Source organism: Mycolicibacterium lacusdiani, assembly GCF_021916785.1.
Lineage (GTDB): Bacteria > Actinomycetota > Actinomycetes > Mycobacteriales > Mycobacteriaceae > Mycobacterium > Mycobacterium lacusdiani.
In genome coordinates this window covers 56,397-113,504 of record NZ_JAKCFC010000003.1, presented here as the reverse complement: position 1 = coordinate 113,504, position 57,108 = coordinate 56,397, and the positions used below count along the sequence as shown (strand labels likewise).

The following is a 57,108-nucleotide window of genomic DNA, read 5'->3' as shown; positions in this document are numbered from 1 at the left end:
GTCATCGACGCCACGGACGTCGTGCTCGGCCGGCTCGCCGTCGAAGCAGCCAAGCTGCTCCGCGGCAAGCACAAGCCGACGTTCGCGCCGAATGTCGATGGTGGCGACTTCGTCATCATCATCAACGCCGAGAAGGTCGCCATTGGTGGCGACAAGCTCACCAAGAAGTTCGCCTACCGCCACTCGGGTTACCCCGGTGGCCTGCGCAGGCGCACCATCGGCGAGCTGCTGATCAAGCACCCGACTCGCGTGGTCGAGAACGCGATCGTCGGCATGCTCCCGCACAACAAGCTGAGCCGCCAGGTGCAGAAGAAGCTCAAGGTGTACGCGGGTCCGACCCACCCGCACTCCGCCCAGCAGCCGATTACGTTCGAGATCAAGCAGGTGGCCCAGTGACCGAAACGACCGACGTGACCGAGGCTCCCGAGGCGACTGACGTCCCGGAGACCACCGAGGGAACGTACGTAACCGAGTCCGCCGACACCGGCGCCGCCGAAGAGGCCGCTCCTCGCGAGCCGATCTACATCGACCGCCCCATCCAGACCGTCGGCCGCCGCAAGGAGGCCGTGGTGCGCGTGCGCCTGTCGCCCGGCACCGGACAGTTCAACCTGGACGGCCGCAGCCTCGAGGCGTACTTCCCGAACAAGGTGCACCAGCAGCTCATCAAGGCGCCGCTGGTGCTCGTCGACCGTGTCGACTCGGTCGACATCTTCGCCCACCTCGATGGTGGCGGCCCGTCCGGCCAGGCAGGCGCGCTGCGCCTGGCGATCGCCAGGGCGCTGATCATCGTTCAGCCCGACGATCGACCGGCGCTGAAGAAGGCCGGCTTCCTCACGCGTGACCCGCGTGCCATCGAGCGCAAGAAGTACGGCCTCAAGAAGGCCCGTAAGGCACCTCAGTACAGCAAGCGCTGATCTTCGTTTCGCTGTGACCGCAAGCGTGCGCGTCGTGTTTCACTCGACGCGCACGCTTTCGGCATTTTGGGACGAGATCCCGCAGACGGTTTGCCTTCATGCGTACGCGAGGAGCGGATTGATCCATGGCTCGACTGTTCGGCACCGACGGCGTTCGTGGCGTCGCCAATCGCGACCTGACCGCAGAGCTGGCGCTGGCCCTGGGCTCTGCGGCCGCCCGGCAGCGAGCCTCCGGCCGGGCCCGCCGCCTCGCCGTGGTGGGGCGGGACCCCCGTGCCAGCGGTGAGATGCTCGAGGCCGCGGTCATCGCCGGCATCACCAGCGAGGGGGTCGACGCGCTGCGCGTCGGCGTGCTGCCCACACCGGCGATCGCCTTCCTGACCCACGCCTACGACGCGGAGTTCGGCGTGATGATCTCGGCGTCGCACAACCCGATGCCCGACAACGGCATCAAGATCTTCGGTCGCGGCGGGCACAAGCTCGACGACGCCACCGAGGACCGCATCGAGGACCTGGTGCGCAGCGGTCCGGGGACCCGTCCCGTCGGGGCAGGCATCGGCCGCGTACTCGACGCCCAGGACGCGCTGGACCGGTACCTGCGGCATGCCGCAGAGGCCGTCACCGTCCGCGCCGACGGTCTCACCGTCGTCGTCGACTGCGCGCACGGCGCCGCGTCCACGACCGCGCCGAGCGCGTACCGCGCCGCCGGTGCACACGTCATCGCGATCAACGCCGAACCCAACGGCCTCAACATCAACGACGGATGCGGCTCCACGCACATGGAAGTCCTGCAGGAGGCCGTCGTGACCCACGGTGCCGACCTCGGCCTCGCCCACGACGGCGATGCCGACCGATGTCTGGCGGTCGACGCCGCCGGGAACGTCGTCGATGGTGACGCCATCATGGTCATCCTCGCGTTGGCCATGCGCGACGCGGGCGAACTGACCGGCAACACCCTGGTCGCCACGGTGATGAGCAATCTCGGCCTGCACGTCGCGATGCGGGAGGCCGGCATCGACGTCCGCATCACCGGCGTCGGCGACCGCTACGTACTCGAGGAGCTTCGGGCAGGCGGTTACGCGCTCGGTGGCGAGCAGTCCGGCCACGTGGTGATCCCGGCGCACGGCACCACCGGCGACGGGATCGTCACCGGACTGCGGTTGATGTCGCGGATGGCGCAGACCGGCGCAACGCTGGCTGCCCTCGCGGAGCCGATGCACACCATGCCGCAGGTGCTGATCAACGTCGCGGTGAACGACAAGACCACCGTCGCCGACGCCCCGTCGGTGCGCACCGCGGTCTCCGAAGCGGAGGCCGAACTCGGTGACACGGGCCGAATCCTGCTGCGCCCGTCGGGAACCGAACAGGTGGTCCGCGTGATGGTCGAGGCCGCCGACGAGGACACCGCGCGCATCCTGGCGGCCCGGGTTGCCGAATCGGTCAGTTCACAAACCTGATCTCCGATGGAACCAGACGGCCCGCCGCGGCGTCGAACTCCTACATGGGACACCTCGATACCGCACGGGTCGACGTCGCGACGCTGCATGACGCTGCCCGCGGTTACGACGCCGTCGCCGACGCCGTCGCGCATGCCCGCACCCACCTGGCACGGCTGACGTTCGACGGTGCCGTCGCCGGTCGCTCGCATGCCGTGCGAGGTGACGCGCTGCGCGGCGCGGTCGACCGGATCGACGACGGGATGCGCCGATGGGCCGAGGCCACTGCCGCCGTCGCCGCCGCGCTGCGCAGTTCGGCCGACCGCTACGTCGCCGCGGACGCTGACGCCGCCCGGCGGTTGGGCTGACGATGGCCGACGTCACCGCACGCCTCGCCGAGGGGTTTCCTGCCGTTGCGAACGCAGGCGAATACGTGACGGCGTGCTGCCGTCTGGGCTTCTCGGGGCTGACCAGCGACACCATAGCCGACTGGTACGGCACCGAGGAGGGGCTCGAACTCGCTGCGTTGCAGGCTGATTCCAATGCGCTGAGTGCGGCGGCCACGGCGGCTGACGAGGCGGCCAGACAGCAGGCGGAGTTGACCTCCCGGCTGGCGGGCGCCTGGCAGGGCAGTGCGGGCGCCGCCGCCCACGGCTTCCTGCTGGGGCAGGCCGCGGCGGCCGATTCGGTTCGGGACGCACTGCGTACCGCTGCGATCGCGACGTCCACCCTGCACGACGATCTGGCGGGCGCCGTCGACGCCAAGGTCGACGCCGCGCTCGCCATCGACGACCGCGTGGCGGGACGGCGGGCCGAGTGGCTGGATGCGGCGGGCACCGTGCAGACCGGTGCGGGTGACGTGGTGTCGGCGAGCGAACTCGTCGACGCACAGGTGAAGCCGTTCGTGGCCGACGACATCGGTTCGGACCTGATGTCGCGGTTGCGTGCGTCGTTCGATCACGTGACCGCAGCGTTCGACGCCGCGATCGCCCGGCTCGAGGCCTGTCCCGCTCCGACCTTCGACGCACCCGCGGCCCCGGCCGGCGCAGCGACGCCTGCCGCCCCGGCGGCGGCGCCGCCCATGTCCGCTGCCTCCGTGCCCGCCGCACCTCTCGTCGAACCGACGGCACCCGCCGCTGCCGTGCCCGCCGCACCTGTCGAGCCGCCCGCCGGACTGCCCGCGGCGGGCGGTCTCGGTGGCGGGATGCCGTCGCTCGGGTCGGCGACGTCGGGTCTGGGTGGCCTGGGTCAGCAGTTGGCGGACATGATCGGCGGGCTGTTCGGCGGTGGTGCATCGGGTGCCGGGGTGCCGGACCTGGAACCGCCGGGTCTCGAGCCGCCGGATCTCGAACCCAAGGACGAGGACGACGAACGCCAAGATGAAGACGCCGACGACGAGCATCTCGAAGACGTTGACGAAGACGAGCCAGCTGACGACACATCGGTCACCGAACCGACGGCCGAGGGCGTAGCCGCCGCCCCGGCGGAGGGTCCCGCCGAAACCGTTGCGGCCGAGGGTAGTTCGCCCGACGTGGCACCCGTCGCACCGGACCGCGCAGCGGAGGTACTGCCGCCGCCGCCGCCGACGCCTCCGGTACCACCGCCGGCCCAACCGGAGGCGCTCGCCGCGGAGCAGACGCCGTGCGAGATCGCCGCCGAGGAATTGCCGAACGTCGGGGGATGAGTGCCGGTCCGAGAGACGAACGTGGGGCCTGCGCACTGATCTGCAAGAGATCTGCACGCAGACCCCACGGTCGACGTCGTTGCGGTGAGGCCTAGCGGCCGCTGGCCTGTCGGCCTGCGCTCTGGTGGCCACCGCCGTGACGGCTGCCGCCCTGGCGACCGCCGCCGCGCGAGGACCCGGCGGCCGGCGCCCGCCCGCGACCCGAGCCACCGCCGCCGCGCGGACCGCGCGACCGGCGGGGACGATCCGACGAAGGCTGCATGTTGCGCTGCTCGTCGGTCTCGGGTGCGGTGAGGGCGATGCCTCCGGTGAAGCTGCGCTCGCCGGGTGCGATCTCCTGCAGCACCGGGTGCGTGCCGCCGCGGAACTTGGTGACGGTCGCGTTGACGCCTGCCTTGCGGGTGAGGCTGCGGACGTCGGACACCTGATCGTCGAGCATCAGCGTCACGACGGTGCCGTCGGCACCGGCGCGGGCGGTACGGCCCGAGCGGTGCAGGTAGGCCTTGTGCTCGACCGGCGGGTCGGCGTGGACCACGAGGTTCACGTCGTCGACGTGAATGCCGCGGGCGGCGATGTCGGTGGCGACCATGACCGCGGCCGTGCCGTCGGAGAACGCCGCCAGGTTGCGCGTGCGGGCATTCTGAGACAGGTTGCCGTGCAGTTCGACTGCGGGCACGCCGGCCGAGTTCAACTTTCGCGCAAGGCCTTTGGCGCCGTACTTGGTGCGCGCGAACACGATGGTCCGGCCCGGCGACGCGGCGAGGTCGGTCAGGACGTCGAACCGCGATGCGTTGTCGACGTGCAGGACGTGGTGCACCATGGCGCTGACCGGCGACTGCTCGGAGTCGACGCTGTGCACGATGGGGTTGTGCAGGTAGCGCTTGACCAGCACGTCGACGCCGCCGTCGAGAGTGGCGGAGAACAGCATGCGCTGCCCGTTCTTGGGGGTGCGGTCCATCAGGCGCTTGACCGGGGGCAGGAAGCCGAGGTCGGCCATGTGGTCGGCCTCGTCGAGGATGGTGATCTCGATGGCCGACAGGTCGGCGTGGCGGGACTGGACGTGGTCCTCGAGACGGCCGGGGCAGGCGATGACGATGTCGACGCCCCTGCGCAGCTTGTCGATCTGCGGCTGCGCACCGACGCCACCGAACACGATGACCGAGTTGAGGCCGGTCGCGGCGGCCAGCGGGGCCAGCGACGCCTCGATCTGGGTGACGAGTTCGCGGGTGGGGGCAAGGATCAGCGCGCGGGGCTTGCCGGCCTTACGGGGCGCCGGGTTGGCGGCGAGGCGGGCGACGAGCGGCAGGAGGAAGGCGTAGGTCTTGCCCGAGCCGGTGCGGCCGCGGCCCAGGACGTCACGGCCTGCGAGGGAATCGGGGAGCGTCGCAGCCTGAATGGGGAACGCTTCCTCGATGCCTGCGGCGGTGAGGGTGTTGACGACGGCCGTGGGCAGGCCGAATTCACTGAAAAGGGGCATGGTGGTGTGAAAACTCCGAAAGTCGAATGGTCGTTCTGCCCGGCGCGGGTTTCCGCGGCGCCAAGATCTGGTCTCGGTGTGAACGAACGAGAAGCGGCAAAAGGCAGAACTGACGATGCCGCTGCGACCACTCTATCCGACGGACGGTGCGGCCCCCCAATTAGGAGACGCGCATCACCCCGGCGGCTACTTCGCGAGCGCGACCAATTCCTCGACGTAGCGCACCTGTTCCCGGGCTTCGGCGGCGAGTGGGTGCACCAGCAGCGTCGTGACGCCGGCCTCGGCGAATGCGGCGAGTCGCTCCTTCACGAATCCGCGGGGACCGATCAGGGAGACGTTGCGCACCAGGTCGTCCGGGACGGCGTTGATCGCCTCGGCCTTCTGCCCCGCGAGGTAGAGGTCCTGGATGCGGTCGGCCACGTCGCCGAAACCGTACCGGGTGGCCAGCGCGTGATAGAAGTTCTTGCCCCGCGCGCCCATGCCGCCGATGTACAGCGCCAGTTGGGGTTTCGCCCACGCCAACCGATCCTCGACGTCGTCGCCGATGGCCAGCGTCGCCGAGACCATGACGTCGAGCGGTCCGAGTTCCGGGTCGCGCTTGGCGAATCCGGCGCGCAGTGCGTGACCGAACGCCGCATCGGCCTTCTCCGGGTAGAAGAACACGGGCTGCCAACCCTCGGCGATCTCGGCGGTCAGTTCGACGTTCTTCGGCCCCAGCGAGGCGATGGCGATCGGAATGCGTTCGCGCACGGGATGATTGATCAGGTGCAGCGACTTGCCGAGGCCGGTGCCGCGGTCGCTCGGCAGCGGAACCTGGTAGTGCTTGCCGTCGAAGTTCACGTTCTCCCTGCGCCACACCTGCCTGCAGATCTCGACGACCTCCCTGGTGCGGCCCAGCGGCGCGTCGAACGGAACCCCGTGGAAGCCTTCGACGACCTGCGGGCCGGACGTGCCGATGCCCAGCCGGAAGCGGCCGTCGGACACGTAGTCAAGCCCGGCGGCGGTCATCGCCAGCAGCGACGGCGTGCGGCTGTAGATGGGGACGACGCCGGAGCCCAGCTCGATCCTCGAGGTCTTGGCCGCGAGGTAGCCCAGCTGGCTGATGGCGTCGTACGAGTAGGCCTCGGCGACGAGCGCGATGTCGACGCCCACCTTCTCCAGTTCGACGACTTGGTCGGCGGCCTCGCGGAAGCCGTCGGCGTAACTGAGGAAGATGCCTGTGCGCATGGAAGATGTATAGCACCAACCGGTTGGTTGGTCGATCCCCGTCAGGGCTTGAGAAGGGTGACGACCTTGTTCTCCAGCGCGACCGGGTCCTCCGAGAACGGATCGAGCACCTCGGTGTTCGGCAGTGCGACCTTCGGATCGCTGAACTCCAGGTAGGTCTTGTCGCCGTTCAGCTGGTTCAGCAGGTACCCGGTGAGCAGGGCCCGCACGATCTCGTGCGTCTCCTTGTCCGCACCCGGGAGGCCGACGACCCGAGCGATCCGCCGTCCCTCGATCAAGCCGCCGGCCTTGACGTTCTTGGCGGCGCGCAAGGTCGAGTCCGGCCACACCCTGGCCAGTTCGGTGGCGTTGGACCGAAGCGACATCGGGTCGCCGGGATCGGCCAGGATCAGGCCGGGCACGCGCAGGTTGCGTGCGGGCTCGATCGTCGGAGGGCTCGTCACCGACGGAAACAGTGCGACGACGGCGCGCATCCTGTCCGGCATCCCCGCCGCGGTGAACACCGCAGCCGAACCGCCGAAACCGTGTCCGACCACGCCGAGCTTGCGGGGGTGGACGCTGATCTTGCCGGTGCCCAGCCGCACCCCGGAGACGATGTCGAGCGTCGTCCCGAGGTCGAAGGCCAGGTTGAGCACCGACGGCGCGACGCTGCGCTCGGTGTTCGGGGCCGCTGCGACGATGCCCCAGGACGCCAGGTGCTCGAGCAGGCCGTGGTAGCGGTCCGCGGCGGCGAGCCAGTCGTGGCCGAACGCGATGGCCGGCAGGTTCAGCCCCTTCTCGGGGGTGAACACCGACCCGGACAGGCCGGCGAACGCCAGGTCACCGCGCAAGACGCGGTGTGGGCCCCGCCGGGTCAAGGAAGCGAACAGCTTCTTGGTCTTGGCCACGCGATGACGTTATCGCAACGGGTTCGACGCGGCCTGCACGCAGGTGCGGTCGGGTCGCGAATCGGGTCCGCAGCGGTTCCTGCACTACCCTTGACGCCGTGTGTGGAATCGTCGGCTACGTGGGGCAGCGGCCCGCCCGCGGCATCGTGGTGGACGCCCTGCGCCGCATGGAGTACCGCGGCTACGACTCGTCGGGCGTCGCGCTACTCGATGGTGACGGCGGGCTGACCGTCCGTCGACGGGCCGGCAGGCTGGCCAATCTCGAGGCCGCTCTCGACGAGACCGACGACGGCGTGCTCGCCGGCAGCACCGGCGTCGGCCACACCCGCTGGGCCACCCACGGCCGTCCCACCGACCGCAACGCCCACCCGCATTGCGACACCGCGGGCAAGATCGCCGTCGTCCACAACGGCATCATCGAGAACTTCGCCACGCTGCGCGCCGAACTCGAGGCCACTGGCGTCGAGTTCGCCAGTGACACCGACACCGAGGTCGCCGTGCACCTCGTCTCGTGGCAGTACCACCACGGCCCCACCGCCGGTGACTTCGTCGGGTCCGTGATGGCAGTTCTGCCACGGCTCGAGGGCCACTTCACGCTGGTCTTCGCCAACGCCGAGGACCCCGGCACCATCGTCGCCGCGCGGCGTTCCACTCCGCTCGTCGTCGGCGTCGGCGACGGTGAGATGTTCATCGGGTCCGACGTCGCGGCGTTCATCGAGCACACCCGCGACGCCGTCGAACTCGGCCAGGACCAGGCCGTGATCCTCACCGCCGACGGCTACCAGATCACCGACTTCCACGGTGTCGACGCCTCCGACCGCGCCCGCCCGTTCCACATCGACTGGGACCTCTCGGCCGCCGAGAAGGGCGGCTACGAGTACTTCATGCTCAAGGAGATCGCCGAGCAGCCGACCGCCGTCGCGGACACCCTGCTCGGCCACTTCGCGGACGGCCGCATCGTGCTCGACGAGCAGCGGCTCTCCGATCAGGAACTCCGCGAGATCGACAAGGTCTTCATCGTCGCCTGCGGCACGGCTTACCACTCCGGTCTGCTGGCCAAGTACGCCATCGAGCACTGGACGCGGCTGCCCGTCGAGGTGGAACTGGCCAGCGAGTTCCGTTACCGGGACCCCGTGCTCGACCGCAGCACGCTGGTGATCGCGATCTCGCAGTCCGGCGAGACCGCCGACACCCTGGAGGCCGTGCGGCACGCCAAGGAGCAGAAGGCCAAGGTGCTGGCCATCTGCAACACCAACGGGTCACAGATTCCGCGTGAGGCCGACGCCGTGCTCTACACGCGGGCCGGACCGGAGATCGGCGTCGCGTCGACCAAGACGTTCCTCGCCCAGATCGCCGCGAACTACCTCGTCGGTCTGGCTCTCGCTCAGGCCCGGGGCACCAAGTACCCCGACGAGGTCGCCAGGGAGTACCACGAACTGGAGGCGATGCCCGAGCGCGTCGAGCGCGTGCTCGCGTGCATGGAGCCGGTCGCCGAACTCGCCAAGCAGTACGCGATGTCCCCGACGGTGCTGTTCCTGGGCCGCCACGTCGGTTACCCGGTGGCACTCGAGGGCGCGTTGAAGCTCAAGGAGCTGGCGTACATGCACGCCGAGGGCTTCGCGGCCGGTGAGCTCAAGCACGGGCCCATCGCGCTGATCGAGGACGGCCTGCCCGTGATCGTCGTGATGCCGTCGCCGAAGAACGCGGCGATGCTGCACAGCAAGCTGCTGAGCAACATCCGCGAGATCCAGGCCCGCGGTGCCGTCACGATCGTGATCGCCGAGGAGGGGGACGACACCGTCCGCCCGTACGCCGACCACCTGATCGAGATGCCTGCCGTCTCCACGCTGTTCCAGCCGCTGCTGTCGACGATCCCGCTGCAGGTGTTCGCCGCCGAGGTGGCCCGCGCCCGCGGTTACGACGTGGACAAGCCGCGCAACCTCGCCAAGTCGGTCACCGTCGAGTAGAGGGACGGTGGGGCGCAGGGGCCGGGTCGGTTCGTTCCGCAACGACGCCGCCCGCGAACGCTTCCTCGAGGCCTACCGGCGTGCGATGGCATGCCTCCCAGTGCCCGACGCCACGTTCGACGTGCCGACGACCTTCGGCACCGTGCGCGCGTACCGATTCGACGGCCCCGCCGGTGCCTCTTCCCCCGTCGTCCTGCTGCCCGGCCGCACTGCGTCTACCCCGATGTGGGACGCCAACCTGGCCGGCCTGCTCGCACATCGGACGGTGTTCGGCGTGGACCTGATCGGCGAGCCGGGACTCTCGGTGCAACGGCGTCCGCTCACCGGGGGCGACGATCAGGCCCAGTGGCTCGACGAACTGCTCACCGGGCTGGGGCTCGAGTCGGTGCACCTGATGGGGGTGTCGTTCGGCGGGTGGTCGGCGGTGAACTACGCCGTGCGTAGGCCTGGGCGCGCTGCGTCGCTGACGGTGCTCGACCCGGTGATGACCTTCGCCCCCGTCCCGGTCCGCACGATGCTGGCCCTGATCCCCGTCAGCGTGCCCTTGACACCGGACGCCCTGCGGCGCAGAGTGCTTCGCTGGCTGGCCGGGGGCGCCGACGTCGACGACTCGGCACCCGTCGCCGCGATGATCGCCGCCGCCACCGCGGGTTTCGTGGTGCGGCAGCCGGCTCCGCGGAGGTTCACCGACGGCCAGCTACGGTCGATCCACGTCCCGGTCCTGGCGGTGGTCGCCGGTCGCAGCGTGATCCACGACGGGAGGCGGGCGGCTGCGCACGCGCGAATGACGTTGCGCCACCGTCGCGTAGAGCTGTGGCCGGCCGCGTCGCACGCGATCAACGGCGAGTATCCCGATGAGATCGCCACTGCGGCCGCCCGGCTGTGGGACGAGGTCGACCGTTAGCGCGACCTCACAGATGAGCTGCGAGGAACGGCCGCATCAACGCCACGACCGCATCGAGCTTGCTCTCGAGCAGGAAGTGGCCGCCGTCGAGCAGGTTGATCTCCGCGTGCGGTAGGTCGCGGCCGAACGCGAGAGCGCCGTCGGGCCCGAAGATCTCGTCGTTGCGCCCCCACACCGCCAGCAGCGGCACCTGAGAGTTCCGAAAGTACTCGTGCACCCGCGGATACAGCTCCACGTTGGCGATGTAGTCGGCGAACAGCGCCAGTTGCGCGTCGACGCGTGCGGGGGTGGCGGCGACCGCGGCGTGCGCGTTGACCCATGCGTCCGGATCGACGATCGACGGATCCGCGACGCCATGGGTGAACTGCCACACCAGACCGTCCGGGCTGATGAGTTCGCGTAGGGCAGCGGCGTTGGCCTCGGACCGGTCGCGACCGTAGGTGAACAGCGGCTCCATGGCGTCGCCGACGAAGCCCTCGACGTAGGCGTTGCCGTTCTGAGTTACGACCGCGGCAATCCGGTCGGGGTGCCGCAGCGCGAGCCGCCAGCCGACGGGTGCGCCGTAGTCCTGGACGTAGAGCGCGTAGCGGTCGACGCCGAGCTGCTCGAGCAGGGCGTCGACGTGGTCGGCCACGGTGTCGAAGGTGTAGTCGAACTCGTCGGTCGCCGGGACGTCGGAGTGGCCGAAGCCGGGATAGTCGGGCGCGATCACGCGGTAGCGGTCGGCCAGCGCCGGAATGAGGTTGCGGTACATGTGCGAACTGGCCGGAGTGCCGTGCAGCAGCACCACGACCGGTGCGCTCGCGGGCCCTGCCTCCCGGTAGAAGAGCCGGCGGCCGAGGACCTCTGCGTAGCGGTGATGTGTCGCCATGTCTAACCCCTTTGAAATGTTTTGCTGGTTAGCCCAGTCAAGCCGCCGTTGTCTAACCTGTCAAGAGGTCTATGCTGGTTAGCATGGGGAGCACCGAGGATCAGGCCGCGCTGGTCGACCTGCTGAACACGACGCCGGTGGTGGACGGCCACCGGACGGAGTCGCTCGACGGGGCATGGCTGCGTGACCACGGGGCGCCGGGGGAGCGCGTCGCCGGGGCGCGGGTGCTGCGCGACGCCCTGCAGGCCGTGGTGCGTGGCGAGACGTCGGCCGACGTCCTGTCCGGCTATCTGCGCGACGTCGTTCGGAGACCGTCGATCGCCGACGGCGCTGTCGTCTGGCGCCTCGACGCGGGGTGGGCGGCGCGCATGGTGCTGGCGTGGGGGGAGCTGCAGGCGTCGATGCCGGGCCGGTTGCGTCCGTGCGCCAACGACGAGTGCCTGCGGTTCCTCCTGGACCGCAGTCGCGCGGGAACCGGCCGCTGGTGCTCGATGAGTGGGTGCGGGAACCGGATGAAGGCGCGCCGCCACTATGACCGGTCGACACGAAATTCCTAGCGCGGCACTATATCTCGCGAATGCGCTGCTCGGTCACGTCTTCGGCCGCGCGGGCGAAGTCCGCCAGCTGACCCAAGGCCACCTCGTCGAAGTCCGTCAGCAGGCTTGCCAGATCGGCGTTCAATGGCTCGTAACATGCTGCGACGCGGGCGATCCCGTCACCGGCCGGTTCGATGATGACGCGCCGCCTGTCGCGCGGATCCGGTGTTCGCGTGACATAGCCCGCCGCGAGCAGGCGGTCGAGCATGCGGGTGGTCGCGCCGGTGGTGAGGTTGATCCGCCGGGCGAGTTCACCCGGCGTGGACGGGCCGAAGCGGCTCAGCACATACAGGCATTGCGTCTCGGTGGGCGTCACCCCGAGGCTGCGGGCCACCAGGTCGTTGTACTGCGCGACGAGCACCTGCCACCCGGCCAGTGCCTCGAGGGCACCGCGCACGGCCGCCGCCCGGTCCGGTACTCGCTCGGCCATTGCGTCTCCTGCTCGAAGCTGGTTCACTGGATTTAGTTGCACGACGCAGATAATGCGCGGTGCAGTAAACCCTACGCGGAAGGCGTCTCGTGCCCGACTATGCCGGATCGCTGATCGATCACCTGAACATCGCCGTGCCGGATCTGGCCCGCTCGCTGGCCTTCTACGAACCCGTGCTCGCAACGCTGGGCATCACCAAGCTGCTCCGCGTCCCAGCCGGTCCCGGACAACTCGAGATGCACGGCTTCGGTCGCCATCCCAAGCCGTTCTTCTGGCTCGTGGCCGACGGCAGGGTCGGAGACGACATGCATCTGGCCTTCACCGCGGCCGACCGCGACGCCGTCCACGCGTTCTACGACGCAGCGCTGGGCGCGGGCGCCACGTCGCTGCTCCCGCCCGGTCTGCGGCCGGAATACCAACCCGACTACTACGGCGCGTTCGTGCTCGATCCCGACGGCATCAACCTCGAGGCCGTCTGCCACCACGGTGGCGGAGCCGACGTTTCATCGGCACCTGATCGGGCAGACGACTGAGACGCCAATCGAGAGGAGCAGCATGGCCGCCACCACCGATCGCAGCCGCATCGAGAAGTACCTCAACGACGCCGACTTCCCAGCGGACAAGGACCAACTCGTCGCCGTAGCCGACCGAAACGGCGCCGATCAGGACACCCTCGGCGCGCTGCGCGGCATCCCGGCCGTGGATTACCGCAACGTCGACGAAGTCCTCGCCTCGGTCACCCACGACGGCGACATGACCCCCGCCGAGACCGCGCAGGCCAACACGTTGCCCGACAAGTCCGGCCTGGCCCAGAGCGCCAAGGACCTCCCACCGGTCAACCCGATCGTCGAGGAACTGGGCGAGAACCGGGGCAGCTGACGCAGCAGGCACGCGAGTTTCCGCGTCGGCCACCACCGGCGTACGTCGGCATGGAATCCTGACCATCGATGCGCCACTACTACTCGGCCGACGAGATCCGCGCCGCAGAAGCGCCACTGCTGGCCGAATTGCCAGACGGTGCGCTGATGCGCCGTGCCGCCTATGGGCTCGCGATGGCGATTGCCCGCGAGCTGGGCACCGTCGCAGGACGCGGCGTCTGTGCCGTCGTCGGCTCCGGCGACAACGGCGGTGACGCGCTGTGGGCAGCGACGTACCTGCGTCGTCGCGGCGCGGCAGCGACGGCCGTGCTGCTCGACCCCGAGCGGGCACACCGCGAGGCCCTGGCCGCTTTTCGGCGCGTAGGCGGCAGGGTCGTCGAATCAGTGCCTAGCGCAACGGATCTGGTGATCGACGGCGTCGTGGGCATCTCGGCTGCCGGCTCGCTGCGCCCTGGCGCGGCCGAACTGTTCGACGACGTCGCCGCGCGGGGGATACCCGTGGTGGCCGTCGACCTGCCCAGCGGCATCGACGTGCACACCGGAGCCGCCGACGGTCCACACGTCGACGCGGCGCTGACCGTCACGTTCGGCGGCTTCAAGCCGGTACACGCCCTCGGCGAGTGCGGCCGCGTCGAACTCGTCGACATCGGACTCGACCTCCCGGAGGCCGACGTGCGGTCCATGGAGGCCGCCGACGTCGCGGCCCGGTGGCCGGTCCCCGGCCCGCACGACGACAAGTACACCCAGGGCGTCACCGGCGTCCTGGCCGGCTCCGCCACCTATCCGGGCGCGGCGATCCTGTGCACCGGTGCAGCCGTCGCCGCGACCTCGGGGATGGTGCGCTACGCCGGAACCGCTGCAGCAGAGGTGGTCTCGCACTGGCCCGAGGTGATCGCGACGCCGTCGATGCAGGCCGCGGGCCGCGTGCAGGCCTGGGTGGTGGGCCCCGGCATCGGCACCGACGAGGCGGGGGCCGCTGCCCTGTGGTTCGCCCTCGACACCGACCTCCCGGTCATCGTCGACGCCGATGCGCTGACGATCCTGGCCGCCCATCCCGACGTCGTCGCACGGCGATCCGCACCGACCGTCCTGACCCCGCACGCGGGCGAGTTCGCCCGCCTCGCCGGACATCCCCCGGGCGACGACCGGGTAGGCGCGGCCCGCAGGCTCGCCGACGCCTTCGGTGCCACGGTGCTGTTGAAGGGCAACGTGACGGTCGTGGCCGACCCGGGTTCGGCGGGCGGGTCGGTGTTCCTGAACCGAGCCGGCCAGTCATGGGCGGCGACCGCGGGATCGGGTGATCTGCTGTCCGGCATGATCGGCAGCCTGCTGGCGGCGGGTCTGCCACCCGGTGAGGCCGCGGCGACGGCGGCGTTCGTGCACGCACGTGCCGCCGGGCTGGCCGCAGCCGACCCCGGCCCCGCAGCGGCACCGACCTCGGCATCGCGGATCCTGCACCACATCCGCTCGGCCGTCGCCCAGCTTCGCCAGCCCAACCCCTAGGAGATCCCATGCCGCACAGGCACCGCCGTTCGCCGTCGATTGCGCCCGCCTACACGGGACGGCTCTCCACCACGCCGGTGCCGTCGCTGCGGATGCCGGAGAAGTCCATGGAGCCGCAGGCCGCCTACCGGTTCATCCACGACGAACTGATGCTCGACGGCAGCTCGCGGCTCAACCTCGCGACCTTCGTGACGACGTGGATGGACCCCGAGGCCGAGAAGTTGATGGCCGAGACGTTCGACAAGAACATGATCGACAAGGACGAGTACCCCGCGACCGCAGCCATCGAACAGCGCTGCGTGTGCATGGTCGCCGACCTGTTCCACGCCGAGGATCTGCGCGACGACGACCCGTCGACGGCGATCGGCGTCTCGACGGTCGGGTCCAGCGAGGCCGTGATGCTGGCGGGCCTGGCGATGAGCTGGCGCTGGCGGGCGAAGGTCGGAGACGGGGAGAACGGCTGGCGCACCCGCCGTCCGAAGCTCGTCATGGGGTCCAACGTCCAGGTGGTCTGGGAGAAGTTCTGCCGCTACTTCGACGTCGAACCGGTGTACCTGCCGATGGCGGAGGGGCGCTACGTCATCACGGCTCAGCAGGTGCTCGACGCGGTCGACGAGGACACCATCGGCGTGGTGGCGATCCTCGGCACCACCTACACCGGTGAACTCGAGCCGATCGCCGAGATCTGCGCGGCCCTCGACGAGCTGGCTGGAGGAGGTGGGGTCGACGTCCCAGTGCACGTGGACGCCGCCAGCGGCGGGTTCGTGGTTCCGTTCCTGCACCCCGACGTGGTGTGGGACTTCCGGCTGCCGCGTGTGGTGTCGATCAACGTCAGCGGGCACAAGTACGGCCTGACCTACCCCGGCATCGGGTTCGTGGTCTGGCGCAGCGCCGAGCACCTGCCCGAGGACCTGGTGTTCCGGGTCAACTACCTCGGCGGCGACATGCCGACGTTCACCCTGAACTTCTCCAAGGGCGGCAACCAGGTGGTGGGCCAGTACTACAACTTCCTCCGGCTGGGCCGCGCCGGCTACGCGAAGGTCATGCACTGCCTGTCGGACACCGCCCGCTGGCTCGGCGATCAGCTGCGCGAGAGCGAGCACTTCGAGTTGATCTCCGACGGCTCCGCGATACCGGTGGTCAGCTTCCGGCTGGCGGGCAAGCGCGGATACACCGAGTTCGACGTGTCGCACGCGCTGCGCGCCTACGGCTGGCAGGTGCCCGCCTACACCATGCCGGACGACGCCACCGACGTCACCGTGCTGCGCGTCGTCGTCCGCGAGGGGTTCTCCGCCGACCTGGCCAGGGCGCTGCGCGACGACACCATCACCGTGCTCAACTCGCTCGACGAACTGAAGCCGAACGGCCACTTCGACGACGTGCAGCCCTTCGCTCACTAGGTCGTCGCCCCACTCGGACGTGGTCTGGGACAATCGGCGGTGATCATGCACATCACCGACCTCACCCCCAGCACGTCGCACGCGGCCACCGTGGTGGTGGACCTCGACGCGATCGCCCACAACGTGCGATTGCTGCGCGACCATGCCGGTTCGGCTGCGGTGATGGCGGTCGTGAAGGCCGACGGGTACGGGCACGGCGCCACCGCGGTGGCGGAGGCCGCACTCGCTGCGGGCGCCGCCGAGATAGGCGTCGCCACCCTCGACGAGGCGCTGGCGCTGCGCCGCGACGGCTTCACCGGCCCGGTGCTGGCCTGGCTGCACGCTCCCGGCGCCGACTTCGCTCCCGCGGTGGCCGCCGACGTCCAGGTCGCCGTGTCCTCGCCGCGTCAGCTCGCCCACCTGCTCACCGCCGTGGAACGCACCGGCCGCACCGCCACCGTGACGGTGAAGGTCGACACCGGCCTGAGTCGCAACGGCGCCAGCGGTGACGACTTCACCGAGATGCTGCCGACGCTCGCCAGGGCGAGTGCCGCAGGCGCCATCCGGCTGCGCGGGATCATGTCGCACCTGGCGTGCGGCGACGATCCGGACAGTCCGGTCAACGACCGTCAGGCGCAACGGTTCTCGCAGCTGCGGGCACAGGCCAGTGCCTCGGGCGTCGACTTCGAGATCGCGCACCTGGCCAACTCGCCCGCCACGATGACCCGGCCCGATCTCGCCTTCGACCTGGTCCGCCCCGGTATCGCGGTGTACGGCCAAACCCCCATCCCGGCGCGCGGCGACATGGGCCTGATCCCGGCGATGACGCTCACGTGCCCGGTCGCCATGGTGCGGCCGATCCAGGCGGGTGACGGTGTCTCCTACGGGCACACGTGGATCGCCGAGCGCGACACCACGGTGGCGCTCATCCCGCTCGGCTACGCCGACGGCGTGTTCCGGAACCTCAGCGGTCGCTTCGACGTGCAGATCAACGGCACCTGCCGACCCAACGTGGGCCGGGTCTGCATGGACCAGTTCGTCGTCGACCTGGGCCCGGGTCCGATCGACGTCAGCGTCGGCGACACCGCCATCCTGTTCGGCTCCGGAGCGAACGGGGAACCGACCGCCCAGGACTGGGCCGAGACGCTGGGCACCATCAACTACGAGGTGGTGACCAGCCCGCGGGGTCGGGTCGGCCGCGTGTACACCGGCGGGACGAGCCGGTGAGCGAGGTGGCGCGGGCCGACCGGTGGCGTGGCCGGCGACGCAACGCGAGCTGGCTGGCGGGTCTGGCCGGGCTGGCCGCCGTCGGCAGCCTCGCCGGGTCCACGGTGGCGAAGTCGCTGACCCGCCGTGTCACCGCCGACGACCCACACCGCGACGAGGACTTCGAACTGCTCGATGCCGACCGCAGCTGCATCGTCACCACCTCCGACGGCGTGCCGCTGGCGGTCAGGGAGGTCGGTCCGCAGGACGCGCCGCTCACGGTCGTGTTCGCCCACGGGTTCTGTCTGCGCATGGGCGCGTTCTACTTTCAGCGCCTGCGCCTCACCGAGCAGTGGGGCCCGCAGGTGCGGATGGTGTTCTACGACCAGCGTGGCCACGGACAGTCGGGCAGCGCATCGCCCGACACGTTCACGGTGCCCCGGCTCGGCCAGGACCTCGAGGACGTGCTGACGGTGATGGCGCCGCGCGGGCCGATCGTGCTGGTCGGCCACTCGATGGGTGGCATGACGGTACTGTCGCACGCCCGGCAGTTCCCGAAGCGCTACGGTGCCCGCATCGTCGGGGCGGCGTTGATATCGTCTGCGGCAGAGGGTATCTCACGATCCCCGCTGGGAGAGATCCTGCGCAACCCGGCCCTGGAGGCCGCACGGTTCGCCGTCCGTTACGCGCCACAGGCCGTGCATCACACCAGGGGTGCCGCCCGATCGGTCATCGGGCCGGTGCTGCGTGCCGCCTCCTACGGCGACGAGAAGATCAGCCCGAGCGTCGTGGCGTTCTCGGAGCGGATGATGCACGACACGCCGATCGCCACGCTCGTCGGCTTCCTGCACGCACTCGAGGTGCACGACGAGACCGAGGGGCTTTCGACGCTGGCGAAGATCCCCACGCTCGTCGTGTGCGGCGACCGCGACCTGCTCACCCCACACGAATACGCCGAGGCGATGGCCGAGCGCCTGCCGAAGTGCGAGCTGGTGATCATCGGCGGCGCAGGGCATCTCGTTCAGCTCGAGCAGCCGGAGATCGTCGACGACGCGCTGGTCCGCCTGGTGGAGCGCGCCACGCCGTCCAAGCTCGTCGCCCTGACCCGACGTCTGCGCGAACGGGTGCGCAACCGTGTCTAACGCCCATGACACCGCGTCGGGTGGCACCGCCGAACTGGCGACCGCCGAGGACACCATGGCGCTGGGTGCTCGACTGGGGGCGGGGCTTCGGGCCGGCGACGTCGTGGTGCTGTCGGGTCCGCTGGGCGCGGGAAAGACGGTGCTCGCCAAGGGAATCGCGCAGGCCATGAACGTCGAGGGTGCGGTGACCTCGCCGACGTTCGTGCTGGCCCGGCTGCACCGTGCCCGCGACGCGGGGCGGCCCGCGCTGGTGCACGTCGACGTGTACCGGCTGCTGGAGGGCCACGACTCGGTGGACGCCGACCTGCTCGCCGAACTCGACTCGCTGGATCTCGACACCGACCTCGACGATGCCGTCGTGGTGGTCGAATGGGGTGAGGGCCTGGCCGAGCGGCTGTCCGACCGGCACCTCGACATCCGCCTGGAACGTGGCGGAGAGACCGACGTGCGCACGGCGATCTGGCAGTGGAACGGCGCGGGCGAATGGGAGGGCGGGCGATGAGCGGCCTCGTGCTGGCGATCGACACCGCCACGCCCGCCGTCACCGCGGGAGTGGTGCGCCGCGACGCGTCGGAGGTGAAGGTGCTCGGCGAACGGGTCACGCTGGACGCCCGCGCGCACGCCGAGCAACTGACTCCGAACGTCTTGGGCGCCATGGCCGATGCGGGCGTGGCGATGGCCGACCTCGACGCGGTGGTGGTGGGCTGCGGCCCAGGGCCCTTCACCGGGCTGCGCGTCGGCATGGCGACGGCTGCCGCGTATGCGCATGCTCTCGACGTGCCGGTCTACGGCGTGTGCAGCCTCGACGCGATCGGCATCGACACCCTCGGCGAGGCGCTGGTGGTCACGGATGCGCGGCGGCGAGAGGTGTACTGGGCGCGCTACCGCGACGGAGTACGCGTGGGCGGGCCCGGGGTGTCCGCGCCCGACGACGTGCCCACCGGTGCGCTGACGGTGGCCGGTTCGCCCGACCATGCCGCGCTGTTCGACCTGCCCCGCCTGACGCCGACGTTCCCCACGGCGTCGGGTCTGGTGCGCGCCGTGAACTGGGCTGCGCCTCCGGGGCCGCTGGTCCCGCTCTACCTGCGGCGGCCAGACGCCAAGCCGCGCAGCGAGCAGACCCGGTGAACCAGCCCGCCGACGTCGTCTACGAGGGACTGCGCATCGGTGACGCGGACCGCTGCGCGGAACTGGAGGCGCAGCTGTTCCCTGGCGACGATCCGTGGCCTGCCGTCGCGTTCATTCGCGAACTGGAGTCCCGGCACAACCACTACGTCGCCGCCCGAGTGGACGGGCGGCTCGTCGGATACGCGGGGATCACCCGGCTGGGCCGCACACCGCCGTTCGAGTACGAGGTCCACACCATCGGCGTCGACACGGCCTTCCAGGGCCGGGGGATCGGGCGGCGGCTACTCGACATGCTGCTGCAGATCGCCGACGGCGGCGCGGTGTTCCTCGAGGTGCGGACGGACAACGACGCGGCGATCAAGCTGTATCAGAGCGTCGGGTTCGACGTCGTCGGACTGCGCAAGCGGTACTACCGTGTCAGCGGGGCCGACGCGTACACGATGCGACGGGACCCGAGAGAGACGTCATGACGATCATCCTGGCCATCGAGAGTTCCTGCGACGAGACCGGCGTCGGCATCTGCGACCTCGCCGACGACGGCACCGTGACGCTGCTCGCCGACGAGGTGGCCTCCAGCGTCGAGGAGCACGTGCGCTTCGGCGGCGTCGTCCCCGAGATCGCCTCGCGCGCGCACCTCGAGGCGCTGGGGCCGACGATGCGCCGGGCCCTCGACGTCGCGGGGGTCCGCAGGCCCGACGTCGTCGCCGCGACGATCGGCCCCGGGCTGGCCGGCGCGCTGCTGGTCGGAGTGGCGGCCGCCAAGGCGTACGCCGCGGCGTGGGGCGTCCCGTTCTACGCGGTCAACCACCTCGGCGGTCACCTCGCGGCCGACGTCTACGAACACGGCCCGCTGCCCGAGTGCATCGGGCTGCTGGTCTCGGGCGGGCACACCCATCTGCTGCACGTCCGCTCGCTCGGCGCGCCGATCGAGGAACTGGGCAGCACCGTCGACGACGCCGCAGGCGAGGCCTACGACAAGGTGGCGCGGCTGCTCGGCCTCGGCTATCCGGGCGGCAAGCCGCTCGACGACCTCGCTCGCACCGGTGATCGCGACGCGATCGCGTTCCCGCGCGGCATGACCGGCCCAAGGGACGCGCCGTACGCGTTCAGCTTCAGCGGCCTCAAGACGGCGGTCGCGCGTTACGTCGAACGCCATCCCGACGCATCGACCGCCGACGTGGCCGCGGGGTTCCAGGAGGCGGTCGCCGACGTGCTGACGCTCAAGGCCGTGCGCGCCGCCACCGATCTCGGCGTGTCGACGCTGCTGATCGCCGGGGGAGTGGCGGCCAACTCACGGCTGCGCGAACTCGCCGAGGAGCGTTGCGCTGCAGCCGGTCTCGTGTTGCGGGTGCCACGGCCGCGACTCTGCACCGACAACGGGGCGATGATCGCGTCGTTCGCCGCCCATCTCATCGCCGCGGGCGCGCCGCCGTCGCCGCTCGACGTGCCCAGCGACCCGGGCCTGCCGGTGCTCAGGGGGCAGGTGGCGTGAGCGGCGTCCCACACGACGCACAACCCACCCTTGAGTGCTAGCACTCGCGTGTATAGAGTGCTAGGTGGCACGCAGCCGAGCCCGCGCTGGCTCCCGCGACGACGGCGCAATGGGCACGGACGCATGCCGAACACCTGTTAGTGATCGGGTCCGGGTTGTCCGGACCCACACCCGAACCAAGTGGAGGACCCCATCGTGGCGAGCGTGAACATCAAGCCACTCGAGGACAAGATCCTCGTTCAGGCCAATGAGGCCGAGACCACGACCGCATCCGGTCTGGTCATTCCCGACACGGCCAAGGAAAAGCCGCAAGAAGGCACCGTCGTTGCAGTTGGCCCCGGCCGCTGGGACGAGGATGGCGAGAAGCGCATTCCTCTGGACGTCGCCGAGGGCGACACCGTCATCTACAGCAAGTACGGCGGCACGGAGATCAAGTACGGCGGCGAGGAGTACCTGATCCTCTCGGCGCGCGACGTGCTGGCAGTCGTCAACAAGTAAGCACCCGTGTCCCGCCCCGGAGATCCCCGTCGTACGGGTGATGTCCGGGGCGGTATGCGTTCAACTGGCGGCTAGCGCGCCGGGAAATCACATCAGCAGGAAGAACATTCATGAGCAAGCAGATCGAATTCAACGAGACTGCGCGCCGGGCGATGGAGGCGGGCGTCGACAAGCTCGCCGACGCGGTACGCGTCACGCTCGGCCCGCGCGGTCGCAACGTGGTGCTGGCCAAGGCCTGGGGCGGCCCGACCGTCACCAACGACGGCGTCACCATCGCCCGCGAGATCGACCTCGAGGACCCGTTCGAGAACCTCGGCGCCCAGCTGGTCAAGTCGGTCGCCACCAAGACCAACGACGTCGCCGGTGACGGCACCACGACGGCGACCGTGCTGGCTCAGGCGATCGTCAAGGCCGGACTGCGCAACGTCGCGGCGGGCGCCAACCCGATCGCGGTCGGCGCGGGCATCTCCAAGGCGGCCGACGCCGTGTCCGAGGCCCTGCTGGCCGCGGCAACGCCCGTCAGCGACAAGGGCGCCATCGCCCAGGTCGCCACGGTCTCCTCGCGTGACGCCGAGGTCGGCGAGCTGGTCGGCGAGGCCATGACCCGGGTCGGCACCGACGGCGTGGTCACCATCGAGGAGTCGTCGACGGTGAGCACCGAACTCGAGGTCACCGAGGGCGTCGGCTTCGACAAGGGCTTCATCTCCGCCTACTTCATCACCGACTTCGATTCGCAAGAAGCGGTGCTCGAGGACGCGCTGGTGCTGCTGCACCGCGACAAGGTCAGCTCGCTGCCCGACCTGCTGCCGCTGCTGGAGAAGGTCGCCGAGGCAGGCAAGCCGCTGTTGATCATCGCGGAGGACGTCGAGGGCGAAGCGCTCTCGACCCTGGTGGTCAACGCCATCCGCAAGACCCTCAAGGCCGTCGCCGTGAAGGCGCCGTTCTTCGGTGACCGCCGCAAGGCGTTCCTCGACGACCTCGCGGTCGTCACCGGTGGCCAGGTGGTCAACCCCGACGTGGGGCTGCTGCTGCGCGAGGCCGGACTCGACGTGCTGGGCACCGCCCGCCGCGTCGTGGTCAACAAGGACAGCACGGTCATCGTCGACGGCGGTGGCGCCGACGACGCCATCGAGGGTCGCAAGTCGCAGCTGCGCGCCGAGATCGAGTCCACCGACTCGGACTGGGACCGCGAGAAGCTCGAGGAGCGTCTGGCGAAGCTGGCCGGCGGCGTTGCCGTCATCAAGGTCGGCGCCGCCACCGAGACCGACCTGAAGAAGCGCAAGGAAGCGGTCGAGGACGCGGTCGCCGCGGCCAAGGCCGCCGTGGAAGAGGGCATCGTGACGGGCGGCGGCGCTGCGCTCGTACAGGCTCGATCGGCGCTGAAGGACCTGCGCGCGTCGGTCAGCGGTGACGAGGCGCTGGGCGTCGACGTGTTCTCCTCCGCGTTGTCCGCGCCGCTGTTCTGGATCGCCACGAACGCCGGCCTCGACGGCTCCGTCGTGGTCAACAAGGTCTCCGAACTGCCTGCGGGCCAAGGCTTCAACGCCGCGACCCTGGAGTACGGCGACCTGCTGGCCGACGGCATCGTCGACCCGGTCAAGGTCACCCGCTCCGCGGTGCTCAACGCCGCGTCGGTGGCCCGCATGGTGCTCACCACCGAGACCGCGATCGTCGAGAAGCCGGTCGAGGAAGACGAGCACGCCGGGCACGGCCACCACGGCCACTCCCACTAGGTAGCGAATGCACCAAGAGACACCCCCGGTCCACGCGGACCGGGGGTGTCCTCGTTGTGTAGTGCCTGGCCGCTGGCTCGAGGTGGGACCGTCGGCGCGGTACCACGCATCGACGACGCGAAAGGCCCCCACCTTTCCGGGTGGGGGCCTTTGCGATGGTCGTGGGTTCGGGTCAGGCCGAGCGGCGGATCCCTCGCTTCAGGAGCATCTCCCGCTCGGACTCGCTCAGCCCGCCCCAGATGCCGTAGGGCTCGCCGACGGCGAGGGCGTGGCTGCGGCACTGCGTGATGACCGGGCAGCTGCGGCACATTTCCTTGGCGCGCATCTCGCGCTGCGAGCGAGCGCGGCCGCGCTCGCCGTCCGGATGGAAGAACATCGAGGAATCGACGCCCCGGCAAAGACCGTCCATTTGCCAGTCCCAGATATCGGCGTTGGGCCCGGGCAGCTGCTGTGGCTGTGGCATTGGGTTACCCCTCTCTGCGATTCCCGCGGAAGACGTGCCGCGTGAGTCGTGAACTAACCGAGTCCAAGTCGCCGATGACTTTCTCGTGAGCACAACGTAGAAGGGCTGAGGAAAACGAGTCAATAGGGTGAGCGGTTGCTCAGGGGCTTTACCCCTGCTCGGGAATTTACGTCACGTTCATAGTCAAGACCTCCTCGCAACGAAGGCTGTGCTGGTAGAACCGGCGCGTAGCGGCGATCCGTGGTATTTCCGCAGCTCGCATCGAACGGCCTTGCGGCGCTTATGACTACCTCTGAAAAGGCAGTTGACGTGGAATTAACATGGCCACCACGAACTGTTAACCATTGTTGAATTCGCTACACGAATTAATGCGTGCCCGGCGGTACCGGGTTCTCGTGGTCCACGGTTTTCGCGGTTGGTAGCGTCATCTCCGATGATCGATCCGGCCTCGCGGTTGGCCCGCGCCGCCTTCGGGGGCGAGCCAGGGGCATGGCCGCTGCCCGTCCCCACCACCGCCGCGCAGGCGTGGCACCGGGCGGTCGCCGCCGGCGGTCAGGGCCGCTACGCCGCAGCGTTGGCCGACCTGGAGAGCCTCGCCATGATGGCCGACGGCGCGACGTTTGCCTCACTCGCTCACAGCACACGTGCCTCGTTCACCAGGCAGCTGGGCGGGCACGCCGCCGCTCGGGTGTGGGACGGCCGCGCCTGGGCCACCGCGGGAAACGATGCCGATGCCGGCGCCGACGCCCTGATCGGTCTCGCCGCCGACGCGCTCGGCGTGGGACGGTTCGCGTTGTCGTCCGACCTGCTGCGGCGGGCGCGCCACGGCGGGGACACCTCGGAGCGCATCGGCGTGCGGTTCGAGTGGGTGTCGGCCGAACTCGCCATGGCCACCGGACGGGCGTCGTCCGCCGTCGACCACGCCGAGCGCGCGGCCGGCCTGGCGGCGGCCATGGGCTCGGCGCGACACGCCGTGAAGTCCGAGGTGGTGCGTGCCGCCGCCCTGTGTTGCTCGGGCGATGTCGAGGCCTGCCGGGCCGTGGCGGATTCAGCTCTGAGCATGGCCCGTGAACTCGGCTTGGTGCCCCTGAGCTGGGCATTGGCGTGCCTGCTCGCCGATGTCGGCAGCGCGGCTCTTGGCCCGGCGGAGATCGCTGCGCTTCGCGAGGATGCCGCCGCTACCGTACGTCGCAGGGGCGGCGCGTGGTCGGTCCGCTGATTCCGCCCTACTGAGACGGATCATTAGTCTTTACCTGACACATCTGCTGGGGCATGCCCCATCCGTAACGCTGGAGAGATCGCGCACGATGACATTTTCGGGAGAAGGTCTCGATGCTGTCGTCGGTCAAGCGGTTGCCGGTGATCGAGATGCGCTCCGAAAGGTGCTGGAGATCATCCGCCCGATCATCGTCCGGTATGTGCGAGCGAGGATCGGAACCGCGGACCGTAGCGGTCTCTCAGCCGACGACGTGGCTCAGGAGGTGTGCTTGGCCGCCATCACGGCGCTGCCGCGCTATAGGGATCAGGGACGACCGTTCCTGGCCTTCGTCTATGGCATCGCCGCACACAAGGTTGCTGACGCCCACCGCGCCGCTGGGCGCAACAAGAGTGACGCCACCGACGCCCTGCCGGAACGAGCGTCCACCGCGGCCGGCCCCGAACAGCTGGCCATCGACTCCGAGTCGGCGGCGCGAATGAAGAAGCTGCTCGAGATATTGCCGGAGAAGCAACGTGAAATCATCATCCTCCGAGTGGTCGTCGGCATGAGTGCCGAGGAGACCGCCGAGGCCGTGGGTAGCACCGCCGGTGCCGTCCGCGTGGCACAGCACCGCGCGCTCGCGCGGCTCAAGAACGAGATCGTGGCGACGGGACCCGACCATGCCTGATTTCGGTCGATGGACGTCCAACGGCGGCGATTCCTCACTCAACGACATCAACCGCGCCGACCGCTTCGTCGAGGCGCTCAGCACCAATCAGCCGGTCTACTCCACTGACCCAGGCGACGCAGAGCTGGCGTACCTGCTCGCCGACTGGCGCGACGGCGTCCGCGAGACGCCGCTGTTCGCCGTGGTCACCGAGGACGACGCCGCGATGGCACTGCAGTCCGCGCAGCGACCGCGCCACGCCAACCGATTCACGCTGTCGATCGTCGGTTCGGCAGCGGCAGCAGTCCTGTGCATCGGCGGCTTCGGTGCCGCCGTCTATGGCGCAGGCCCCGGCGACGCGCTCTACGGCATGCGCGACATGATCTTCGGTGAGCAGCAGGTCACCCGCGACGACCAGGTCGCACTGGCCGCTCAGCAGGAGCTGGCGCAGGTGCAGCAGCTCGTCGAGCAGGGGCAGTGGGACCAGGCCCAGGACAAGCTCGTCGCCCTGTCGACCACCGTGCAGAGCGTCGACGAGGTCGAGCGCAAGCACGACCTGATCGAACAGTTCAACGCCCTGTCCTACAAGGTCGTCGAGCAGGATCCGGCAGCCACGCTGCCGCCCGCGGGCGAGCCGCAGCCGGTTCTCCCGGAGTCGCCGCTCACGCTGCTGCCGGTGCCGGTCGTGACCGACACGACGTCGACCACCGAGACCACGACGTCGGTCAGTGACGTTCCAGGGGCCAGCACGACGACGACGTCACCGTCGGACACCTCGACGTCACCGTCGTCTGGCGAACCGACGCCGACCACGCCGATCCCGACGCCGAGCACGCCGATCCCGACGCCGAGCACGCCGATCCCGACGCCGAGCACGCCGATCCCGACGCCGACGACTCCGATCCCGACGCCAACGACGCCGATCCCGACGCCGAGCACGATCGTTCAGGCACCGCCGCCCGCGACCACGGTGGTCCCGACCACGGTGACCACGACGGTCCCAACCACGGTGACCACGACGACGACGCGTCAGCCGGTGGCCGAGGCTCCGTCGCCGCAGGCTCCGGTCAGTCAGGCGCCGGTCAGTCAGGCACCGGCGTCACCGACCCGCGTGGCGACCAGTTCGATCCCACCTGCGCCGAGGACGACCGTGCCCCCTGCTCCGGAGGGTGAGGTAGAGGTCGAGGTGGAAGAGGGCGCCGAGGCGCCCATCACCACGACGATCGTGACGCCCGAGAGCGCTGGCTGAGTTTCCGGGTCGTTCTAGCCGAGGCGGTTTACGCCGTCAGCGATAGCCGTCGGAATCCGACGACGTGGCCTCGTTGAGCGAGGCGTCGGCGTAGCCGCGGCAGTAATCCCACGTGACGTACGCGTCCGGCTCGGGATCGTAAGCCGGTTCGTGCGGACGGACGGTGCCGTCGACGAGCAGCTGCAGCAGGTTGGCGCGCAGCATGTCCCAGTCGTGGTAGTGGTCCTGCTGGCACTCGTCGCAGCAGACGACGAGCCCGCGAATGCCCTTGTGCGCCAGGAGGGCCTCGTACACGGCCAAATCGGCCAGGTCCGCTTCGACGGCTATGCGTTCCTGCGGATCCAGCGGCTGTCCTGGCTCGATCGCGTCGAGCGCCGCTGACGGATCACACGGGTCGTCGGCGAACGGATCGGGCGGCAAACCCGGTGGCAGGTGGTCACGCACGGTTCCACAGTACGCAGGCCCGCGGGCATCGCGCCAGCGGTGCGGGCCGTTCCACGGCACGTGTCCTGCACGGATTACGTGGTCCCGACGGGGCGTGAACCGGATGACCGCCGCTGGTCCCGATAGGATGGTCACTTGACGACTTTTCCGCGCCGCGCCTTCCGGGAGGCCAACCCCATGTCGATCGCTGAAAGCAGCCTTCCCCTCACCGTTCCTGTGCCGACCGGGGGTGACGACCCCACGAAGGTGGCCATGCTCGGTCTGACGTTCGACGACGTCCTGCTGCTGCCGGCCGCGTCCGACGTCGTGCCCGCCAACGCCGACACCTCCAGCCAACTGACCAAGCGAATCCGCCTGCGGGTGCCGCTGGTGAGTTCGGCGATGGACACCGTCACGGAGTCGCGCATGGCCATCGCCATGGCCCGCGCCGGCGGCATGGGCGTGTTGCATCGCAACCTGCCGGTCGCCGAGCAGGCCGCCCAGGTCGAGACCGTGAAGCGGTCCGAGGCCGGCATGGTGACCAACCCCGTGACGTGCTCGCCGACCAACACGCTGGCCGAGGTCGACGCGATGTGCGCGCGGTTCCACATCTCGGGCCTGCCGGTCGTCGACGATCACGGCGCGCTCGTCGGCATCATCACCAACCGCGACATGCGCTTCGAGGTCGACACCAGCAAGCCGGTCGCCGAGGTGATGACCAAGGCCCCGTTGATCACCGCGCAGGAAGGCGTCTCCGCCGAGGCCGCGCTTGGTCTGCTGCGGCGCCACAAGATCGAGAAGCTGCCGATCGTCGACGGACACGGCAAGCTGACCGGGCTGATCACGGTCAAGGACTTCGTCAAGACCGAGCAGTTCCCGCTCGCCACCAAGGACAGTGACGGACGGCTACTGGTCGGTGCGGCCGTCGGCGTCGGCGGCGACGCCCGTGAGCGCGCGATGACGCTGGCCGATGCGGGCGTCGACGTGCTGATCGTCGACACCGCCCACGCCCACAACCGCGGTGTGCTCGACATGGTGTCCTGGGTCAAGAAGATGTGCGGCGATCGCGTCGACGTGATCGGCGGCAACGTCGCGACCCGCTCCGCGGCCGCCGCGCTGGTCTCGGCCGGTGCCGACGCCGTCAAGGTCGGCGTCGGCCCGGGCTCGATCTGCACGACCCGCGTCGTCGCGGGTGTCGGCGCACCGCAGATCACCGCGATCCTCGAAGCCGTCGCCGCCTGCTCGCCCTCGGGCGTGCCGGTGATCGCCGACGGCGGGCTTCAGTACTCCGGTGACATCGCCAAGGCGCTGGCCGCGGGAGCGTCGACCGCCATGCTCGGGTCGCTGCTCGCGGGAACCGCCGAGGCCCCCGGCGAGCTGGTCTTCGTCAACGGCAAGCAGTTCAAGAGCTACCGCGGCATGGGCTCGCTGGGCGCCATGCAGAACCGGGGCGCGCAGAAGAGCTTCTCGAAGGACCGCTACTTCCAGGACGACGTGCTGAGCGAGGACAAGCTGGTACCCGAGGGCATCGAGGGGAGGGTTCCGTTCCGCGGCCCCCTCGCCACGGTCGTCCACCAGCTCACCGGCGGGTTGCGCGCCGCGATGGGGTATACCGGCTCGGCCACCATCGAGCAGTTGCAGCAGGCGCAGTTCGTGCAGATCACCGCGGCCGGTCTCAAGGAGAGCCACCCGCACGACATCGCGATGACCGTCGAGGCGCCCAACTACTACGCGCGCTAACCGCCCGCGCGAAATCTGAAGAGCTGACAGGAAGACGGCACCGTCATGCGTGACATGGTCGAAATCGGCATGGGCAGGACTGCCCGTCGCACCTATGAACTCGGGGACATCAACATCGTCCCGTCGCGTCGGACGCGCTCGTCGCAGGACGTGTCGACGAGTTGGCAACTCGACGCCTACCGGTTCGAGATCCCGGTCGTCGCCCACCCGACCGACGCGCTGGTGTCGGTCGAGTTCGCGATCGAGATGGGCAGGCAGGGCGGTCTCGGCGTCCTCAACGGCGAGGGCCTGATCGGCAGGCATGCCGACGTCGAGGCGAAGGTCCTCCAGGTCATCGAGACCGCGGCCAAGGAGCCCGACGACGGGTCGGCCGCCATCCGTCTGCTGCAGCAGCTGCACGCGGCGCCGCTGGACCCCGAACTGCTCGGCGCCGCGGTGTCGAGGATCCGCGAGGCCGGTGTCACCACGGCCGTCCGGGTCAGCCCGCAGAACGCGCAGGCACTCACCCCGGCACTCGTCTCGGCAGGCATCGACCTGCTCGTCATTCAGGGCACGATCATCTCCGCGGAGCGCGTTGCCCAGGATCACGGCGTCGGTGAGCCGCTGAACCTCAAGACGTTCATCTCCGAGCTGGACGTGCCCGTGGTCGCCGGTGGTGTGCTGGACCATCGAACGGCGCTGCACCTCATGCGCACGGGCGCCGCAGGCGTGATCGTCGGGTACGGGTCGACGGCGGGCGTCACCACCAGCGACGAGGTGCTGGGCATCAGCGTGCCGATGGCGACCGCGATCGCCGACGCCGCGGCCGCGCGCCGCGAATACCTCGACGAGACCGGCGGCCGGTACGTCCACGTGCTCGCCGACGGCGACATTCACACCTCGGGCGACCTCGCGAAGGCCATCGCATGCGGTGCGGACGCGGTGGTGCTCGGCACTCCGCTCGCGGTCGCCGCGGAAGCGCTCGGCGGCGGCTGGTTCTGGCCGTCGGCGGCAGCCCACCCGTCGCTGCCGCGCGGCGCGATGCTCGAGGTGGTCGAGGGGGAGCGGCCGTCGCTGCAGCAGGTGCTGACCGGCCCGTCCGACGACCCGTTCGGTTCGCTCAACCTCGTCGGCGGGCTGCGCCGCGCGATGGCCAAGGCCGGTTACTGCGACCTCAAGGAATTCCAGAAGGTCGGCCTGACCGTCGGGAGCTAGGCGCCTCTTCAGGACCCAGGGGGCCGAACGTGACGCCAGCGTCGCGTCGGCGCGCGACCGTCACTCCAGCGTCACGTTCGCGGCCAGTGCCCGATCATGCGCGCGCGTGGCCAGCGCCGATACCCGACTTTCTTTACAACTTAGGGTCACCTGTCTAGCACGTTACCCGTCGGTAAGTTCATAATGTCGGAATGGCTCATGACTACGACGTCCTGATCATCGGCTCCGGCTTCGGTGGCAGTGTGAGTGCACTCCGACTAACCGAGAAGGGTTACCGGGTCGGCGTACTCGAAGCGGGCAGGCGGTTCGCCGACGCCGAGTTCGCGAAGACGTCGTGGAACCTGCGCAAGTTCCTGTGGGCGCCGCAGTTCGGGATGTACGGCATCCAGCGCATCCACCTGCTCCGCAACGTGATGATCCTGGCGGGTGCGGGTGTCGGCGGCGGATCGCTGAACTACGCCAACACCCTCTACGTGCCGAACGAACCGTTCTTCAAGGACGGGCAGTGGCGCGACATCACCGACTGGCGCGAAGAGTTGATGCCGCACTACGAGCAGGCCAAGCGCATGCTCGGCGTCGTCACCAACCCGACCTTCACCGACGCCGACCGGATCATGAAGGAAGTCGCCGACGACATGGGCGTCGGCCACACCTTCGTCCCGACCCCCGTCGGCGTGTTCTTCGGCCCCGACGGCGAAAAGACCCCAGGCAAGCGCGTCCCCGACCCCTACTTCGGCGGCGTCGGACCGGAGCGCACGGGATGCATCGAGTGCGGTTCCTGCATGACGGGCTGTCGCTACGGCGCCAAGAACACGCTGCTGAAGAACTACCTCGGGCTCGCGGAAACCGCAGGCGCCGACGTGATTCCCATGACCACCGTCAACGACCTGGAACCGCAGCCCGACGGGTCGTGGAAGGTGCACACGGTCCGGACGGGACGCTGGGTCCGCAGGAAGAAGACCACGTACACCGCCGCGCAGGTCATCGTCGCCGGCGGTACCTACGGCACGCAGAAGCTGCTGTTCAAGCTGCGCGACACCGGCCGGCTGCCGGAGCTGTCGGAGAAGCTCGGCGTGCTGACCCGCACCAACTCCGAGTCGATCGTCGGCGCGGGACGGCTGCGCGTGCGCGACGACCTGGACCTGACCCACGGTGTCGCCATCACGTCGTCGATCCACCCGTCCGAGGACACCCACATCGAGCCGTGCCGCTACGGCAAGGGCTCGAACGCGATGGGGCTGCTGCAGACGCTGATGACCGACGGTCTGCTGCCCGACGGTTCCGGCGTGCCGCGGTGGAAGCAGTTGATCCAGTCCGCCAAGTCCGACCCGCGCGGCACGATGCGCCTGCTCAATCCGCGCCGCTGGAGTGAGCGCACGATGATCGCGCTCGTCATGCAGAACCTCGACAACTCGATCACCACGTACACCAAGCGCAACAGGTTCGGCGTGCGCCGGTATCTGAGCAAGCAGGGCCACGGCCAGCCGAACCCCACGTGGATCCCGGTGGGCAACGAGGTGACCCGGCGCATCGCCAAGAAGATCGACGGCGTCGCGGGCGGAACCTGGGGCGAGTTGTTCAACATCCCGCTGACCGCACACTTCCTCGGAGGTGCCGCCATCGGCAGCGACGCCGCGCACGGCGTGATCGACCCCTACCAGCGGGTGTACAACTACCCGACGCTCTACGTGGTCGACGGTGCCTCGGTGTCGGCCAACCTCGGCGTGAACCCGTCGCTGACCATCACCGCCCAGGCCGAGCGCGCCGCAGCGCTGTGGCCGAACAAGGGCGAGGAAGACCTGCGGCCCAGCCAGGGTGAGCCCTACCGCCGGCTCGATCCGATCCCGCCGGTGCGCCCCGTGGTGCCCGAGCACGCTCCCGCGGCGCTGCGTCGGCTGCCCATCGAACCCGTCAGCTCGGCGGGCTGACGGGTCGGGCTCGCGCCGCCACTAGACTGGCCCGGTGGAAACGGCTCCGGACCCTGATGTTCCTTCATCGCCACGTCCCGTTCTGGTGGTCGACTTCGGTGCGCAGTACGCGCAGCTGATCGCACGGCGGGTCCGCGAGGCGCGGGTGTACTCCGAGGTGATCCCGCACAGCGCGACCATCGACGAGATCAAGGCCCGCGATCCGCAGGCGATCGTGCTCTCCGGCGGTCCGGCGAGCGTGTATGCCGAGGGCGCACCGCAACTCGACCCGGCCGTGTTCGACATCGGCGTCCCGGTGTTCGGCATCTGCTATGGCTTCCAGGCCATGGCGCAGGCGCTGGGCGGCACCGTCGCGCACACCGGCACCAGCGAGTACGGGCGCACCGAGCTGTCGGTGGCCGGCGGCTCGCTGCACTCGGATCTGCCTGAGACGCAACCGGTGTGGATGAGCCATGGCGACGCGGTGACCGAGGCGCCCGAGGGGTTCGACGTCGTCGCGACCAGCGCCGGTGCGCCGGTCGCGGCGTTCGAGAACCGTGCCCGTCGGCTCGCCGGGGTGCAGTACCACCCCGAGGTCCTGCACACGCCGCACGGCCAGCAGATCCTCAGCCGCTTCCTGCACGACTTCGCAGGCATCGGCGCGACGTGGACTGCGGCCAACATCGCCGACGCCCTCGTCGAGCAGGTGCGCGCCCAGGTCGGCGACGGGCGGGCCATCTGCGGTCTGTCCGGCGGCGTCGATTCGGCGGTGGCCGCAGCACTGGTGCAGCGGGCCATCGGCGACCGATTGACGTGCGTGTTCGTCGACCACGGTCTGCTGCGGGCAGGCGAACGCGGTCAGGTGCAGCGCGACTTCGTCGCATCGACCGGCGCGAACCTGGTGACGGTGGACGTGGCCGACCGGTTCCTCGAGGCGCTCACCGGCGTCACCAACCCCGAAGGCAAGCGCAAGATCATCGGCCGGGAGTTCATCCGGGCGTTCGAGGGCGCGGTGCGCGACATCGTGTCCGACGGTCATGGCGAGGTCGACTTCCTGGTGCAGGGCACGCTCTACCCCGACGTCGTCGAATCCGGCGGCGGCTCTGGCACTGCCAACATCAAGAGCCACCACAACGTCGGCGGGCTGCCCGACGACTTGAAGTTCCGGCTAGTGGAGCCGCTGCGGTTGCTGTTCAAGGACGAGGTCCGCGCCGTCGGCCGCGAACTCGGGCTGCCGGAGGACATCATTGGGCGACAGCCGTTTCCGGGTCCCGGGCTCGGCATCCGCATCGTCGGCGAGGTCACCGCGTCACGGCTCGAGACGCTGCGCCGCGCCGACGCGATCGCGCGCGAGGAACTCACCGCGGCTGGTCTCGACGGGCAGATCTGGCAGTGCCCGGTAGTGCTGCTGGCCGACGTCCGATCAGTCGGCGTGCAGGGCGACGGCCGCACCTACGGGCATCCCATCGTGCTGCGTCCGGTGTCCAGTGAGGACGCGATGACGGCGGACTGGACCCGGGTGCCCTACGAAGTGCTGGAACGCATCTCGACGCGCATCACCAACGAGGTGCGCGAGGTCAACCGGGTGGTGCTCGACGTGACGAGCAAGCCGCCCGGCACGATCGAGTGGGAGTAGCGCCCGGCGGGCAGGAGCGAAGCGACCGGGGGAAGGGACTCAGTCGGCTTCGGAGTCGGCCGCCTTGGCGATGTAGTCGCCGAGGATCTGGCTGACGGCCGACTCGATCGTCGTCTCGATCGAGAACGCCAGCGTCGCGGTGACCGCGCTGACCGCCTGGGTGCGGAACCGCACCAGCATTGTGATCAGTTCGGCCACTTCGGTATCCGGCGGCAGCTCGGCGCCGGGCTTGATCCGGTCGACGACGTGCTCGACGCCCGCCTGCACCAGCAGGGCGCTGATCTGGTCGGCCAGCGGCTCGATCTGCTCGTGCAGGTCGACGAGCTTGTCGGTCGCGACGCCGTACTGCCGGATCTCGTTGAAGATCTCGATCAGCTGTGGGCGCACCACGGTGACCTGACCGTCGTGCTCGGCGTCACGCTTGATGACGCCGTTGCCCAGCATCCGCTCGAACGCCGCATCGTCGTCGACCAGGCTGCGTGCGTCGTCCTCGGTCATGCGCTCGGGCCGCTCGGTGGCCCAGGTGCCCGCGATGGCGGACTCGAGGCCCAGCATGTCGCCGAGATCCTTGCCCTGCTCCCAGGCCGAGAGCATCTCGTGCACGTGGGCGATGTTGTAGCCGCGGTCGAGCATCGAGGTGATGAGCCGCAACCGGGTCAGGTGAGTGTCGTTGAACAGCGCGATCCGCCCGACGCGCAGCGGCGGGTGCAGCAGCCCACGGTCGCGGTACACGCGGATGTTGCGCGTGGTGGTGCCCGCCAGCCGCGCCAGCTCCTCGATCCGGTACTCGCCGGACGCCTCGATGCCGTGCGGTTGAACCGCGGCGTCGAACAGTTGCGACACCGCGTTCTCGATGACGTCGCGCGACCCGCGCCGGATCTGGCGCGGCGCCCGTCGAAGCCCGTTCAGGATCGTCGAGATGGCGCCCGCCTGCTGCCGCGGCTGCTTGGCGGACACGTCAGGCAGATGACATGACTGCTCCACCGGATCGGCGGGCGCGCACGTCGCCGGGTGCGGGACTCGCCGCGTCCCGCGGCACCGCGTCGTAGTCGCCGAACCGGAAGTCACGCATCTGTCGAAGATACTGCGTAGCGAATCCCGGGTACATCGAGGCGTTGAACCCGTCGGGTGTCAGGTACCAACTGCTGCACCCGCTCATCCACGTCGTCTTCGTCAGCCGGCGCTGGATGACCTCGTTGTGCCTGCGCTGCACGTCCTCCCTGACGTCGAGGAAGCGCAGGTCGTCGCGCAGGATCCTGGTGATGCCTGCGACGGCGTAGTCGATCTGGCCTTCGACGAACACGAGCAGCGAATTGTGGCCCGGCCCGGAGTTCGGGCCGGTCATCAGGAACAGGTTCGGGTAGCCGTGGGCGTTGATGCTCTTGTAGGCCTGCGCGCCACCCGCCCAGTCCTGCGCCATCGTGCGGCCGCCGCGGCCGGTCACCGGGTATGGCGGACCGGTGAGGTGGACGTCGTACCCCGTGGCGAAGACGATGGCGTCGAGGTGGTGCTCGATGCCGTCGCTGGTGCGGATGCCGACGGGGCTGATCGTGGCGATCGGCCAGTCGATCAGCTTGCAGTTGTCGCGTTGCAACGCGGGGTAGTAGTCGTTGGAGATCAGGATCCGCTTGCACCCGGGGGTGAAGTCGGGCGTGAGTTGGCGACGTAGCCACGGGTCCTGAACCTGCCGTTTCAGGTGCGCCTTGCTGATCCGCTTGACCACGCCGGTGAGCGGCGAGTTCCACACCAGTGCGGTCGCGCTGGCCTCGTGTCCCCAGTACAGCGCACCCCTCGCAATGCGTTGCACGGCAGGGACCTTGGCGAACACGCTCTGCGCCGTGGCGGGTGTCGCGAGGTCCAGGCGCGGCATCACCCAGCCCGGGGTGCGTTGGAAGACCTTGACGAAGTCGGCCTGCTTCACGAGTTCGGGCACGATCTGCACCGCACTGGCGCCGGTGCCGATCACGGCGACCCGCTTGCCGGTGAAGTCGTAGTCGTGGTCCCAGCGGGCGCTGTGGATCTTGGTGCCCTCGTAGGTGTCGAGCCCACGGATGTCGGGCCAGTCGTGGTCGGGCAGCGGCCCGGATGCGAGCACGACGGTGCGGGCGCGGTAGGTCTGCCCGCCGGTGGTCCGGACGTCCCAGATGCCGAGGTCCTCGTCGAACTCGAGGCCGTTGACCTCGACGCCGAAGTGTATGCGGCGCCGGAGGTCGAACTGGTCGACCATGTCCTCGATGTGCCGTTGGATCTCCTCGGCGGGGGAGTAGGCCCGCGACCACGTCGGGTTCGGCACGAACGAGAACGAGTAGAGCAGCGACGGGATGTCGCACGCTGCACCGGGATACGTGTTGTCCCGCCAGGTACCGCCCACGCGGTGCTCGCGCTCGACGATCACGAGGTCGTCGACGCCCGCCTGAGTCAGCTTGATCGCCGCGCCGATGCCGGAGAAGCCGCTACCGACGATGAGCGTGTCGTGGATCCCGGTGGAGCCCCGTGTCGCCACGTCAGGCCGCCGGCTCGTGGGTGAGTTCCTTGAACCATGACGGGATGGGGCTCAAGAGCTTCTTGGGGTAGCGATCCGAGGCCCACACCATGGGGTTGGCGATCCAGTGGTAGGGGTTGTCGGGTTTGACCACCATGCGTGCGTGGAGCTTGAGCATCTGATAAGTCGGTACACGCCAGGTGTACTCGGCGCGCCCACCGAGGTCCTTGAACCGCATCATCGCCTTGTAGAGCCGTTCGGGTTCCAGACCCATGTCGACGATGTTGTTCCGCATCCGGTTGAGCAGCGGCACGTACATGATCATCCCGATGATCAGGCCGGGAGTGGCGAAGCTGCCGACGAAGTCGACGGCGAGCTTGCGCGCCTTCGCGTGGCCGATGAGGTTGAGTACCTCGAAGTCCACTGCGATGTGGCGGGATTCGTCGTTGTTGATCTTCTCGAACACCTGATGACAGACGGGATCGTGGACCTCGTCGAGCAGGAACTTGAGCAGCGCGCCGTCGAGCGCCACCTCCAGCATGGGGATCACGGTGCCGAGCACGGACAGTGACATGTCGTCGGCATAGCGGTCCAGCCACTGGATGGCCAGCCGGATGTTGACGTTCGGTTCCGGCATCTCGCCGTCGTCCAGCATGCCCCACCGCTTCATCAGCGCGAGTTCGGCATTGGCGTGCCGCTGCTCCTCGGCGTGAAAGTAGCGGTAGATCTCGGCCAGCGTCGGCGTCGGCGCCTTCTTGGCGAGTGCGGCGAACCCGCGTGCACCCACGTTCTCGATCCAGCAGAGGTCGGCCATGAAGGCCTTGAGCTTGGGCCGGAACTCGTCGCTGATGGTCTCGGCGCCGGGTGCGTCCCAGTCGATGTCGGCCAGCGCCCACTGCCTGTCCTTGATCTTCGCCAACATCATGTCCATGTCGATAGCCATCAGGGCCTCCTAGGAAGTCGTCACGCGGGTGGTCAGTCCGACGGCACGGGTGTACACCGTCGGGGTGAATCGCTTGATGCCCCAGCCGATCCTGGCGTCGGGCTGCGGCATGCAGTAGAGGCCGCCGCGGTCGTGGGTGTCCAGGCACGTGCGGGCGACCCGCTCGGGACTGAAGCCGGTCAGGCGCATCAACCGGTCGGCCAGCTGGGTGGATTGGGCTGTGATGCGGCCTGATTCGACGATGCCGGTCTTGACGAACGTCGGGCACAGCGCGGTGACGCCGATCCCGGTGCCGGACAGTTCGGCGGCAAGCGTCTCCGACAGGGACAGCACGCCTGCCTTGCTGACGTTGTAGGCGGCCATGCCGGGTGCGGCGCCGAACGCGGCCGCGGAGGCGACGTTGATGATGCCGCGCGGTCGCCGGGAATCGTCGGCACGCAGGATCGGTGCGAAGACGTGGCAGCCGTGGATCGGTCCCCACAGGTTGATGCCGAGCACCCAGTTCCAGTCGTCGAGGGTCGCCTCGCCGATGGGCGTGCCGCCCGCGCCGACGCCTGCGTTGTTGACGACGAGCGATGGCGCCCCGCCGAACCAGTCGGTCGCATGTGCGGCGAGTGCGGTGACGTCGTCGATCTGGGAGACATCGCACCGCACGGAGGTGGCCGAGCCGCCTGCGTCGATGATGGCCTTGGCCGTTGCGGCGGCGGTGATCTCGTCGAGGTCACTGCATACCACGCGGCCGCCGCGGCGGGCCAGTTCGAGGGCGAAGGCGGCGCCGATGCCGCTGCCCGCGCCGGTGATGACGGCGTCGGCTCCGACGGTGCGCTTGGGGCCTCCGCGTCCGAAGACGTTCATCCGGCGGCCCGCTCCATGCTCGAGTCGGCCCACGATTCGGCGACGAACGCCGCGACGCGGCGCATCGCCGGGGCGGCCTCGGGGGTGAGCCGGGGCAGCGCCTGGAACACGTGGACCTGGTCGGGCCACACCTCGAGCGTGCAGTCGCCTCCCGCGGCAGCGACGTCCGCGGCGAGCCTGCGCGCGTCGGCGACGAGCATCTCGCCACCGCCGGCCTGGATCAGCGTCGGCGGCAGTGTCCGTCCGGCCGCGACGTCGAGCGTGAGCCGCGGGTCGGTGAGATCAGTTCCGGCGCAATACAAGCCGACCAGCTTGGCCGCGTCGACGGCACGAATCGCCGGGTCGCGGCGCAGTTCCTCGCGCGTACGGGACAGCCCGAAGGTGAGGTCGATCAGGGGTGAGAACAGTGCGACGCCCGCCGGGTGCGCCACGTCGGGCTGCAGCAGGAGGTCGACGGCGAGGTGGCCGCCCGCGGAGTCGCCCGCGATCAAGGTCTGGGCCGGGTCGAAACCCTGCTCGTCACACAACCAATCCCACCCGGCGCGGACGTCGACGGCCGCGGCGGGGAAGCGGTGCTTGGGTGCCAGGCGGTAGTCGACGCAGAACACCGGCAGTCCGGTGAGCCTGGACAGCCACGCGGTGAGGCGGCGGTGGGTACGCGGCGAGCACAGCGCGAACCCGCTGCCGTGCAGGAAGTAGATGGCCCGGGTGGATTCCTCTGCGTCACCGACGCCTGCGCCGCGGACCCATTCGCCGACCACGCGCCTGCCGTCGGCCAGCCGCACGTCGACCGGGGTGACGCGGGTGCCGGCCAGGGACGGCCCGAAGGCATCCATGATCCGCGCGACGATCTGGCGCGAGGTCCACAATCCCCAGGCGCGCTCGGGTGGCAGCACCGCGCTGATCTGGCGGAGCGTCAGGCCGCTGACCTTCGCGGCGCCGCGGGAGCGCAACGAACCGCGGATGGGTATGTCGGGATCGCTCGCGCTCGGTGTGGCGGGCATTCGGACCTCCATTGGTCGAACCGTCCGACGAGTACACCATCAATGGTGACATTGGTCAATGTCACCATTTGGCATTGTGCGGCGGCGGTCACTCCGCCGAACTGGAGAGTCACGTCGCTGCGCGCCGGGAATCACGACGTGACTCTCCAGTTCGGCGCAGCAGCGGGCCGGGCCGCTCAGCGCGAGGGGTCGCCGCGCCAGGTGAAGCTGTTGACGTACTTGCCCATGTCCAACGCGATCTGGAGATTGGCGGCCGAGGGCTTGCCGGAGCCGAACTCGGGGCCGAACGCGTGGTACGGCCCGAGCGCGGCGGCGACCAGGGCCAGATCGTTCTTCACCGCCACCATGATCAGCACCCGCATCCGGGTGTAGCTCGTGGCCATGCCCTGCGGCCAGCAATCCACCGCGACGCCGAAGCCGGGCTGGTAGCCGACCATCGCGTTGGGGATCTCGTAGGCCGTCTTGATGTCGGGAATCGACTCGAGCACCAACTCGTAGGCGATGTCGCGTGGTGCGCGGCCCCGCGCCGGCTCGCTGAACAGTTGCAGCGTGCCGCCGTCGCCGACCAGCAGATCGGCGTTGATGCCGTCGGGTTCCATCTTCACGTCGTAGGCGGAGCCCTGCGCCGGGTAGGCGACGCTGAACGAGCCGTCTGCGGCGGTGAATCGCGGGTTGATCGTCACCGGGTCGCCGATCGGCGGGGTCCCGCAGTCGGGCGGGCAGACGTAGCGGGCCGCCGGCTGTTGGATCGCCCCGGACATCGCGACGAGGCCGCCAGCGATCACGGCGATGGCCAGTACCCACACGACGACGAGGTGCCGGTGGGAGGGCCTGGGCTGTTCGGGTACCTCGTAGGTGCCGCCGTAGTACGAGTAGCCCTGGGCGACGGTGGTCACGGCGACGTCCCCGCATTGGGTTCGATTCGCACGGGCCGTAGTTCACGACGAGCAGCCCGCGACGACCGCGACGCGGCGTGTGTCGCGGCACCACAGGCCGGGCAGAACGCCATGTCGGGGATGACGTGGCCGCAGTGCGGGCACTGGATCAGCTCGTCGAAGATCTCGTCGTGCTGTTCGTGCAGCAGCGCAAGGTGCAGGCCGACGCGTAGCAGCAGCAGCGCCAGTGCTGCGACGCTGAGATGCACTGCCAGCTGGACGAATTGGGACACCTGGGCGACGTCGATCAGGCCGAGCCCCCCGTAGAGGGCGATGACCGCGGTTCCCATCAGGAACAGCGCGAGGCGCACGTAGTTGCGGTGCTGGTCCTTCTTGTTCGCCGGTCTGGTGAACCAAAGCGCCGCACCGATGAGTCCGCCAACGCATGCCGCGGTCAGCGGCACCGCGATTCCGCGGATGCCCGCCTCGACCATCAGGCCGTCCATCGGTCTGGCGCGGGCCACCATGCCGGTCGTGAACTGCGGGGACAGCCTGGTGAGCGTGGCCGCGCCGGTGCACATGAGCGCTCCCAGGGCGCCTATCGCGAAGCCATCCAACGCCTCCCGGGTGCCTGGGCGTGCGAGCCGGACGATCAGCGCGGGGACGATCATCAGCAGCATGCCGCCGATGGGAACGCCCAGTCCGTCTCGAAGTAGTCGGGACGCGGCCACACCGGCACCGAGGGGGACGTCGTAGGCGTTCGAGACCATCTCGCCGGTCAGCAGCACCCAGCCGACGCCGATGCCGATGCCCAGTGCCGCGGTGGCCACCAGCGTCGCCGAGGAGATGTCGCGGTAGACGTTGGCTTCCTGCAGGTAGATCAGGAACAGCAGCGGTAGGCCCAACGACGACACGGTGATGAGCGCGGCGGGCAGGCGGAACAGCGTCGCGGCAATCAGCGCGGCCAGGAGCAGGCCCAGTCCAAGCAGGAACGGCGTGCGGGATCCCGAGGCCAGGTGGGGGAACAGGGAGCTGACGATGTTCGGTGTCAGCAGGTGCTCGCCCGGGGAGGCGCTGAATGCTCTGATGCGCAGCCATTCCGGGCCGTTGCCGGGTTGCTCCTCGAGGTGGCACCCGCAGAGCCCGCAGAAGTCGCCCGCGGGGACGTCGGTCTGGCAGACCGAGCACTCCATCGTGGGGCGTTCGTCGCCGCTCGTCGGGACGTCGGTGTCGTCTGTGCTCATCGGGTTGCCCTTTGGAGGATGAGGATGTTGCGGACCAGGTTGTCGACGTCAGGGGTGCCCAGCCCACTGACGAGGTCGTACCCCGGGCCCGCGGTGTCGACGGCGTTGCCGCCGAGGGTCACGTCGCGGAAGGCGGGCAGCGGTGCTCCCGCGGCGATGCGGTACAGCACGGGGTTCGCGTCGCCGATCTCGCGGCCGCCGTTGGCGAGCAGGTACTGGTTCATCACGGCGGCCAGTCCGGACCAGATCGGGGCAGACTGCGACGTCCCGCCACCGACCACCAGGTTGCCGTCGAGCACGATCTTCACCCCGGTGAACGGATCGGCGACCGCCGCGATGTCCGGTGTCATGCGCTTGCCGTCGTTGCGTTCCGGCGTGACGCTGCTGTTGATGCCCCGCTGCCACGGCGGAGCGTCGAACAGCGTCGACACCCCGCCGCCGGTGCCCTGGGACAGTGGCACGTCGAACCAGGCCTGCTCCGAGAGCCAGCCGCCGTCGGAGTCGGTCGACAGCGTGGTGCCGCCGACGCTGGTCATCTCGGGAAGCGAAGCGACGGAATCCAATCCGACGTCGGATGCGCCGGGTGGTGAGTCCCAGTCGTCGCCGCCGCGGCACTCCAGTCCGGCGAGATCCCCGCTGGCGTTGAACGAACTCGTCCCGTTGCCGTGTGCGCGCACCAGCGCTGCGCGCACCGGCGCCAGATCGGCGGCGGTGAGGAGTTTGTCGCAACCCCATCCGATGGAGAAGCTCCAGACGGCACCGGGGAAGTCGCGGTCGGTCTGCTCGAGCATCTGGCCGATCTTCACGTAACCGCCCTCGCCCTCGACGGTGGGTCTGGCGTTGACGACGACCTTGGTCGCGTCGGGCGCAATGGCGTGGGCCACTTGCAGATCCATCGTCAGTTCGCCGCGCGGCCTGCCCGCTTGGCCGCCGACCACGACGGGGGTGAACGACGGGAGCCCGAACGTCGAGGTGAACGTGTCGAGGTCGGTCTGGGCGAAGCCGTCGAACGCGAAGATCACGATCGTCTGGCCCTTGCCGGTGAATCCGGCGCGGGCCAGTGGGGTGACGTTGTAGGTGTTGAGTAGCGCGGTGGGGTCGAGCCCGCGGTCGGGCACGTCGAGCGGCAGGTCCGGTCGAGACATACTGTGCGGCATGTAGCTCAGGATCCGGCCGAGTTCGGCCACCTCGTGACGAAGGGATGCCGGCACCTGCGGTTGCTGCGGGGAGGCGTAGAACTCCTGGCCCCGCTTGCCGCGGTAGTCGTGCACCTCGACGGCGAAGGCCGCTGCCACCGCGGTCGGCGATCCCTCGAGTACGGCCCAGCCGTCGCCGGGTCGCCATTGAACCGAGAGTTCGTGTCCGGCAGCCCATTCGGTGAGCGCGAGGGGCTGTACGGCCCGGCGGAGCGTGGCGGTCAGCTGAACGTGGTCACCACGTGCGGGACCGAGATCGGTCGACGCTGCGAGCAGCAGTGCGAACGGTCCGTCGATCGTGTGGGCCCGAGGGTCCGGTCGCATCCTGAGATCGGAGGCGACCAGCAGGCTCACGGCGACGATCGCGACCAGCAACCAACATCCGGGCCTGCCGCGTCTCGGCGACGCGGTCACGGGGTGTGACGGCTGAGGAGTCACGTGAGTCGAACTGCCGCAGTACCTCGGGAGCCGCCGACGCGGCCCACCGGCCCCGGTGACGGGGTGGTGGGCCGGTCAACGCTCCCGAGGCTGCGCGATGTCAGTTGTCGCCAGGAATGGCGGTCGGCGCCGGGGGCGCCTTGATCGACGGTGTGAAGAGGTTTCCGCCAGTGGGGTTGATCGACTTCTCGGTGGGTGACACCGAAGGGGCCGACGTCTCAGTGGTGGTGGTGGTCGTGGTTTCGGGGGATTCTTCCTCGTCGGTACCACAGGCGGCAGTCAAGCCGACCATGGCAACGATCGCGGTTCCGCCCACGGCCGCCGCGATGCGACGAGCCAGACGATTCGACTTCATGATGCTGTCCTTTGACTATCCCCGAGTAGCGAACACGTGATCTTCGGCGGATCGCAGCGCGATCCCGCACGGTCCGTGGTTCGGTTTCGAGGACCCGAGAGAGTCCCTCTGCCTGCGGTTCATGGCCCGTACACCAGCCCCATCCCGAAGTGGGTTCTGGCGATCTTGACTCTAACCGACGAGGCAAATCGCCGCATGGTCATTCCGGGACGCTCTCGTCGGGGGCCGGCGGGCAGGAGCGGAGCGACCCGGGGAAGGGCCGGCGGGCACGGGCGGAGTGCCCCGGGAGAGGGGCGACCACGCCCGCCGGTTCGACACGCCCGGGCGGCCCTCGCTCGAGCCTCATCCGCTTGACGGTTGTCGGAGGGTGAGTGTTTACTCGACGTATCGAACAAGTGTTCGATTGAACGCCTGATTCAGATGTTGCGGGAGGTGCTTCTGTGACCAGTGCTACGGGTCTGCGTCACCACCGCTCCGACCGCTCTGAGCAGGTAGAACAGCTGCGCCGCAAGATGGCAGCGATGTCCGGAAAGGGGGCTGCGGGCACGGCTTCGCCGCAGCCTACCGCGACGCCCCGACAGGCGCTGCTGCCCGACTCCGAGACTTTGCTGCCGGTGCCGGAATCGCTGGCGGATCTGCTTCCGAAGGGGTTGCCCAAGGGAGCGGTGGCGGTGCTGTCGGGGGCGCGGTCGCTTCTGCTCGCGATGGTGGCCGCGGTGACGTCGGAAGGCGGGCATGCGGCGATCGTCGGCATGCCCGACGTCGGACTACTGGCGGCGGTGGAGATGGGCGCCGACCTGAGCAGGCTTGCGGTCATCCCCGATCCGGGCACCGATCCGGTCGAGGTCGCCGCCGTCCTGATGGACGGCCTGGATCTGGTGGTGCTGAACCTGGGTGGACGGTCCGTCGCGCCGACCAGGGCGCGGGCGGTGACGGCGCGTGCCAGGCAGAAGCAGTGCACCCTGCTGGTCTCCAATGGTGACTGGCCGGGTGCGTCGGCCCGGCTGGAGGCCAGGGTCTGCGGCTTCGACGTGACGGGTGCGGGGGTGGGGGCGCCGATACCGGGATGCGGCCGGATCAGCCGCGTGCGGCTGGCCATGCGTGGCCGCGGCCGGGCGAGTGATCCGCTTCGCGCCGTGGGCGGGTGACGTGACGGGCTCGGCCACCACCCGGTCGGCCACCACCCGGTCGGCCACCGTCAGGACCACCCGGGTGCTGGCGATCTGGTGCATGGACTGGCCTGCCGTGGCGGCTGCTGCGGCGGCGGGTCTGCCGCCGACCGAGCCGGTGGCCGTGACGCTGGCCAACCGCGTGGTGGCCTGCTCGGCCGCGGCGCGCGCGGCCGGGGTGCGCCGCGGGTTGCGGCGACGGGAGGCGCAGGCGCGGTGTCCGCAGTTGCACGTCGCGGCCGCCGACCCGGCGCGCGACGCGCGGCACTTCGAGGGCGTGACGGCGGCGGTGGACGAGGTGGTGCCCCGCGCCGAGGTGTTGAGGCCGGGGCTGTTGGTGCTGTCGGTCCGCGGGGCGGCCCGCTACTTCGGTTCGGAGCAGGGCGCGGCCGAGCGGCTCGTCGACGCCGTGGCGGCTGCCGGGGCGGAGTGTCAGGTCGGTGTCGCCAATCAGCTGGCCACCGCGGTGTTCGCGGCGCGGGCGGGCCGGATCGTCGAACCGGGGGAGGACGCCCGGTTCCTGGCGCCGCTGTCCATCCGCCAGTTGGCCGCCGAGCCGAGCCTGGCCGATCCTCACCGCGACGAGTTGGCGGACCTGTTGTGGCGCATGGGCATTCGAACGGTCGGTCAGTTCGCCGAGTTGTCCCGCACCGACGTGGCGTCCCGCTTCGGTGCGGACGCCGTGGCCGCACACCGGTTCGCCCGCGGCGAGTCCTCGCGTGGGCCGTCGGGCAGGGAGCCGCCGCTGGACCTCGACGCCGTGCGCACGTGCGATCCACCGGTGGAGCGGGTCGACGCGGCGGCGTTCGCCGGCCGGTCGCTGGCCGCTGAACTGCACCGCAGCCTGGAGGCGGCGGGCATCGGCTGCACCCGGCTGGCCATTCACGCCGTCACCGAGAACGGCGAAGAACTGCAACGGGTCTGGCGGTGCGCGGAACCGCTCACCGAGGACGCCACGGCCGACCGCGTGCGCTGGCAGCTGGACGGCTGGCTGAACCGGCGCATGCAAGACCGGCCGACCGCGCCCATCACCATGCTGCGTCTGCACCCGGTGGAGGTGGTGTCGTCCTCGGCGTTGCAGCTGCCGCTGTGGGGATCCTCCGGGGACGAGGACAGGCTGCGGGCTCGCCGGGCACTGGTGCGGGTGCAGGGTCTGCTGGGGCCGGAAGCGGTGCGGGTGCCGGTGCTCAGTGGTGGGCGCGGACCGGCCGAACGCATCTCCTTCACCCCGCTGGGCGACGAACCGGTGCCGCGGGCCGATCCTACGCAGCCGTGGCCGGGGCAGCTGCCGGATCCGTCGCCGACGGTGCTGCTCGACGATCCGGTGGAGGTGCTCGACGTCGACGGCACGCCGGTGCGGGTGACCAGTCGCGGGATGCTCTCCACGGATCCGGCGCGTCTTCGGGTGGCGGAGTCGCCCACCCCGCTGGTGGCTGCATTGCTTCCCACGGCAGGGGTCGATCGCGGCGCGCGGGTGGGCACGGTGAGCTGGTGGGCAGGGCCGTGGCCGGTCGACGAAAGATGGTGGGACGGCGGGCATTCCTCGACCCGGCAGGTGGGTCCCGGGCGGACCGCGCGCATGCAGGTGCTGCTCGAGGCGCCGTCGGAGGCAGGTCCGGGATGCGCGATGCTGCTGTGCTACCGGCAGCGGAGGTGGTACCTCGAAGGGGTCTACGAATGAGATCGACGACACATTGATTGTACACAATTGAATTGTGGACTACTGTCTCTGGCATGGCGGTGGTCGGAATCGATGATCAGTTGTGCTTCGCGCTGTACTCGGCATCGCGCGCGATGACCGCCGCCTACCGGCCGATCCTGGCCGAACTGAACCTCACCTACCCGCAGTACCTCGTGATGCTGGTGCTGTGGGAGGAGGAGCAGGTCACCGTCCGGCATCTCGGTGACCGGCTGCACCTCGACTCGGGCACGCTGTCCCCGTTGTTGAAGCGCCTGGAGGCCGGCGGTCTCATCAGCAGGCAGCGGTCACGCGAGGACGAGCGCGTCGTCGAGGTCACCCTCACCCCCGAGGGCCGTCGGCTCTCAGGCCGGGCCGAGTGCATTCCGGAGCAGCTGTTCTCCGCGACCGGCATGACCGCTCGAGACGCCGAGGACTTGCGCGACGCGGTCCGTCGACTCACCGATGCGCTCAGCGCATCCGAAGGAAGGAAAGACTCGTGAAGACTCTCTACACCGCAGAGGCACTGGCCACCGGCGAGGGCAGGGACGGCCACGGCCGCACCTCCGACGGACGCCTCGATCTCGACCTGGCTACGCCCACCGAACTCGGTGGCAGCGGCAACGGCACCAACCCCGAGCAGCTGTTCGCCGTCGGCTACGCCGCCTGCTTCCACTCGGCGCTGCGACTGGTCGCCCGCCAGGAGAAGGCCGACGTCTCCGATTCCGCAGTGGGAGCACGGGTTTCGCTCGGCCAGATCAATGGCGGCGGTTTTGGCCTTGCCGTCGAGCTGGAGATCACCCTGCCCAACCTCGATCACGACGCGGCGCAGGCGCTGGCCGAGAAGGCGCACCAGGTGTGCCCCTACTCGAACGCCACCCGCGGCAACATCGAGGTGACGCTCACCGTCGGCGACGACTAGGAGACGAGGCGCGCCGCGAACGGCCCCACCCGGGCGATGAAGCGGTCGAAGAACGCCTCGGGATCGACCTCGACGCCGATGTGCGCGTTGGGGTAACGCCCCCACGCGCCGGACCAATCGGCCACCGTCATACCGCGGGTCAGCGTGCCGGTCAGCTCGACGTCGACCGTCGCCTGCCGGTAGCGCACCAGGTCGGGATCGAGCGCCACCGCGGCGGCCAGTGGATCGTGCAGGTGTGCGAGGTATCCCTCGCCCTGATCGAAGTGGAACTCGAAGTAGAACCGCATCGCATCCTCGAGGACGCGGATCAGGGGATTGGCGGCGGCCGATCGCGTGCCGCGGTCGTCGAGCACGCTCATCGGCGTGGTCGACGACCCGGCTGCGGCCGCGAGGCGCCCGAGTGTCGACGGTGTCATCGCGGCGTGCTCGGTGAGGTTGAGGCCCAACACGATCGGCAGGTGCGAGGGCTTCTCCAGACCCCACGCCGCGCCCCACACGTTGAAGACCTCCGACGCTGCCTCGGGGTCCACGTTGACGTTCCACTCCGACACCGGCGTGGTATTTCCGCGGTAGCCGAAGGCGCCGCCCATGATCACCAGACGCCGCAGCAGCCGCGGCAGAGCGGGCTCGATGCGCATCGCCAGCGCGAGGTTCGTCAGCGGGCCCACGGCGAGGCCGACGAGTTCCCCGGGATGCTCACGCGCCGCGCGCACCCACGCCTGCGCCGCGTCGTAGTCGGTCAATCGTCCGTCGGCAGGAGGCAACCGGGCATACCCGAGCCCCTCCGGACCGTGGGTGTCCTCGGCGGTGCGCAACGGGATGGACAGCGGCCCGTCGGCCCCCCTGGACACGGGTATACCCGTGCGACCGCACAGTTCGAGCAGCCCGAAGTTGTTGGTGCACACCTGATCGACGGGCACGTTGCCCGCCGTGGAGGCGATGCCCACCACGTCGGCGTCGGCACTCGCGAACAGATAGGCGAGCGCCATGGCGTCGTCGACGCCGGTGTCCACGTCGGCGAACACGGGTACAGCCTCGGCCTCCGTCACGCCGCCAACGATAGGGGCGACGGAGTCACCAGTGCACGCCGGGGACCAGTCGCACCGCCCGCGTGACGGGCCGCCTGATCGCACCGGGCAGGCGCACCTGGGGAACGGTGGGCCGGGCGGGCCGCCTCGACCGTCGCACCACCTGCGCCGCGGGGCTCTCCCCACGGGCCGCGGGGGAGTCCGGATACCCGAGGTAGAGCTGGTGCAGTATGCGGCGGGACAACTTCGGGACGACGTAGGTTCCGAGATCGGCCAGCGTCCCGACCGGGGTGTCGATCCGTGCAGGCTTGTCGACGAGTCCGCGCACCACCATTGCCGCGGCGTGTTCGGCGGTGATGGCCGGCATCGGATTGAGTTGGCGCGACGGGGCGATCATCGGCGTCTTCACCAGCGGCATATGGATGTTGGTGAAAGTCACGTGGTCCGAGAGCGTTTCGGTGCCCACGACGTCGGCGAACGCGTCGAGCGCGGCCTTGGTCGGAACGTAGGCGCTGTACTTCGGGCTGTTGGCCTGCACGCCCGCACTCGAGACGTTGACCACGTGGCCGAACCGGCGCTCCCGCCAGTGCGGCAACAGTGCCAGCACCATTCGCACGGCGCCGAAGTAGTTCACCGCCATGACGCGCTCGTAGTCGTGCAGTCGGTCGGTGGACGCGCTCACCGATCTGCGGATGGACCGACCGGCGTTGTTCACCAGGTAGTCGACGTGACCGAAGCGGCCCAGGATGTCCTTGACGGTGTGATCGACCGATGACGAATCGGTGACATCACAGGTGAATGCGTAGGCGCGACCGCCCTTCTCGCGGATCTCGGCCACCAGGTCGTCGAGTGCGTCGGCGCTGCGCGCCAGGGCGAACACGGTGGCTCCGCGCTCTGCGACGGCGATGGCCGAGGCGCGACCGATGCCGCTCGAGGCGCCGGTGATGATTACGTGCCTGCCGACCAGCGGGCCGGCGGGATGGTCGCGGCGGGCCCGGTCGGGGTCCAGGTGCTCGGCCCAGTACCGCCAGAGGCGGGGTGCATAGTCGGCGAATTCGGGGGCCGTGATTCCGCTGTCCTGCAACGCCTCCGATGTGTGCTCGGAGGCGAAAGTCGGTGCGAGTTCGACGACGTCGAGCACCTCGCCGGGGACGCCCAGCTGCGTTGCGGCCATGTTGCGCAGCACCTTCGCTGCGCCGGACGCGTTCATGAATGGGGCGGCGGTGGCGCGCGGCAATGCTCCCCGCAGCGGGGGGAGCCCGGCCTCCTTGGCGATGCCGCGGTAGATGCCACGGAGTCCGGTCGTCGTGCGGGCGGTGAGGTGGAACGTCTGCCCGTCGCGGCCCTCGGCGTGCATCAGCGCGACCAATGCGTCGACGACGAAGTCGACGGGCACGATGTTGGTGCGGCCGACGTCGGGCAGCAGCACCGGCGTCAACGACGGTAACTTCGCCAGCCGCGCCAGCACACCGAAGAAGTAGTAGGGGCCGTCGACCTTGTCCATCTCGCCGGTGCGGGAGTCCCCGACGACGACGCCGGGGCGGTACACGCGGTACCGCAATCCGGGCGTCGAGCGCACCAGCAGTTCCGCCTCGAACTTCGTCTGGTGGTAGGCGGTGGGCAGGTTCTGCGAGACGTCGAAGTCCTCCTCGGTGTACTCGCCGCGGAAGTCACCCGCGACCGCGATGGAGGAGACGTGGTGCAGGGTTGCGTCCAGGCGTGACGCGAGGTCTGCGACCGCGCGGGTGCCGTCGACGTTGGTGGCCCGCTGCTGGGCGTCGTCGGCGGTGACGTCGTAGATCGCCGCGCAGTGCACGACGTGGTCGACCCGCCCGACGTCGGCCAGCGTCTGGTCGCTGAGCCCGAGGCCCGGCGTGGTCAGGTCGCCCACCAGCGGTTTCGCGCCGTCGCCCCACTGCTCGGCGAGCTGCTCGAAGCGCCCGAGCGACTCGCGTCGCACCAGCACCCACACCTGTGGGGCGTCACCCGAGGGGCTCGCGGAGGACAAGATCTTGGACACGACACGGCGACCAATGAACCCGGTACCGCCGGTAACGACATAGCGCATCCGGCTCATGGTCGTCCTCGGCGCCCGGAACGTCAATGCCCTCTCGTGCCCGTCGGCTACTGTCCGTCACGAGCCCGTCTGAACGCCTTCGCCCACAGGGAGACATCTCATGCCGATCAATCCGGACGCCATCGGAGCCAAGACCGATCCGCAGCGCTTCTCGTGGACCGACCGCGAAACGCTCCTGTACGCGCTTGGCGTCGGGGCAGGCACCAACGATCTGGCGTTCACGACCGAGAACAGTCACGACATCGAGCAGCAGGTCCTGCCCACCTATGCCGTGATCGCCTGTCCGGCATGGGGTGCCGCCGCGCACGTGGGCTCCTTCAACTGGGCGATGCTGCTGCACGGCAGCCAGCGGATCCGCCTGCACGCGCCGCTGCCACCCGCCGGGGCGCTCGACGTCACCTCCGAGGTCGCCGACATCCAGGACAAGGGTGACGGCAAGAACGCGATCCTCGTCCTGAAGGGCACCGGCACCGACCCCGAGACCGGCGAGGTCGTCGCCGAGTCGTGGTCCACTGCCGTGATCCGCGGCGAGGGCGGCTTCGGCGGGCAGCCGGGCGACCGGCCCGCCGCCCCCGTGTTCCCCGACCGCGAGCCCGACGCGAAGGTGCCGCTGCCCACCACCGAGGACCAGCCGCTGATCTACCGGCTCTCAGGTGACCGCAACCCGCTGCACAGCGACCCTTGGTTCGCGCAGAACCTCGCGGGCTTCCCGAAGCCGATCCTGCACGGCCTGTGCACCTACGGTGTCGCGGGCCGCGTGCTGGTCGCCGAACTGGGCGGCGGCGACGCGACCAGGATCCGGGCCGTCGGCGCGCGATTCACCTCGCCGGTGTTCCCGGGCGAGACCCTGACGACGTCGGTGTGGCGCACCGAACCCGGTCACGCCGTGTACCGCACCGAAGCCGCCGAGCCCGACGGCTCCAATGCTCGCCTGGTACTCGACGACGGCACCGCGGAGTATGTGGACTGACGCGATTACCTCCCGGGTAATCGATTTCGGACGCCGCGCGGGCGACCATGGAGTCATGACCAATTCCGTGCCCGCCTACGCGGTGGCCTACCTGCGCGACGTCGACTTCAACGAGGAAATCATCCGCTACATGCGGGAGATCGACGCCACGCTCACGCCTTTCGGGGGCGAGTTCATCGTCCACGGTGGCCGCATGACCGCCGTGGAGGGCGAGTGGGACGGAACGCTGGTGATGATCCGGTTCCCCGACGCCGACGCCGCGACGCGGTGGTACGAGTCACCCGGCTATCAACGCATACTGCCGCTGCGAGTAAACAATTCGTCGTCGATCACCGCACTGGTGGAGGGCGTCGCGCCTGGGCATACCGGAGCCAAGCGCGTCGAAGAGCTGCTGAACGGCTAGCTCACCCGACGACGTCCGTGCCGGAACCGTTGGAGCCGCAAGTCGTATCGCCATCACCAGTCGCCAGTGTCCGTGCCTGCCCGCGTCGTCTAGATGGCCGGGCAGCCAGGCGATGGTCCGGGTGGAGACGTCGCGCGATCCTGAGTCGGTGCGGTCACCGCTCGGCTCCGTCCGGGCCGTAGTGCTCGGCGACGTCGGGGGAGTCGAGCCACTTGGAATAGGTCGGCGACTTCGGCCAGCCCTCGGGGGAGTCCTGCCACTCCTCCTGGCGTCCCCACGGCAGCAGGTCGATCAGCGCGAAGGTGTGGCTCAGTTGCTCGGTGCCGCGGCCGTTGGTGTGCCAGGTGCGGTAGACGGTGTCGCCGTCGCGCAGGAACACGTTGACCGCGAACCCTTCTCCGGGTGCGGCGTCGACGTCGGCACCGAACGAGCTGCCCGCCGAGGAGTACCAGTCCATGCGGTTGCCGACCTTGGTCCGGTAGGCCAACGCCTCCTCGATCGGACCGTTGGTGACGATGACGAAGCGGGCGTCGTAGGCGTCGAGGAAGTCCAATCGGGTGAACTGCGAGGTGAATCCCGTGCACCCGCCACACTGCCACTGTGCGCCGTCGGTCCACATGTGGTGATAGGTGATCAGTTGGCTGCGACCATCGAACACGTCGGTCAGCCGGACGGGTCCGTCCTCGCCTGCGAGCGTGTACTCGGGGAGTTCGACCATGGGCAGGCGTCGGCGCTGCGCTGCGATGGCGTCGAGTTCGCGGGTGGCGGCCTTCTCACGACGGCGCAGGTCTTCGAGCGCGGTGCTCCAGGTCGCCTGGTCGACGACGGGGGGCTTGGCGGTGTTGGTTCGATCGGTCACGGTCTGTTCGGTCATGGTGCCTCCTCCAGAATCTGATCCTCTTGGCGATGTCGACTCGGCTGCGGCGTGGAACTCATCGCCGTGGTCATTCGACTTTCGTGCCGTCCCATTCGACGAGCCGCCAGCCGTCGTCCGGGTTGCCGCGCACGACGACGCGGCCGGTGTTCGGCAGCGGCTGGGACTCGGCGAGTTCGAGTGGCGGATCGGTGACGTTGAGCAGCGTCCAGGTCGCGATGGCCGCACCGTGGGAGTAGACGACGGGCTGCTGCTGGCCGCTGCCGTAGACGACGTCGACGGCCTGGTCGAACCTGGCGTCGAATTCGTTGCCGTCGATGGAGCCGGGGATGCGGGCGGTGCGGTCGCCCGCCAGCCACTGCCTGATGGGCTGGTAGTAGCTACCGATGGCCGCGATTGCGGGACGGCCTTCGAGGTCGCCCGCCTCGATCTCGCGCAGGCCGTCCAGTACGACGATGGGTAGGCCGAGTTGGTCGGCGAGGGGTTGCGCCGTCTGCTGGGTTCTGATCATCGACGAGGCGTAGATGCCGTCGTCGGGCGTGCGGGTCAACTCGACTGCGACCTCCTTTGCCTGTCGTTCGCCCTTTGGCGTGATCGAGGGTCCCGGCACGGTGGTGTCGATGATTCCGCTGGCGTTGCCTGCGGACTCGGCGTGCCGGACGAAGGTGATGGTGACGTCGGGATCCGCCGAGGCCGGTGCGGCTAGGACGATGGCTGCCGTCATCGATGCGAACAGGACGCCCAGCGTGCGACGGAGTGGACTCATCGACCCATCCTGCGGGGTCGACGCCACCACTACAAGATCGAACGCATGTTCGATAACATTCGAGGGTGGGCTGGAACGATGGACCTTCGACGTGGACGGAGATGGAGCGCGTCCTCACCAGCAAGCCACGCCGGGCGGGCCTGCCCATCGCCGAACCGACGGGCGACGGTGGCGACAGCCCGGCCTGGTCGCGCAAGCGCGGCGCCTACGAGCCGGTGGGGGAGAAGCGTCGGCCCTCCGCCGTCCCGTATGCCGAATTGCACGCCCACTCCGCCTACAGCTTCCTCGACGGCGCCAGCACGCCCGAGGAACTGGTCGAGGAGGCGGCCCGGCTCGACCTGCGCGCCATCGCGCTGACCGACCACGATGGGCTCTACGGCGTGGTGCGGTTCGCCGAGGCTGCCAAGGAACTCGACGTGTCGACGGTGTTCGGTGCGGAGCTGTCGCTCGGGAACGTGCCACGCACCGAGGATCCCGACCCGCCGGGCCCGCACCTGCTGGTCCTGGCCCGTGGACCGGAGGGGTACCGGCGGCTGTCGCGTGAGATCGCCAAGGCGCACCTGGCCGGCGGCGAGAAGGGCAAGCCGCGCTACGACTACGACAGCCTGTCCGAGGCGGCGGGCGGGCACTGGCACGTGTTGACCGGCTGTCGCAAGGGTCATGTCCGGCAGGCGCTTTCGACGGGCGGACCGGAGGCGGCCGAGGCGGCGCTCGCCGACCTGGTCGACCGCTTCGGCGCCGGCCGCGTCAGCATCGAACTCAGTCGTCACGGCCACCCGCTCGACGACGAGCGCAACGCCGTCCTGGCCGGGTTGGCTCCCCGGTTCGGCGTCGACGTGGTCGCCACCACGGCCGCGCACTTCGCCGAACCCTCCAGGGGCAGGCTGGCCATGGCGATGGGCGCGATCCGGGCGCGCAACTCGATGGACGAGGCGGCGGGCTGGTTGGCGCCGCTGGGTGGGGCGCACCTGCGCTCGGGCGAGGAGATGGCCCGCCTGTTCTCGCACTGCCCCGAGATCGTCACGGCAGCAGCCGATCTGGGCGAACAATGTGCGTTCAAGCTGGCGTTGATCGCACCCCAGTTACCGCCGTTCGACGTGCCCGAGGGACACACCGAGGACAGCTGGCTGCGGCAGTTGACCATGACCGGTGCCGAGCGACGGTACGGCCCGCGGGAGCGGGCGCCGCACGCGTACGCGCAGATCGAGCACGAGCTGAAGGTCATCGCCCGGCTGAACTTCCCCGGCTACTTCCTGGTGGTCGACGACATCACGCGGTTCTGCCGGGACAACGGCATCCTCTGCCAGGGCAGGGGATCGGCGGCCAACTCGGCGGTCTGCTACGCCCTCGGCGTCACCAACGTCGACCCGGTGGCCAACGGCCTGCTGTTCGAACGGTTCCTGTCGCCGGCGCGTGACGGACCGCCGGACATCGACATCGACATCGAGTCGGATCTGCGGGAGCAGGCGATCCAGTACGTCTACGAACGCTACGGCCGCGACTACGCCGCGCAGGTGGCCAACGTCATCACCTACCGCGGTCGCAGTGCGGTGCGCGACATGGCCCGTGCGCTCGGCTACTCCCAGGGGCAGCAGGACGCGTGGAGCAAGCACATCAGCCGGTGGAACGGGCTGCCCGACTCGCCTGACGTCGAGGACATCCCGGAGTCGGTGATCGACCTGGCGCTCCAGGTCAAGAATCTGCCCCGGCACATGGGCATCCACTCCGGGGGCATGGTGATCTGCGATCGGCCCATCGCCGACGTCTGTCCGGTGGAGTGGGCGCGCATGGAGAACCGCAGCGTGCTGCAGTGGGACAAGGACGATTGTGCGGCAATCGGTTTGGTGAAGTTCGACATGCTGGGGCTCGGGATGCTCTCGGCGCTGCACTACTGCATCGACCTGGTCGCCGAGCACAAGGGCATCGACGTCGACCTGTCGCAGCTGGACCTGTCCGAGCCTGCCGTCTACGAGATGCTGCAGCGCGCCGACTCGGTCGGGGTGTTCCAGGTCGAGTCCAGGGCGCAGATGGCCACGCTGCCGCGGTTGAAGCCGCGGGTCTTCTACGACCTGGTGGTCGAGGTGGCGCTCATCCGCCCCGGCCCCATCCAGGGCGGGTCGGTGCACCCGTACATCAGCAGGCGCAACGGGGAGGAGCCGGTCACCTACGACCACCCGTCGATGGAGCCTGCACTACACAAGACGTTGGGCGTGCCGCTGTTCCAGGAGCAGCTGATGCAGTTGGCCGTCGACTGCGCAGGGTTCTCCGCGGGCGAGGCCGACCAGCTGCGCCGGGCGATGGGCTCCAAGCGGTCGACCGAGAAGATGCGACGCCTGCGGGACCGGTTCTACGACGGCATGCGGACCCGGCACGGCATCACCGGCGACGTGGCCGACCGGATCTACGAGAAGCTGGAGGCGTTCGCGAACTTCGGCTTCCCCGAAAGTCATTCGCTGAGCTTCGCCTCGCTGGTGTTCTACTCGTCGTGGTTCAAGCTGCATCATCCGGCGGTGTTCTGCGCGGCGTTGCTCCGCGCGCAGCCGATGGGCTTCTATTCGCCGCAGTCGCTGGTCGCCGACGCGAGACGGCACGGCGTGCTAGTGCACGGTCCCGACGTCAACGCGAGCCTGGCGCACGCCACGCTGGAGAACTCGGGCATGGAGGTGCGGCTGGGGCTCGGCGCGGTCCGCAACATCGGGTCCGACTTGGCCGAGCAGATGGTCGAGGAACGAAATGCCGATGGCGCGTACACGTCCCTGGTCGACCTGACCGGCCGCGTGCAGCTGTCGGTGCCGCAGACCGAGGCGCTGGCGACGGCGGGTGCGTTGAACTGCTTCGGCATCGAGCGGCGTGAGGCGTTGTGGGCGGCGGGGGCGGCGGCCAGTCAGCGGCCGGACCGGCTGCCCGGAGTCGGGTCGTCGTCGCACGTGCCGTCGCTGCCCGGCATGACGCACCTCGAGCTGACCGCGGCCGACGTCTGGGCCACCGGGGTGTCGCCGGACAGCCACCCCGTGCAGTTCCTGCGGGCGAAGCTCGAGGCGATGGGGGTGGTGCCCGCCGATCGGCTGCTCTCGGTGCGCGACGGCACCCGGGTGTTGATCGCGGGCGCGGTGACCCATCGGCAGCGCCCGGCCACCGCGCAGGGCGTGACGTTCCTGAACATCGAGGACGAGACCGGGATGGTCAACGTCATGTGCTCGCGCGGGGTGTGGGGGCGTCACCGCAGGCTGGCGCAGACGGCGTCGGCGCTGGTGATCCGCGGCATCGTGCAGAACGCGACGGGCGCGGTGACCATCGTCGCCGACGAGTTGCGACCCATCGACCTGCGCGTGGCGTCGCGGTCGCGCGACTTCCAGTGAGCTCGAGCCAGTGGGTGAGCCCTCTTTCCGCGAGCGTGCGTGTCTGCGGGCGACACGCCGCTCGCCGGGCGAAGTTCGCGCACGCTCGGCGAGGGCGGACGCGTCCGGGGAGCATGGCCGGGGGTGACCCCCAGGCACGCTGGGTAGTCTCCGAAACATGACTTCCTCCGAGCCGCTGAACCTCACCGTCGACGAACTCCTGACCACCACCCGGTCGGTCCGCAAACGCCTCGACCTGGAGAAGCCGGTGCCACGCGAGGTCCTCCTCGAATGCCTCGACCTCGCGCTGCAGGCACCCACGGGATCCAACTCGCAGGGGTGGCAGTGGATGTTCGTCGAGGACCCCGAGAAGAAGAAGGCGATCGCCGACGTCTATCGCATCGCCGCCAACCCCTATCTCGCCGCCCCCAAGCCCGAGTACGGCGACAGCCGCGACGAGCGCACTCCAATGGTCGTCGACTCGGCGAAGTTCCTCAGCGACCACCTGCACGAGGTGCCCGTGCTGATGATCCCGTGTCTGGAGGGTCGACCCGACGGCGCGCCCGCGGGAATGAGCGCCGGTTTCTGGGGATCGCTGATGCCCGCAGCGTGGAGCTTCATGCTGGCCCTGCGGTCGCGCGGGCTCGGCTCGGCGTGGACCT

At 69.5% G+C, this 57,108-nt stretch carries 55 protein-coding genes (2 of these 55 running past the window's edge); 35 read left to right on the top strand and 20 right to left on the bottom strand.

The window, feature by feature from the left end; genetic code table 11:
- The 5 genes from rplM to LOK44_RS10225 all read left to right on the top strand — a co-directional run.
- Positions 1–396, top strand: partial view of a 50S ribosomal protein L13 gene (gene rplM / locus LOK44_RS10245; protein WP_237569902.1) — the 3' portion only. Its footprint begins 48 nt before the window's first position; the window shows 396 of its 444 coding nt (coding positions 49–444); its start codon lies beyond the left edge, outside the window; the stop codon is at positions 394–396.
- The gene (gene rpsI, locus LOK44_RS29670) at positions 393–914 is read left to right on the top strand and encodes a 30S ribosomal protein S9 (protein ID WP_237569901.1); all 522 of its coding nucleotides are present in this window, start codon (positions 393–395) and stop codon (positions 912–914) included. Before rplM ends, rpsI begins: the two co-directional genes overlap by 4 nt.
- 125 nt (positions 915–1,039) lie before the next feature.
- Positions 1,040–2,371, top strand: a complete 1,332-nt coding sequence (gene glmM / locus LOK44_RS10235; RefSeq protein ID WP_237569900.1) for a phosphoglucosamine mutase — start codon at positions 1,040–1,042, stop codon at positions 2,369–2,371.
- A 44-nt stretch (positions 2,372–2,415) separates the two neighbouring features.
- On the top strand, positions 2,416–2,718 hold the full coding sequence (locus LOK44_RS10230) for a type VII secretion target (RefSeq protein ID WP_237569899.1): 303 nt from the start codon (positions 2,416–2,418) through the stop codon (positions 2,716–2,718).
- Positions 2,719–2,720: 2 nt separating this feature from the next.
- The gene (locus LOK44_RS10225; protein WP_237569898.1) at positions 2,721–4,034 is read left to right on the top strand and encodes a hypothetical protein; all 1,314 of its coding nucleotides are present in this window, start codon (positions 2,721–2,723) and stop codon (positions 4,032–4,034) included.
- A gap of 91 nt (positions 4,035–4,125) precedes the next feature.
- On the opposite strand, the gene LOK44_RS10220 is transcribed toward LOK44_RS10225, so the two are convergent.
- From LOK44_RS10220 to LOK44_RS10210, 3 genes are all read right to left on the bottom strand, one after another.
- A complete protein-coding gene (locus LOK44_RS10220; protein ID WP_237569897.1) occupies positions 4,126–5,511 on the bottom strand; it encodes a DEAD/DEAH box helicase in 1,386 nt (461 codons plus the stop codon).
- Between the two features lie 186 nt (positions 5,512–5,697).
- On the bottom strand, positions 5,698–6,738 hold the full coding sequence (locus LOK44_RS10215) for an LLM class F420-dependent oxidoreductase (RefSeq protein WP_237569896.1): 1,041 nt from the start codon (positions 6,736–6,738) through the stop codon (positions 5,698–5,700).
- A 41-nt stretch (positions 6,739–6,779) separates the two neighbouring features.
- Positions 6,780–7,625: a dienelactone hydrolase family protein gene (locus LOK44_RS10210; protein ID WP_237569895.1), complete on the bottom strand. Its 846-nt coding sequence runs from the start codon at positions 7,623–7,625 to the stop codon at positions 6,780–6,782.
- A gap of 98 nt (positions 7,626–7,723) precedes the next feature.
- Here LOK44_RS10210 and glmS point away from each other — a divergent pair, with 98 nt between their 5' ends.
- Positions 7,724–9,592: a glutamine--fructose-6-phosphate transaminase (isomerizing) gene (gene glmS / locus LOK44_RS10205; RefSeq protein ID WP_237569894.1), complete on the top strand. Its 1,869-nt coding sequence runs from the start codon at positions 7,724–7,726 to the stop codon at positions 9,590–9,592.
- A 7-nt stretch (positions 9,593–9,599) separates the two neighbouring features.
- A complete protein-coding gene (locus LOK44_RS10200; RefSeq protein WP_237569893.1) occupies positions 9,600–10,496 on the top strand; it encodes an alpha/beta fold hydrolase in 897 nt (298 codons plus the stop codon).
- A gap of 7 nt (positions 10,497–10,503) precedes the next feature.
- On the opposite strand, the gene LOK44_RS10195 is transcribed toward LOK44_RS10200, so the two are convergent.
- Positions 10,504–11,367 carry an alpha/beta fold hydrolase gene (locus LOK44_RS10195; RefSeq protein WP_237569892.1) on the bottom strand — a complete coding sequence of 288 codons (864 nt, stop codon included), beginning with the start codon at positions 11,365–11,367 and terminating at the stop codon, positions 10,504–10,506.
- An 83-nt stretch (positions 11,368–11,450) separates the two neighbouring features.
- On the opposite strand from LOK44_RS10195, the gene LOK44_RS10190 reads away from it, so the two are divergent.
- A complete protein-coding gene (locus LOK44_RS10190) occupies positions 11,451–11,924 on the top strand; it encodes a CGNR zinc finger domain-containing protein (protein ID WP_237569891.1) in 474 nt (157 codons plus the stop codon).
- A gap of 7 nt (positions 11,925–11,931) precedes the next feature.
- Here LOK44_RS10190 and LOK44_RS10185 read toward each other — a convergent pair whose 3' ends face one another.
- Complete coding sequence (locus LOK44_RS10185; protein WP_237569890.1) at positions 11,932–12,393, bottom strand: MarR family transcriptional regulator; 462 nt, start codon at positions 12,391–12,393, stop codon at positions 11,932–11,934.
- Positions 12,394–12,482: 89 nt separating this feature from the next.
- On the opposite strand from LOK44_RS10185, the gene LOK44_RS10180 reads away from it, so the two are divergent.
- The 12 genes from LOK44_RS10180 (at position 12,483) to groL (ending at position 23,352) form a co-directional block, all read left to right on the top strand.
- The gene (locus LOK44_RS10180) at positions 12,483–12,926 is read left to right on the top strand and encodes a VOC family protein (RefSeq protein WP_372481214.1); all 444 of its coding nucleotides are present in this window, start codon (positions 12,483–12,485) and stop codon (positions 12,924–12,926) included.
- A 22-nt stretch (positions 12,927–12,948) separates the two neighbouring features.
- Positions 12,949–13,272, top strand: coding sequence for a DUF2795 domain-containing protein (locus LOK44_RS10175; RefSeq protein ID WP_237569889.1), 324 nt, complete (start codon positions 12,949–12,951; stop codon positions 13,270–13,272).
- Positions 13,273–13,340: 68 nt separating this feature from the next.
- Positions 13,341–14,774, top strand: coding sequence for an NAD(P)H-hydrate dehydratase (locus LOK44_RS10170; RefSeq protein WP_237569888.1), 1,434 nt, complete (start codon positions 13,341–13,343; stop codon positions 14,772–14,774).
- Positions 14,775–14,782: 8 nt separating this feature from the next.
- Entirely contained in the window at positions 14,783–16,174 is a 1,392-nt protein-coding gene (gene gad / locus LOK44_RS10165; protein WP_237569887.1) for a glutamate decarboxylase, read from the top strand.
- 45 nt (positions 16,175–16,219) lie between these two features.
- Positions 16,220–17,380 (top strand): alanine racemase, encoded by a 1,161-nt coding sequence (gene alr, locus LOK44_RS10160; RefSeq protein ID WP_237569886.1) that lies wholly within the window; start codon positions 16,220–16,222, stop codon positions 17,378–17,380.
- On the top strand, positions 17,377–18,501 hold the full coding sequence (locus LOK44_RS10155) for an alpha/beta fold hydrolase (RefSeq protein WP_237569885.1): 1,125 nt from the start codon (positions 17,377–17,379) through the stop codon (positions 18,499–18,501). Before alr ends, LOK44_RS10155 begins: the two co-directional genes overlap by 4 nt.
- Entirely contained in the window at positions 18,494–19,003 is a 510-nt protein-coding gene (gene tsaE / locus LOK44_RS10150; protein ID WP_308192729.1) for a tRNA (adenosine(37)-N6)-threonylcarbamoyltransferase complex ATPase subunit type 1 TsaE, read from the top strand. Before LOK44_RS10155 ends, tsaE begins: the two co-directional genes overlap by 8 nt.
- Positions 19,000–19,629, top strand: coding sequence for a tRNA (adenosine(37)-N6)-threonylcarbamoyltransferase complex dimerization subunit type 1 TsaB (gene tsaB, locus LOK44_RS10145; protein WP_237569884.1), 630 nt, complete (start codon positions 19,000–19,002; stop codon positions 19,627–19,629). The genes tsaE and tsaB overlap by 4 nt, the downstream gene beginning before the upstream one ends.
- Positions 19,626–20,099: a ribosomal protein S18-alanine N-acetyltransferase gene (rimI, locus tag LOK44_RS10140; RefSeq protein ID WP_237569883.1), complete on the top strand. Its 474-nt coding sequence runs from the start codon at positions 19,626–19,628 to the stop codon at positions 20,097–20,099. The genes tsaB and rimI overlap by 4 nt, the downstream gene beginning before the upstream one ends.
- Positions 20,096–21,121 carry a tRNA (adenosine(37)-N6)-threonylcarbamoyltransferase complex transferase subunit TsaD gene (gene tsaD, locus LOK44_RS10135; RefSeq protein ID WP_237569882.1) on the top strand — a complete coding sequence of 342 codons (1,026 nt, stop codon included), beginning with the start codon at positions 20,096–20,098 and terminating at the stop codon, positions 21,119–21,121. Before rimI ends, tsaD begins: the two co-directional genes overlap by 4 nt.
- Positions 21,122–21,316: 195 nt before the next feature.
- Entirely contained in the window at positions 21,317–21,619 is a 303-nt protein-coding gene (gene groES / locus LOK44_RS10130; protein WP_070356489.1) for a co-chaperone GroES, read from the top strand.
- A gap of 110 nt (positions 21,620–21,729) precedes the next feature.
- Positions 21,730–23,352, top strand: coding sequence for a chaperonin GroEL (gene groL, locus LOK44_RS10125; protein WP_237569881.1), 1,623 nt, complete (start codon positions 21,730–21,732; stop codon positions 23,350–23,352).
- A 172-nt stretch (positions 23,353–23,524) separates the two neighbouring features.
- Here the strand turns inward: groL and LOK44_RS10120 are convergent, their stop codons facing one another.
- The gene (locus tag LOK44_RS10120) at positions 23,525–23,815 is read right to left on the bottom strand and encodes a WhiB family transcriptional regulator (RefSeq protein WP_163918870.1); all 291 of its coding nucleotides are present in this window, start codon (positions 23,813–23,815) and stop codon (positions 23,525–23,527) included.
- A 433-nt stretch (positions 23,816–24,248) separates the two neighbouring features.
- On the opposite strand from LOK44_RS10120, the gene LOK44_RS10115 reads away from it, so the two are divergent.
- The 3 genes from LOK44_RS10115 to LOK44_RS10105 all read left to right on the top strand — a co-directional run bounded on the left by LOK44_RS10115 (position 24,249) and on the right by LOK44_RS10105 (position 26,929).
- Positions 24,249–25,034 (top strand): hypothetical protein, encoded by a 786-nt coding sequence (locus tag LOK44_RS10115; protein ID WP_237569880.1) that lies wholly within the window; start codon positions 24,249–24,251, stop codon positions 25,032–25,034.
- An 88-nt stretch (positions 25,035–25,122) separates the two neighbouring features.
- Positions 25,123–25,701, top strand: coding sequence for a sigma-70 family RNA polymerase sigma factor (locus tag LOK44_RS10110; protein ID WP_237569879.1), 579 nt, complete (start codon positions 25,123–25,125; stop codon positions 25,699–25,701).
- Positions 25,694–26,929, top strand: a complete 1,236-nt coding sequence (locus LOK44_RS10105) for an anti-sigma-D factor RsdA (protein ID WP_237569878.1) — start codon at positions 25,694–25,696, stop codon at positions 26,927–26,929. The genes LOK44_RS10110 and LOK44_RS10105 overlap by 8 nt, the downstream gene beginning before the upstream one ends.
- Before the next feature lie 36 nt (positions 26,930–26,965).
- Here LOK44_RS10105 and LOK44_RS10100 read toward each other — a convergent pair whose 3' ends face one another.
- On the bottom strand, positions 26,966–27,373 hold the full coding sequence (locus LOK44_RS10100; RefSeq protein ID WP_163918866.1) for a DUF5319 domain-containing protein: 408 nt from the start codon (positions 27,371–27,373) through the stop codon (positions 26,966–26,968).
- 177 nt (positions 27,374–27,550) lie between these two features.
- Here LOK44_RS10100 and guaB point away from each other — a divergent pair, with 177 nt between their 5' ends.
- The 4 genes from guaB (at position 27,551) to guaA (ending at position 33,829) form a co-directional block, all read left to right on the top strand.
- On the top strand, positions 27,551–29,092 hold the full coding sequence (gene guaB, locus LOK44_RS10095) for an IMP dehydrogenase (RefSeq protein ID WP_237570571.1): 1,542 nt from the start codon (positions 27,551–27,553) through the stop codon (positions 29,090–29,092).
- Positions 29,093–29,137: 45 nt separating this feature from the next.
- A complete protein-coding gene (locus tag LOK44_RS10090) occupies positions 29,138–30,286 on the top strand; it encodes a GuaB3 family IMP dehydrogenase-related protein (protein WP_237569877.1) in 1,149 nt (382 codons plus the stop codon).
- Between the two features lie 191 nt (positions 30,287–30,477).
- The gene (locus LOK44_RS10085) at positions 30,478–32,214 is read left to right on the top strand and encodes an FAD-dependent oxidoreductase (protein WP_237569876.1); all 1,737 of its coding nucleotides are present in this window, start codon (positions 30,478–30,480) and stop codon (positions 32,212–32,214) included.
- 34 nt (positions 32,215–32,248) lie between these two features.
- Complete coding sequence (guaA, locus tag LOK44_RS10080) at positions 32,249–33,829, top strand: glutamine-hydrolyzing GMP synthase (protein WP_237569875.1); 1,581 nt, start codon at positions 32,249–32,251, stop codon at positions 33,827–33,829.
- Positions 33,830–33,868: 39 nt separating this feature from the next.
- Here the strand turns inward: guaA and LOK44_RS10075 are convergent, their stop codons facing one another.
- From LOK44_RS10075 to LOK44_RS10035, 9 genes are all read right to left on the bottom strand, one after another.
- A complete protein-coding gene (locus LOK44_RS10075; RefSeq protein ID WP_372481213.1) occupies positions 33,869–34,786 on the bottom strand; it encodes a MerR family transcriptional regulator in 918 nt (305 codons plus the stop codon).
- A 1-nt stretch (position 34,787) separates the two neighbouring features.
- Positions 34,788–36,332, bottom strand: coding sequence for a flavin-containing monooxygenase (locus tag LOK44_RS10070; protein WP_237569874.1), 1,545 nt, complete (start codon positions 36,330–36,332; stop codon positions 34,788–34,790).
- Position 36,333: 1 nt separating this feature from the next.
- A complete protein-coding gene (locus LOK44_RS10065) occupies positions 36,334–37,254 on the bottom strand; it encodes a ferritin-like domain-containing protein (RefSeq protein WP_237569873.1) in 921 nt (306 codons plus the stop codon).
- A 9-nt stretch (positions 37,255–37,263) separates the two neighbouring features.
- Entirely contained in the window at positions 37,264–38,109 is an 846-nt protein-coding gene (locus LOK44_RS10060; RefSeq protein WP_237569872.1) for an SDR family NAD(P)-dependent oxidoreductase, read from the bottom strand.
- Positions 38,106–39,113 carry an alpha/beta hydrolase gene (locus LOK44_RS10055; protein ID WP_237569871.1) on the bottom strand — a complete coding sequence of 336 codons (1,008 nt, stop codon included), beginning with the start codon at positions 39,111–39,113 and terminating at the stop codon, positions 38,106–38,108. The genes LOK44_RS10060 and LOK44_RS10055 overlap by 4 nt, the downstream gene beginning before the upstream one ends.
- Before the next feature lie 176 nt (positions 39,114–39,289).
- Complete coding sequence (locus LOK44_RS10050; RefSeq protein WP_237569870.1) at positions 39,290–40,009, bottom strand: hypothetical protein; 720 nt, start codon at positions 40,007–40,009, stop codon at positions 39,290–39,292.
- The gene (locus tag LOK44_RS10045; protein ID WP_237569869.1) at positions 40,006–41,232 is read right to left on the bottom strand and encodes a zinc ribbon domain-containing protein; all 1,227 of its coding nucleotides are present in this window, start codon (positions 41,230–41,232) and stop codon (positions 40,006–40,008) included. Before LOK44_RS10045 ends, LOK44_RS10050 begins: the two co-directional genes overlap by 4 nt.
- Positions 41,229–42,752, bottom strand: coding sequence for a S53 family peptidase (locus LOK44_RS10040; protein WP_237570569.1), 1,524 nt, complete (start codon positions 42,750–42,752; stop codon positions 41,229–41,231). The genes LOK44_RS10045 and LOK44_RS10040 overlap by 4 nt, the downstream gene beginning before the upstream one ends.
- Positions 42,753–42,966: 214 nt before the next feature.
- Positions 42,967–43,221: a hypothetical protein gene (locus tag LOK44_RS10035; RefSeq protein ID WP_237569868.1), complete on the bottom strand. Its 255-nt coding sequence runs from the start codon at positions 43,219–43,221 to the stop codon at positions 42,967–42,969.
- A 440-nt stretch (positions 43,222–43,661) separates the two neighbouring features.
- Between LOK44_RS10035 and imuA' the strand changes: the two genes are divergently transcribed.
- From imuA' to LOK44_RS10015, 4 genes are all read left to right on the top strand, one after another.
- Positions 43,662–44,369 carry a DnaE2-dependent mutagenesis accessory factor ImuA' gene (imuA', locus tag LOK44_RS10030; RefSeq protein ID WP_237569867.1) on the top strand — a complete coding sequence of 236 codons (708 nt, stop codon included), beginning with the start codon at positions 43,662–43,664 and terminating at the stop codon, positions 44,367–44,369.
- Between the two features lie 82 nt (positions 44,370–44,451).
- The gene (locus LOK44_RS10025) at positions 44,452–46,071 is read left to right on the top strand and encodes a DNA polymerase Y family protein (protein WP_237570568.1); all 1,620 of its coding nucleotides are present in this window, start codon (positions 44,452–44,454) and stop codon (positions 46,069–46,071) included.
- Between the two features lie 53 nt (positions 46,072–46,124).
- Positions 46,125–46,571 carry a MarR family winged helix-turn-helix transcriptional regulator gene (locus LOK44_RS10020; RefSeq protein ID WP_237569866.1) on the top strand — a complete coding sequence of 149 codons (447 nt, stop codon included), beginning with the start codon at positions 46,125–46,127 and terminating at the stop codon, positions 46,569–46,571.
- A complete protein-coding gene (locus tag LOK44_RS10015) occupies positions 46,568–46,990 on the top strand; it encodes an organic hydroperoxide resistance protein (protein WP_237569865.1) in 423 nt (140 codons plus the stop codon). Before LOK44_RS10020 ends, LOK44_RS10015 begins: the two co-directional genes overlap by 4 nt.
- Here LOK44_RS10015 and LOK44_RS10010 read toward each other — a convergent pair.
- Positions 46,987–48,039, bottom strand: a complete 1,053-nt coding sequence (locus LOK44_RS10010) for a nucleoside hydrolase (protein WP_308192727.1) — start codon at positions 48,037–48,039, stop codon at positions 46,987–46,989. The genes LOK44_RS10015 and LOK44_RS10010 overlap by 4 nt on opposite strands.
- Before the next feature lie 25 nt (positions 48,040–48,064).
- Positions 48,065–50,086: an SDR family oxidoreductase gene (locus LOK44_RS10005; RefSeq protein ID WP_237569864.1), complete on the bottom strand. Its 2,022-nt coding sequence runs from the start codon at positions 50,084–50,086 to the stop codon at positions 48,065–48,067.
- A gap of 109 nt (positions 50,087–50,195) precedes the next feature.
- On the opposite strand from LOK44_RS10005, the gene LOK44_RS10000 reads away from it, so the two are divergent.
- Together LOK44_RS10000 and LOK44_RS09995 are read left to right on the top strand one after the other, a co-directional pair.
- Positions 50,196–51,065 carry a MaoC family dehydratase gene (locus LOK44_RS10000; protein ID WP_237569863.1) on the top strand — a complete coding sequence of 290 codons (870 nt, stop codon included), beginning with the start codon at positions 50,196–50,198 and terminating at the stop codon, positions 51,063–51,065.
- 55 nt (positions 51,066–51,120) lie between these two features.
- Positions 51,121–51,468 (top strand): DUF1330 domain-containing protein, encoded by a 348-nt coding sequence (locus LOK44_RS09995; protein WP_237569862.1) that lies wholly within the window; start codon positions 51,121–51,123, stop codon positions 51,466–51,468.
- Positions 51,469–51,622: 154 nt separating this feature from the next.
- Here LOK44_RS09995 and LOK44_RS09990 read toward each other — a convergent pair whose 3' ends face one another.
- Positions 51,623–52,342, bottom strand: coding sequence for a DUF899 domain-containing protein (locus LOK44_RS09990; RefSeq protein ID WP_237569861.1), 720 nt, complete (start codon positions 52,340–52,342; stop codon positions 51,623–51,625).
- A gap of 70 nt (positions 52,343–52,412) precedes the next feature.
- Complete coding sequence (locus tag LOK44_RS09985) at positions 52,413–53,108, bottom strand: histidine phosphatase family protein (RefSeq protein WP_237569860.1); 696 nt, start codon at positions 53,106–53,108, stop codon at positions 52,413–52,415.
- 65 nt (positions 53,109–53,173) lie between these two features.
- Here LOK44_RS09985 and LOK44_RS09980 point away from each other — a divergent pair, with 65 nt between their 5' ends.
- Together LOK44_RS09980 and LOK44_RS09975 are read left to right on the top strand one after the other, a co-directional pair.
- Complete coding sequence (locus tag LOK44_RS09980; protein ID WP_237569859.1) at positions 53,174–56,467, top strand: error-prone DNA polymerase; 3,294 nt, start codon at positions 53,174–53,176, stop codon at positions 56,465–56,467.
- A gap of 157 nt (positions 56,468–56,624) precedes the next feature.
- Positions 56,625–57,108 carry the 5' portion of a nitroreductase family protein gene (locus LOK44_RS09975; RefSeq protein WP_237569858.1) on the top strand. The gene runs 170 nt beyond the window's last position, so only the first 484 of its 654 coding nucleotides appear in the window; the start codon lies at positions 56,625–56,627; the stop codon falls past the right edge of the window.

Bases quoted from the DNA above. Each gene is read 5' to 3' on its own strand.
- LOK44_RS10020 (WP_237569866.1), top strand. From the start codon at position 46,125: ATGGCGGTGGTCGGAATCGATGATCAGTTGTGCTTCGCGCTGTACTCG.
- LOK44_RS10045 (WP_237569869.1), bottom strand. From the start codon at position 41,232: ATGAGCACAGACGACACCGACGTCCCGACGAGCGGCGACGAACGCCCC.
- LOK44_RS10065 (WP_237569873.1), bottom strand. From the start codon at position 37,254: ATGGCTATCGACATGGACATGATGTTGGCGAAGATCAAGGACAGGCAG.
- LOK44_RS10215 (WP_237569896.1), bottom strand. From the start codon at position 6,738: ATGCGCACAGGCATCTTCCTCAGTTACGCCGACGGCTTCCGCGAGGCC.
- LOK44_RS10040 (WP_237570569.1), bottom strand. From the start codon at position 42,752: ATGCGACCGGACCCTCGGGCCCACACGATCGACGGACCGTTCGCACTG.
- LOK44_RS10005 (WP_237569864.1), bottom strand. From the start codon at position 50,086: ATGCGCTATGTCGTTACCGGCGGTACCGGGTTCATTGGTCGCCGTGTC.
- LOK44_RS10090 (WP_237569877.1), top strand. From the start codon at position 29,138: ATGCGTGACATGGTCGAAATCGGCATGGGCAGGACTGCCCGTCGCACC.
- LOK44_RS10035 (WP_237569868.1), bottom strand. From the start codon at position 43,221: ATGAAGTCGAATCGTCTGGCTCGTCGCATCGCGGCGGCCGTGGGCGGA.
- LOK44_RS10190 (WP_237569891.1), top strand. From the start codon at position 11,451: ATGGGGAGCACCGAGGATCAGGCCGCGCTGGTCGACCTGCTGAACACG.
- LOK44_RS09985 (WP_237569860.1), bottom strand. From the start codon at position 53,108: ATGAGTCCACTCCGTCGCACGCTGGGCGTCCTGTTCGCATCGATGACG.
- LOK44_RS10185 (WP_237569890.1), bottom strand. From the start codon at position 12,393: ATGGCCGAGCGAGTACCGGACCGGGCGGCGGCCGTGCGCGGTGCCCTC.
- LOK44_RS09990 (WP_237569861.1), bottom strand. From the start codon at position 52,342: ATGACCGAACAGACCGTGACCGATCGAACCAACACCGCCAAGCCCCCC.
- LOK44_RS10025 (WP_237570568.1), top strand. From the start codon at position 44,452: ATGGACTGGCCTGCCGTGGCGGCTGCTGCGGCGGCGGGTCTGCCGCCG.
- alr (WP_237569886.1), top strand. From the start codon at position 16,220: ATGCACATCACCGACCTCACCCCCAGCACGTCGCACGCGGCCACCGTG.
- LOK44_RS10195 (WP_237569892.1), bottom strand. From the start codon at position 11,367: ATGGCGACACATCACCGCTACGCAGAGGTCCTCGGCCGCCGGCTCTTC.
- LOK44_RS10000 (WP_237569863.1), top strand. From the start codon at position 50,196: ATGCCGATCAATCCGGACGCCATCGGAGCCAAGACCGATCCGCAGCGC.
- LOK44_RS10115 (WP_237569880.1), top strand. From the start codon at position 24,249: ATGATCGATCCGGCCTCGCGGTTGGCCCGCGCCGCCTTCGGGGGCGAG.
- LOK44_RS10055 (WP_237569871.1), bottom strand. From the start codon at position 39,113: ATGCCCGCCACACCGAGCGCGAGCGATCCCGACATACCCATCCGCGGT.
- LOK44_RS10170 (WP_237569888.1), top strand. From the start codon at position 13,341: ATGCGCCACTACTACTCGGCCGACGAGATCCGCGCCGCAGAAGCGCCA.
- LOK44_RS10225 (WP_237569898.1), top strand. From the start codon at position 2,721: ATGGCCGACGTCACCGCACGCCTCGCCGAGGGGTTTCCTGCCGTTGCG.
- LOK44_RS10085 (WP_237569876.1), top strand. From the start codon at position 30,478: ATGGCTCATGACTACGACGTCCTGATCATCGGCTCCGGCTTCGGTGGC.
- LOK44_RS10175 (WP_237569889.1), top strand. From the start codon at position 12,949: ATGGCCGCCACCACCGATCGCAGCCGCATCGAGAAGTACCTCAACGAC.
- tsaD (WP_237569882.1), top strand. From the start codon at position 20,096: ATGACGATCATCCTGGCCATCGAGAGTTCCTGCGACGAGACCGGCGTC.
- LOK44_RS10060 (WP_237569872.1), bottom strand. From the start codon at position 38,109: ATGAACGTCTTCGGACGCGGAGGCCCCAAGCGCACCGTCGGAGCCGAC.
- LOK44_RS10110 (WP_237569879.1), top strand. From the start codon at position 25,123: ATGACATTTTCGGGAGAAGGTCTCGATGCTGTCGTCGGTCAAGCGGTT.
- LOK44_RS10105 (WP_237569878.1), top strand. From the start codon at position 25,694: ATGCCTGATTTCGGTCGATGGACGTCCAACGGCGGCGATTCCTCACTC.
- LOK44_RS10230 (WP_237569899.1), top strand. From the start codon at position 2,416: ATGGGACACCTCGATACCGCACGGGTCGACGTCGCGACGCTGCATGAC.
- groL (WP_237569881.1), top strand. From the start codon at position 21,730: ATGAGCAAGCAGATCGAATTCAACGAGACTGCGCGCCGGGCGATGGAG.
- LOK44_RS10120 (WP_163918870.1), bottom strand. From the start codon at position 23,815: ATGCCACAGCCACAGCAGCTGCCCGGGCCCAACGCCGATATCTGGGAC.
- glmM (WP_237569900.1), top strand. From the start codon at position 1,040: ATGGCTCGACTGTTCGGCACCGACGGCGTTCGTGGCGTCGCCAATCGC.
- guaB (WP_237570571.1), top strand. From the start codon at position 27,551: ATGTCGATCGCTGAAAGCAGCCTTCCCCTCACCGTTCCTGTGCCGACC.
- gad (WP_237569887.1), top strand. From the start codon at position 14,783: ATGCCGCACAGGCACCGCCGTTCGCCGTCGATTGCGCCCGCCTACACG.
- LOK44_RS09995 (WP_237569862.1), top strand. From the start codon at position 51,121: ATGACCAATTCCGTGCCCGCCTACGCGGTGGCCTACCTGCGCGACGTC.
- LOK44_RS10220 (WP_237569897.1), bottom strand. From the start codon at position 5,511: ATGCCCCTTTTCAGTGAATTCGGCCTGCCCACGGCCGTCGTCAACACC.
- tsaB (WP_237569884.1), top strand. From the start codon at position 19,000: ATGAGCGGCCTCGTGCTGGCGATCGACACCGCCACGCCCGCCGTCACC.